Origin of the sequence: Luteimonas terrae (genome assembly GCF_031457535.1) — a bacterium.
Lineage (GTDB): Bacteria > Pseudomonadota > Gammaproteobacteria > Xanthomonadales > Xanthomonadaceae > Luteimonas > Luteimonas terrae_A.
This window is the reverse complement of record NZ_JAVDWO010000010.1, coordinates 1-57671: the sequence shown is the minus strand read 5'-3', so window position 1 is coordinate 57671 and position 57671 is coordinate 1. Positions and strand designations below refer to the sequence as shown.

The window sequence follows — 57671 nt, the reverse complement described above, 5'->3', positions numbered from 1 at the left end:
CCGGCAGCGTCTCGAAGAGTTCCGACAGCAGCCAAAGCAGAAAGCTCGAATACAGCCGCGGGCGCAGGATCAGCTGGTCGGCGGCAAGAATGCCGATGACGCCGCGGCCGTCAGTGGACGTGCGCATCAGATCGTTGAGTTCCAGCGCCGGCTCGCCGAAGAAGTGATCGCCGCCGTCCTGTTCCAGCCGCAGCAGCGAGCGCTGGATCGCGGCCACCGACTGCGGGCTGACCAGACCGTACTGCGTGGCGATGTCCTTGCGCTCGTCGGTCACCACGCCCAGCAGCGCGCGCAGGTCGGCGAGATCGAGCAGCAGCAGGCCGCGGTCGTCGGCGAGCTTGAACACGATGTCGAGCACGCCGGACTGGGTGTCGTTGAGTTCGAGGATGCGCGCCAGCAGCAGTGGGCCGACTTCACTGACCGTCGTACGCACCGGATGGCCGAGCTTGCCGTAGAGGTCCCAGAACACCACCGGACTCGCCGCCGGTGCCCAGTCGGCAACGCCGATCTCGGCCGCGCGTGCGAGCAGCGTGTCGCTCGCCGTTCCCGCGACCGCCAGCCCGGCGACATCGCCCTTGACGTCGGCCATGAACACCGGCACGCCGATGCGCGAGAAGCCCTCGGCCAGCGTCATCAGGGTGACGGTCTTGCCGGTGCCGGTCGCGCCGGCCACGAGACCATGCCGGTTACCGAACTTCGGCTGCAGGTGCACGGGCCCGGCGTCAGGGGTGGTGACAGCCTTGCCGAGCAGGATCGGATCCATCGCGCGGACGCTCCATGAAGTGGATGCCGCGATTCTAGCGACTGCGTCGCGGTTCGCGACGCGCGCCTTGCCCCTCTGCAACAGGCAGGGCTACCCTGCGGGCCCTGTCTGCTGGACCCCCGTCACGATGCGAGATTCCGTTTCCACGACGTTGCGCCTCGGCGCCCTCGCGCTGGCGCTCGCGCTGGCCGGCACGGCCACCGATGCGAACGCGCAGTCGCGCCGCGACCGCGAAGCCGGCGAGGCGCTCAACCAGCGCATGCTCGATGCCGAGGCCCGCTATCGCCAGGCGCTGGTGCAGATCGCCAATGACGACCCGGCCGGCATCAATGCCAGCAACGCCGCGCTGGAGGACATGGAAGACGTGATGCTGGCCTGCGAGAAGCAGCGCGGCTGCAGCGTTCCGCAGCTGCTGACGACCTACAAGCGCCTGCTCAAGGCCGATGCCGATGCCCAGGCCGGGCAGGGCCCGGATGGCACGGATCTCGATGGCCTCGAAGGCACGCTGCCCACCGCCGATGTGCCGGCCGCTGCCAGTGCGTCGGCGCTGCTGGCAGAGGACGAGCGCTTCAAGCGCATGGTCCAGCTCAACCCGGCCGTGCAGGCCTCGATCCGCCGTTGGCTCACCGACATGCGCGTGTCGCTGATGACCAGTCACGAGAACTACCAGTACATGCAGCACCTGATGTCGCCGGCGTTCAAGCGCAGCGGGCTGCCGGAAGCGCTGCTGTTCGGCATCCTCGCCAAGGAATCCAACGGCCGCGTGCATGCGCGTTCGCGCGCCGGCGCTGCAGGTCCGCTGCAGTTCATGCCGGCCACCGGGCGCCGTTTCGGCCTGGGTCCGGACGGCACCGGCTTCGACACGCGCTACGACCCGCGCCTGTCGGCCGATGCCGCGGCGGTGTATCTCAACGAGCGCTTCGCCCAGCACGGCAACGAGATCGAATACTGGTTGGCCGGCTACAACGGCGGCGAAGGCCGGGCGTTGCGGATCTACCGCGAGGCCAACGGCCGCAGCTTCTGGGACCCCGGCGTCTACAACCAGTTCCCGGCCGAAACCAAGGACTACGTGCCGATGGTCATCGCCGCGGCCTGGCTGTACCTGCATCCGGAGGAATACGGCCTGACGTTCCCCAAGATCGACACGCGCCCGGCAACCTTCACCCTCGAACGCCCGGCGTCGATCTACGAGCTGACGATCTGCATGGGCAACGGCACCACCCGCGACGGTTACATGCGCGCGCTGCGCAACCTCAACCCGAGCTACGAGGCCGACAGCCTGCTGCCGGTCGGCACCACGCTCGCCGGCACCACGCGCATGGCCAGCCTGTACAAGCGCTGGTGCGTGCGCGGCGACCGCGCCGATCTCGCAGCCGAGCTGGTCAACAGCGATCCGCGCGCGGCGATCGTACGCACAGGTGCGATCGAAGTGCTGTCGACCGATGGCGATCCGCCGCCGGCCGCGGTACCGCCGTCCGCTGCCGCGCCGCGTCCGCCGGAGGCTGCGCCAGCACCGGCACGTACGCATCGCGTTGCACGTGGCGAAACGCTGGGCAGCATCGCCCAGCGCTATGGCTGCGACGTGACCGCGCTGGCCCAGGCTAACAACCTGCGCGCGCCGGCCTACGCACTCCGCCAGGGACAGGCGTTGACGCTGGCCGGCTGCACGCGATAGCGCGGACAGCGGCTCGGCGGCTCGGCGGCGTATCAGGGGATGGCGGGAAGCGTCTCTTCGTCCATGGCGGCATCGGTATCGGCGCCGCCGCGCCACCGATGCCAGCGTTCCGCCAGTGATGCACGCATGTCGGCGGGGGCGCTGGTCAAGCGGCGCCAGCCGTTGTCCTCGACGAAGCCAATGAGTCTGCGCAGGTTGTCCGGGCCATACTGACGCAGTGCCATCCAGGTCATGCGCAGCATCAGCTTTCCCGCCGATTCGTCGAGATTGCCGGCACGTAGTTCGACAGTGGCGATGAACGCGGCGAGTTCCGTTCTCACCTCTTCGGGGACGTGCGGGTTCTCGCTGACCCGCTTGATCCGGCGCAGGCCGTCGCGGGTGCGTCCTTCATGGATGTCCAGGCACGCGTGGCCAAGATCACCCAGCCACGGCGTGCCGATCAACGCGCCCAGTCCCTCCACATGCAGCACCACGCGATCCCATTTCTTGTCCATCACGCCGGTATAGATCAGCACCAGGTGCAGCGCGGCCAGTTGGGTGATGGCATCCGTCTTCTCCGCATCGAGCGTGGCGGGGTCGAGTTGGCTGTCGGCCTGTGCCAGGTCGTGCCAGCCGCGGCGCTGGTAGGTCACGATGCGTAGCGACTGCGCGGCATGACGCGAGAAGGCGTCACAGTCGTGGCGGTCGATCAGATCGGCCTCGGCGATGGTCAGTATCTGCTTGTCGGCGGCCAGCGCGGCATAGGCCATCAGGACGCGCGCGGTACACAGATCCGCGGGGGTGAAGGGCGGAGTGGGTTTTCCGGCGACTTCCGAGGTTCTGCGGTAGGCCTCGACAGCGGTCGGCAGGCCGGGGCCGGACAGCTGTTGATAGCGCTGGTAGGTGAAGCCGGCGCGCAGTTTGGCCAGTTGTTCGGCTTCGCTCTTGCTGGCGCAGCCGCTCAGTGCGACCAGTGCGCCGACCAGGCAGGACAGCGCAGTGGGTCGCCAGCGGCGCGGATGGGCGGCTCCCCGGTCGGGGAGCGGGAGGATGGCGTCGGTCCGTGACACGGTGCGGCCCCTGCTGTCCGGGCGATCAGCTCGCGATATCGGCGGTGTTCCGGGTCGCCAGCCGCTGGCCCAGCCTCACCGGAGATTCGGCATGCAGGGTCGGTTCCAGATCCGCAGCGCCTCTGGGCAGCAGCACGATCACCGTGGAACCGTAATTGAAGCGCGCCATTTCCTCGAAGCGCTGCAGGGTGATGCCCTTGCCGCGCCAGTCCTTGCGCTGGATGCGGTCGCCGTAGGCGGGAATCTCCTCGCCACTCCAGACCGTTTCCACGCCCGAGACCAGCAGCGCGCCCACCATCACCTGGACCATCGGCCCGAAGTCGGTGTCGAAGTGGCAGACCAGGCGCTCGTTGCGGGCGAACAGGCGCGGCACCTTCGACACCGCGGCGGTGCCCACGCTGAAGAGCCGGCCGGGCACGTGCACGGTTTCACGCAAGGTGCCGGTCCAGGGCATGTGCACGCGGTGATAGTCGCGCGGCGACAAATAGACCGTGGCGAAACTGCCGTCGAGGAACGGCGCGGCATCGGCCGCGTCGCCCAGCAGTTCGGCGACGGTGAATGACTGGCCCTTGGCCTGGAAGATGCGCCCGGCCTCGATCGGGCCGCACTGGCTGATATGGCCGTCGGCCGGCATCACCAGCGCACGCGGGTCCGGATCCGGCACACGCACGCCTTCGCGCAGGGCGCGGGTGAAGAACGCATTGAAGCTGGCGTAGGACGCCGGATCGGGATTCGCCGCTTCCGACAGGTCCACGCCGAACTTGCGCACGACGGTGTCGATCAGCCAGCGGCGCGTGCCGGGGTTCTGCGAGTACGCCAGACGCCGCGCCAGCGATGAGAGGTAGCGGTGCGGCAGGGCATAGGTCAGCGACGTGACAAGGCTCATGGGCGGTACTCGGCGGTCAGGCGCAGCAGATCGGCGGCCACGGCGTCGGGGCGCGGTGTTTCGGCATTCAACACGCTGCCCGAAACCACGCCGGCCATGCGTCCCTGCGGATCGAGCACGGCCAGTGATGCGCTGTGGTCGATGGTGTAGGCGCCGTCCGGCGCGTCGGTGTCCAGCGGCACCTTGGCGAACACCATCGACAGCGCACGCGCGAAGCGTTCCAGCGACGGGATGTCGGCGGTCGCGGCCAGCGTGTCGCGGTGGAAGGCGTGCGCGTAATCGCCCAGACGCTCGGGGGTGTCGCGCTCGGGATCGACCGACACGAACAGCACGCGCGGGCGCGTCGATTCGGGCAGCGCTTCCCATTGCCGCTGGGCCTGGGCGAGATGGGTCAGCGTCATCGGGCAGACGTCGGGGCAGTGGGTGAAGCCGATGAACACCAGTGTCCAGTGGCCGGCGAGTTCGCCGGGCAGCAGCTGGGTGCCGTCGGACTGCTGCAGCGCGAAGTCGGGCAGGGCACGCGGCTGGGGATACAACTGCACGACCTCGAGCGCCGGCGCGGCCGCGCTGCCGCTCGAGGCGAAATACTTCTGCGCAGCGAGCAGGCCGAGACCGCCGGCCAGCGCGACGCAGAGGATGACGAGGGTGGTCCTGTTGAACATCGGAAAGTCCGGATCGAGCGCCGGTCATGATAACCGGGGCATCGTCGGGGGCCGCGGCGGCCCGGTGACCTATAATCCGCGGCCATCACGCCGTCCCCGAGCTCCGCGCACCATGACCGAAGAACTGCAGACGATCGTCGACCTGATCCGCTACGGCGCCAGCCGCTTCAATGCCGCCGGGTTGACCTTCGGTCACAGCTACGACAACGCGATCGACGAGGCCACCCAGCTCACCCTGCATGCGCTGCATCTGCCGCATGACCTGAGCCCGGTCTATGGCCAGTCGCGGGTCACGCTGTCGGAAAAGGAAGACGTGCTGGGCCTGTTCCTGCGCCGCATCGAAGAGCGCGTGCCGGCCGCCTACCTGACCGGTGAAGCCTGGTTCGCCGGCCTGAGCTTCAAGTCCGATGCGCGCGCGCTGGTGCCGCGCTCGCCGATCGCCGAACTGATCCTCTCGGGATTCGAGCCCTGGCTCGGTGGCCGCGAGGTGCGGCGCGCGCTGGACCTGTGCACCGGCTCGGGTTGCATCGCGATCGCGATGGCGCATCACAACCCGGACTGGCACGTCGACGGCATCGACCTCAGCGACGACGCCCTGACGCTGGCCGCCGAGAACGAGCAGCGGCTCGAGGTGCGCAATACGCGTTTCCTCAAGTCCGACCTCTTCGACGGCCTGCAGGGCGAGCATTACGACCTGATCGTCACCAATCCGCCGTACGTCACCAATGACGAGACCGACGCGCTGCCGCAGGAATACGGCTACGAGCCCGAGATGGGCCTGCGCGCCGGTCATGACGGCCTGGACCTCGTGCTGAAGATCCTGCGCGACGCGCCGCTGCACCTGACCGAGGACGGCCTGCTGATCTGCGAAGTCGGCGAATCCGAGCAGCACCTGGTCAAGCTGCTGCCCGAACTGCCGCTGATGTGGATCGAGTTCCAGGTCGGCCAGATGGGCATCTTCGTCGTCGAACGCCACGACCTGGTCGCGCACAGCGCGCGCATCACCCAGCTGGCTGCGGCGCGCGAGGGGAAAGCGTCGGCTGCGGTTGCGGCGACGGGAAGCGCGGGTGCGGGGTTGTTCTGAGCGGTCTCAGAGAACGGTTTCGTCAACGGGAGGATTGGGAGCTTGTGGCAAGACGAGACTTTCCATTTTCGAAGTTCCAGGTTGCTATTTCGATAGCAGGATTTCTGTCCCCGAGGGCTTGAACGTGCTGTCTTATCCAACCTGTTGATCAAGCCGGAAAACGGCTAGAACGCTGGAACGTAGTTGGATCGATCGTTATCCCGCTCCCTTCCGGGCGTGTAGGTGGAACTCGTTGTACTTGAACACACGTCCGCACCAGCGGGGAAATGGGAATGAATATGAACGCTCTACTGCAAGGCTGTTCCTGCGGGCGATATCAGAAAGCGCTTGGAAATCCATAAAGTTCAGGTGAGTGGGGTCTGATCTGTAGCCCCATTCCTGCGGCGTTACCATGTGAACGGCGCCGCCCGCTCGCAGGAATGGCAGATAAGTCTGGAGGATCGTATCGATGGTGTCCGCGTCTACGTGTTCGGCAACATGCGCGAGCAGCAGCGCATCGAAGCGGTCAGGCGTCGCATCTTTACTCTGCAGGAACTCGTCCGAGGTATATGCGATGCAGCCGACGCCTCTTGCGTGCCGCACGAATTCCGGATTGTGATCAACGCCGACGCTGTCGTCGGGGAGGGCGGTGAGCAGTCGTCCCAGTCCGCAACCAATGTCGAGAGTTCGACCAAGCTTGAGCCTGCGCAGATCGAAGCGAAACGGTGCTTGGACAGGGAGAAGACGTTTCCACCAGATGGTCTGCAGATCAAGTAGTCGGTCGTGATAAACCTCGGTGCTTGTGGTTGCGCCCTTTTCGTCCGGGCGTAGTTGTTCGTGCATGTGTGGTCTCCCGGGGCGACAGGCGTCATTAAGGGGCTTGCGGAGAGTTCAGTCAAAGGTGACTCGAGCCAATTGGGCCTTGAATTAGATTTTGTCCCCAACTGATGCCTAGGGTAGGGACGACCTGATCGCCGCGAACACCACCTCATCTAATCTCGCGAAGAGTGCTCGTCCCCTCTACGACGCGGTCGCTAGCGGGAAGGTGAGCCCAACGGTGTTTCGTTCTTGAACTAGGCGCCGAAGCGAACGGTTCGCCCGGAAACCATGCGTCCACGCGCGGCCCGGTCGCGTTAAGCTTGCCGGCCCGCGTTTTCGTGCCGCGTCGCTTCGACGCCCGCCCATGTCCAGCAACAGCTTCGGCCAACTGTTCACCGTCACGACTTTCGGCGAAAGCCACGGGCCGGCGATCGGCTGCGTGGTCGATGGATGTCCGCCGGGTATCGCGCTCACGTTCGAGGATTTCGCCGAGGATCTCGCGCGGCGCGCGACCGGCAAGACCCGGCACACCTCGGCGCGGCGCGAAACCGATGAGGTCGAAATCCTCAGCGGCGTCTATGAGGGCCTGACCACCGGCACGCCGATCGCGCTGCTGATCCGCAACACCGATGCGCGCAGCAAGGACTACGGCAACATCGCCCAGCAGTTCCGGCCCGGGCATGCGGATTACGCTTACTGGCAGAAGTACGGCATCCGCGATCCGCGCGGCGGCGGTCGCTCGTCGGCACGCGAGACCACGATGCGGGTCGCCGCAGCGGTGATTGCCAAGAAGTGGTTGAACGATCGCTATGGCGTGCGCGTGCACGGCTATCTGTCGCAGCTCGGCGACATCGTGCCGGCGCGGTTCGACGGTGCGGCGATCGACTGGGAGGTGGTCGAATCGAATCCGTTCTTCTGGCCGGATGCCGCGCAGGTGCCGGCGCTCGAAACCTATATGGACGCGCTGCGCAAGTCCGGCGATTCCGTCGGTGCGCGCGTGACCGCCGTGGCCGACGGCGTGCCGCCGGGCTGGGGCGAACCGGTCTACGGCAAGCTCGACGGCGATCTGGCCGCGGCGATGATGTCGATCAATGCGGTCAAGGGTGTCGAGATCGGCGCCGGCTTCGCGTCGATTCCGCAGAAGGGCAGTGAACACCGTGACCTGATGACGCCGCAAGGCTTTGCGTCCAACCACGCCGGCGGCGTGCTCGGCGGCATCAGCACCGGCCAGCAGATCGTGGTGTCGACGGCGTTCAAGCCGACCTCCAGCCTGCGCCTGCCGGCCGACGGTCTGGACACCGCCGGCAATACGGTCGAAGTGATCACCACCGGGCGCCACGATCCCTGCGTGGGCATTCGCGCGACGCCGATCTGCGAGGCGATGCTGGCGCTGGTGCTGATGGACCAGGCGCTGCGCCATCGCGCGCAGTGTGGCGATGTCGGCACGGTGGCGCCGCGGATTCCGGGGCGCATTGATGGCTGAGTCGCGCCCGAAGGTCTGGGTGTCGCAGCCGCTGTTCGACGACATCGTCGAGCGCCTGCACGCGCACTTCGACGTTGTGCAGGTACCGGACGTCAGCGAACACGACGCGGCCGCGATCGCTGCCGCATTGCGCGAAGTCGACGGCGCACTGGTAACGCTCAACGAGCGCATCGGCCGAGACGAGATCGCGGATGCAGCAAAGCTGCGCGCGATCGCCAACGTCGGCGTCGGCTACAACAATCTCGATATCGATGCGCTGCAGGCGCGCGGCATCGTCGCGACCAACACGCCCGACGTGCTGACCGAAACGACGGCCGATTTCGGCTTCGCGCTGATGATGGCCGCCGCGCGCCGCGTCACCGAGGCCGAGCGCCATCTGCGCGCGGGCCAGTGGCAGGGCTGGAACTTCAAAGGCTTGCTCGGCGCCGATCTGCACGGCAGCACGCTGGGCATCCTCGGCATGGGCCGGATCGGGCAGGGCATCGCGAAGCGTGCGTCCGGCTTCGACATGCGCGTGCTGTATCACAACCGCAGCCGCCTGCCGGCCGAGGTCGAGCGCGCCTTCAATGCGACGTATGTCGACTTCGACACGCTGCTCGCGCAGGCCGATCATCTGGTGCTGGTGCTGCCGTACTCGGCCGCGAGCCACCACATCGTCGACGCTGCCGCGCTGGCGAAGATGCAGCCGACCGCGACGCTGACCAATATCGCGCGTGGCGGCATCGTCGACGAAGCCGCGCTGGCCGATGCGCTCGCAAACGGTCGACTCGCTTCGGCCGCGCTCGACGTGTTCGAGGGCGAGCCCGCGGTCGATCCATGCCTGCTCGCACTCGACAACATCGTGCTGACCCCGCACATCGCCAGCGGCAGCCTCGCCACGCGCCGGGCGATGGTCGCGCTCGCGGTCGACAACCTGATCGCCGCGCTCGGCGTGGGCCCGGATGCCGGTCGTCCCCCGAGCCCGATCGCGCCGGCGAAACAGGACGACAACGACGCGAAACGTCCGGGAACCGCCTGAGCATCAGGGGCGGGCGGTTCCCCGAAGCCGAAACAGTGCAGTGCCCGCGCGCCACGCGCGACCGACTCCCAGAATCCTTTTCGAGACGTATTGAATGTCCAGTCCCCAGAACCGCCGTTTCCGCGTCGCCGTCGTCGGTGCCACCGGCGCCGTCGGCGAGACCATGCTGTCGATCCTCGCCGAGCGTGATTTCCCCGTGTCCGAGCTCGTGCCGCTCGCCAGCGCGCGCTCGGCCGGCAGCACCGTGAAGTTCGGCGACGACGATATCGTCGTGCAGGATCTCGCCACCTTCGATCCCACCGGCATCGACATCGCGCTGTTCTCCGCCGGTGGCGACACCAGCAAGGAATACGCGCCGAAGTTCGCCGCGGCCGGCGCGGTCGTCATCGACAACAGCTCGGCGTTCCGCTACGACGATGACGTGCCGCTGGTGATCAGCGAGGTCAATCCGGAGGCGGCGCGCAACCGCCCGCGCGGCATCATCGCCAATCCCAACTGCTCGACGATGCAGATGCTGGTCGCGCTCGCGCCGCTGCACCGCCGTGCCGGCATCGTGCGCATCAACGTCTCGACCTACCAGTCGGTCTCGGGCGCAGGACGCTCTGCGATGGAGGAGCTCGGCCGCCAGACCGGCGACCTGCTGAATTTCCGCGGCATCGATCCGCAGAAGTTCCCGGTGCAGATCGCGTTCAACCTGATCCCGCAGATCGACGCCTTCCTCGAGAACGGCTTCACCAAGGAAGAGATGAAGCTGGTCTGGGAGACGCACAAGATCCTCGGCGACGACAGCATCCTGGTGAACCCGACCGCGGTGCGCGTGCCGGTGTTCTATGGCCATTCGGAGTCGGTCGCGGTCGAACTGCGTGAGCGCATCAGCGTCGACGAGGCGCGTGCGCTGCTGGCGGCCGCGCCGGGCGTGGAAGTCGTCGACGAGCGCGTGGCCGGCGGGTATCCGACCCCGGTCACCCATGCGTCGGGCCGCGATCCGGTGTTCGTCGGCCGCATCCGCGAGGATCTCTCGCACCCGAACGGCCTGAACCTGTGGATCGTCGCCGACAACATCCGCAAGGGCGCCGCGCTCAATGCGGTGCAGGTCGCCGAGCTGGTCGCGGCCGAAGGCTGATTCCGCGCCATCTGGCGTCGCAGCCACGGCTGCGGCGCCTTGCGTGGAGTCTCGCGCAACGCGGTGGACGCATCGCGCGTTGCGGAGCGGGAGCCCGCGCCGCTACAGTCGCTGGATGAATCCGGCGCATTGGCAGCAGGGCCGCTCGGCCCAGTCCGGGCCCGGCAAGCAGAAACAGGGGATGTTCGTGTCGCGCACCTTCAAGCGTCTGTTGCTGGCCGGTGGCCTGCTGGCCCTGGCTGGGCCCGTGCTCGCGCTGGGACTGGGCCGCATCGAGGTCCGCTCGCATCAGGGGCAACCGCTGCTGGCCGAAATTCCGATCGTCTCCAGTGATCCGGCCGAGTTGCGCCAGCTGCAGGCGCGCCTGGCATCGCCCGAGACCTTCGCCCGCATCGGCCTCGAGCCGCCACGCGGTGTGGTCTCCGATCTGCAGTTCAACGTCGCGCTCGACCGGAGCGGTCGCCCGGTGATCCGCGTTACCAGTGCCGCGCCGGTGACGCAGGAAGCGCTGACTTTCCTGGTCGAAGTCGACTGGGGGCAGGGCCGTCTGGTCCGCGAATATTCCGCGCTGGTGGCTGTGCCCGATACCGTTGCCGCGCCCGCGCAGCCGACGATCCAGGCGCCGGTCGTGGCGCCGGCGCCGAGCATCGTGCGTCCACCGGCCGCGGCCGCGCCCGTGCAGGCACCGCCCCCGCCGCCGCAACAGGCCGCAGCGCCTACCGAGCCGCCGCCTGCCAGCGATGCGATTGCAACGGCACCGCCTCCTCCGCCGCCGCCGACGCCTGCACCTGCACCGACGCCCGCGCTCGCGGCGCCTGCCGCCGCCGCTGCAGTCACGCCAGGCGACGCGCTGCCTGCGGTGCGCGCAGGACAGACGCTGTCGGCGATCGCCGCGCCGCTCGCGGACGAGGCCGGCATCAGCGTCAACCAGGCGATGCTGCTGCTGCTACGCACGAATCCCGAAGCCTTCATCGGCGGCAACCTCAACCTGATCCGTCAGGGCGCGGTGCTGCGGGTGCCGGCGCGCGATGCCTGGACCCAGTTCAGCGCCGCCGAAGCCAATGCCGTGGTGCGCGAGCAGGTGGGCCAGTGGCGGGAGATGCGCCGCCCCGCGCCGCAGCCTGCAGATCCGGCTGCGGATGCGACGCCGCCGACCGCAGAGACCCCTCCGACCGCGGCCCCACGCACGGCCGATGCCCGACTCGAAATCACACCGCCCGCCAGCGACAGCCAGCCGACGGGCACCCAATCCGGCCTTGCTGCCGGCGCTGGAGGCGACATGCTGCGTCAGGAACTGCAACAGGCCAACGAGACCGTCGCGGCGCGCACCGCGGAGATCGATGAACTCAAGGCCCGCCTCGACGATCTCGAACAGCTGCAGCAGCAACAGCAGCAACTGATCCAGCTCAAGGACGCCGAACTCGCCGCCGCGCAGCAGCGGATGGAGGCGAGCAACCAGCAGCAGTCCAGCGTCGCCGCGCCGATGCCGTGGCTGTGGCTGGGCGTGGCGATCCTGATTGTCGCCGCGCTCGCGTTCCTGCTCGGCCGTCGCGGCCGCACGGCGACCACAAAGCGTCCGTTCGACAGCGCCGCGCTCGCGGCCGGCATGCCCACATCGACACTCGACGCCACGCCGACCGCGGCGACGGTGCCGGAACCGGCGACGCCGCCTGCATTCGTGCGTGAGACGCCTGCGCCGGAGCCTGTCGTCGAACCCGCACCGGTCGTCGTGCCGCCCGCGTCCGAAGGCCCCACCTGGCACGCGCCATCGGAATCACTGGTCGAACCGGTCGAGCCCGAAAACGTGGCGGTGATCGACGCGACGCCTGCGGATGACGCACCAGTCGAACTCGACAGCGGCGACGCCGTCGAGATACCGATTGGCGTGGAGCGCATCGAACTGGCGCGCGCCTATATCGACCTGGGCGACACCGAGACCGCGCGCAGCCTGTTGCTGGAAGTGGTGGAGGGTGACGATCTGTCCGCCGCCGCGCAGGCCGCGCAGCTGCTGCGCACGCTGGACTGAGTCACGCGATGCGGTACGCGATTGGCGTCGAGTACGACGGCCATGGTTTCCACGGTTGGCAGCGGCTGGGCAAGGCGGCCGAGACCGGTCCAGGTTCGGTGCAGGCTGCGCTTGAAAAAGCCTTGGCGCGTGTCGCTGCGCATCCGGTCGTGACGACGTGTGCAGGGCGGACCGATTCCGGCGTGCATGCGCGCTGCCAGGTGGTGCATTTCGATACCGACGCGGTGCGCACGCCGCGCGCGTGGATGCTCGGCACGACAGCGCATCTGCCGCAGGCGCTCTGCGTGCGCTGGGCCCAGCCGGTGCCCGACGACTTCAGCGCCCGCTTCTCCGCGCGCGCACGGCATTACCGCTACCGGCTCATCAACCGTCCCGTGCGCCCCGCGTTGCACCGGCAGTACCTCTCCTGGGAACTGCGCCCGCTCGATGCCGACGCCATGCACCGCGCTGCGCAGGCCTTGCTCGGCGAACAGGATTTTTCCGCGTTCCGCACCGTGCACTGCCAAGCGCCGCATGCACGCCGCGACCTGCAACGCATCTGCGTGAAACGCGACGGCGACGAAGTCATCGTCGAAGTGCAGGCCAATGCGTTCCTGCACCACATGGTGCGCAACATCGTCGGTTCGCTGCTCGACGTCGGCGCCGGCGAACAGCCCGAAACCTGGATTGCCGAATTGCTGGCCGGTCGCGACCGCAGTGTCGCCGGTCCCACCGCACCCGCTGCCGGCCTCGTATTCCTGGGGCCGCTGTATCCGCCTGAGTGGCAGCTGCCGGCAGAGGTGACGCTTCCGGCATGAACGCCCCCGCGAACACGCGTATCAAGTTCTGCGGCCTGACCCGCGCCGAAGACGTCGCCGAAGCGGTTGCGCTCGGTGTCGACTGCATCGGTCTGGTGTTCGCGTCGCGCAGTCCGCGCCGCCTGACGCCCGATGCGGCGCGCGTGCTGCGCGACGCGGTGCCGCCTTCGATCCACGTCGTCGCGTTGACGATGGACGATCCGGCCGACGAGGTCGCGGACATCGTCTCGACCGTGCGCCCGGACATTCTGCAGTTCCACGGCGCGGAGGACGACGCGTTCTGCATGCGCTTCGGCCTGCCGTACTGGAAGGCGATCGCGATGGGCGGCGATCCGGCCGCGGCGCTGCGCACGCTGGATGCCTGGCCGAACGCGTCGGCATTCCTTTTCGACGGTCACGCTGCGGGCGAGCCCGGCGGCAGTGGGGAGCGCTTCGACTGGGCCGCAATGCCGGCATCGCTCGACAAGCCGTTCTGGCTCGCCGGCGGGCTCGATGCGGGCAATGTCGCGCATGCGATCGATGTGGCGCACCCGGCGGGCGTCGACGTGTCCAGCGGCATCGAATCCGCGCCGGGCATCAAGGATGCCGCTCGCATGCGCGCGTTCGTCGAGGCGGTGCGCGCCGCGCGTTGCCGGCCACCTGCGGGATATGGACTTTAGGAGCGCGCTCGCGCGCGATGCCGGGTTCCCGGCACAGCCTCAATCGCGCGCAAGCGCGCTCCTACACGGTTTCACGCGAGTTCCTGCCGGAGCCACTCCGCCAGCGCATCGAGCCGCGCATCGTCGTCATCCCGGCGCGTCGCCAGAATCCACTGCGCATCGGTTTCGACGAAGCCCCAGGGCGCGAGCAGGCGACCGGCCGCGAGATCGTCGGCGACGAGTTCCTGCGGGGCGATTGCGACGCCGAGGCCGGCCGCCGCCGCTTCCAGCAGGAAGTACAGGTGTTCGAAGCCGGCGCCCAGATCGGCGGGCGCGGCTGCATCCTGGATCGACGCCCACGTGGGCCACGCCTGCGGGCGCGATGTGGTGTGCAGCAGCGGTTCTAGCAGCAACGCGTCGGGCGAGAGTGCGGCCAGTCGCGCAGCATCGACATGCCGCGCACTCAGCACCGGGCCGATCCGCTCCGGGGCCAGGCGTCGCACCGTCCACGCGGTCGGCCAGGGCGGGGTGCCGATCAGCAGCGCGGCATCGAACCCGTCAAGCGAGGGCGGGAAGGCGCCTTCGTGCGGTGACAGATGCAGTTTCAGATCGGGCAGGGCATCGCCCAGACGCGGCAGCCGCGGAATCATCCAGCGGGCGAGCAGGCTGCCCGGGCAGCCGAGCACGCGCGCCTGTCCGGCGCCCGAACGGCGGATCGCCGCGGCCGCACCTTGCAGGCGCGCGAACGCATCGCCGGCGGCGTCACGCATGCGCATGCCGGCGGGGGTGAGCCGCAGGCCGCGTCCCGCGCGCACGAACAGCGGCGTGCCGAGGGCGTCTTCCAGCAGGCGCACCTGACGGCTGATCGCGCCATGGGTTACATGCAGCGCCTCGGCCGCGCGGCTCAGGCTGCCCAGGCGCGCGGCGGCTTCAAACGCGCGAAGCGCGTTGAGCGGCGGCAGATCGGTGTCCGACATGTGAAATTTCCTGACGAATGCGTCAGATCTTATCGATTCTGATCACACGATGTGTGCGTTAGAGTGCAGGTCAGCCCGCACCGTGCCTGACCCGATGTCGCAGTCTCCGATCACCGATTTCCATGCCTATCCCGATGCCAACGGCCATTTCGGCCGCTACGGCGGGCGCTTCGTCGCCGAGACCCTGATGGGCCCGATCGCCGAACTGGCCGCGGCCTACGACACCGCGAAAGCCGATCCCGCGTTCCAGCGGGCGTTCGACAAGGACCTGGCGCACTACGTCGGCCGACCGAGCCCGATCTATCACGCCGAGCGGCTCAGCGACGCGGTCGGCGGCGCGCGCATCCTGCTCAAGCGCGAAGACCTGAACCACACCGGCGCGCACAAGATCAACAACACCGTCGGCCAGGCGCTGCTGGCCAGCCGCATGGGCAAGACCCGGATCATCGCCGAGACCGGCGCCGGCCAGCACGGCGTGGCATCGGCCACCGTCGCTGCGCGTCTGGGCCTGGAATGCGTGGTCTACATGGGCGCGACCGACATCGAGCGCCAGAAGATCAACGTCTACCGCATGCAGTTGCTCGGCGCGACCGTGGTGCCGGTGACCAGCGGCTCGGCGACGCTGAAGGACGCGCTCAACGAGGCGATGCGCGACTGGGTCTCGAACGTGCAGGACACCTTCTACATCATCGGCACCGTGGCCGGTCCCGATCCGTATCCGCGTATGGTCCGTGACTTCAACGCGATCGTCGGTCGTGAAGCGCGTGAGCAGATGCTGGCCGAATACGGCCGCCTGCCGGACGCGATCACCGCCTGCGTCGGCGGCGGGAGCAACGCGATCGGCCTGTTCCATGCGTTTCTCAACGACGCGGACGTGCGCATCGTCGGCGCCGAGGCGGCAGGTGATGGCATCGATACCGGGCGCCATGCGGCCTCGATCGCCGCCGGGCGCCCGGGCGTGCTGCACGGCAACCGCACCTACGTGATCTGTGACGACGACGGCCAGATCACCGAGACGCATTCGATTTCGGCCGGCCTCGACTACCCGGGCGTCGGACCGGAGCATTCCTTCCTCGCCGATGCCGGCCGGGCGCAGTACGTCGGCATCACCGACGACGAAGCGCTGGCTGCGTTCCACCAGCTGGCGAAGACCGAAGGCATCCTCGCCGCGCTCGAATCCAGCCACGCCATCGCGCAGGCGATCAAGCTCGCGCGCGAATTGCCGAAGGACGCGATCGTGCTGGCCAATCTGTCCGGCCGCGGCGACAAGGACGTGCACACGATCGCGCAGCGGGAAGGCATCGCGCTGTGAGCGCGCCCGCCGATATCGCACACGGGCTGACGAACGCGACAGCCGAGTGCACCGCACTGCCACGGACCTCCATGAACCGCATCGACACCCGTTTCGCCGCACTCGGCAAAGCCGGCCGCAAGGCCCTGATTCCGTTCTTCACCGCCGGTGATCCTTCGCTCGAGTCGACGGTGCCGGTGATGCATGCCCTGGTCGCGGTCGGGGCCGATGTCATCGAGCTCGGTGTGCCGTTCTCCGACCCGATGGCCGACGGCCCGACGATCCAGCGCAGCTCCGAACGCGCGCTGGGACGCGGCGCGGGCATGACCTATGTGCTCGATGCCGTGCGCGAATTCCGCACGCAGGACACCGCCACGCCGGTCGTGCTGATGGGCTATCTCAATCCGATCGATATCCGCGGCGCCGAAACCTTTGCGAAGCAGGCGGGGGACGCTGGTGTCGATGGCGTGCTGCTGGTCGATCTGCCGCCTGAAGAAGCCGGCGAGTTCCGCGCGGCGTTCGACGCCGCCGGCATCGCCCTGGTGCTGCTGGCATCGCCGACGACCACCGATGCACGGCTCGAGGCGCTGTGCGCGGGCGCGCAGGGCTATCTGTATTACGTCAGCTTCGCCGGCGTGACCGGTGCGGCCGAGCGGCTCGACACCGTGCAGGCCTCGACCCGCCTGCGGACGATCCGCGCGGCCAGTCGTGCGCCCGTGGTCGCCGGTTTCGGCATCCGCGACGCCGCAAGCGCTGCGGCGATGGCGGTCGATGCCGATGGCGTCGTCGTCGGCAGTGCGCTGGTCGCTGCGCTCGAAGGCGCGGCGGATGCGGACGCGGCAGCTGCACGCGCGAAGGCGTTCCTCGCGCCGTTGCGTACGGCGCTCGACGCAGGCTGAGCGAGCGGGAGATTCAAAGCTCTCCACCCGTCAAGGGCGCAATGCCCGTGACACGGGGGAGGGCTTCAAGACCTGCGCGGCCACCGGGACCGGTCCTGCGCCAGGTGAATAAACGCCGTACGGCCCCCGCCGGAGGCCCAACGGCCCGTCGGGTACACTTCCGCGCTTTGCGGCCCCGTTGCGGCCGTCGGGAGAAATAGGCCCATGTCCTGGTTGCAGAAAATCATGCCGCCGCGCATCCGTACCGATGCGCCCGCGGCCAAGAAGCGCAGCGTTCCCGAGGGGTTGTGGGAGAAGTGCGAGCGCTGCAGCAGCGTGCTGTATGGCCCTGAGCTGGAAGAGAATCTGGAGGTCTGCCCCAAGTGCAACTTCCACCGTGCGATCCGTGCCCGCGCGCGCCTGAAGGCGTTCCTGGATCCGGGCAGCCTGCAGGAGATCGCGGCCGATCTGGGCCCGACCGACATCCTGAAGTTCAAGGACCAGAAGAAGTATTCGGACCGCATCAAGGCCGCGCAGCGCGCGACCGGTGAGCGCGACACGCTGATCGCGATGCAGGGCACGCTGATGCAGCGCCCGATCGTCGCCTGCGCAATGGACTTTGCCTACATGGGTGGTTCGATGGGCTCGGTCGGCGGCGAGAAGTTCGCCCGCGCCGCCGAGCAGGCGCTCGCGCTGCGTACGCCCTTCGTCAGTTTCGCCGCGAGCGGTGGCATGCGCATGCAGGAAAGCATGTTCTCGCTGCTGCAGATGGCCAAGACCTCGGCCTCGCTGGCGCGCCTGCGCGAAGCCGGCCTGCCATACATCTCGGTGCTGACCAACCCGACCTACGGCGGGACCTCGGCGTCGTTCGCGATGCTCGGCGACATCAACATCGCAGAACCCGAAGCGCTGATCGGTTTCGCCGGTCCGCGCGTGATCGAACAGACCGTGCGCGAGACCTTGCCCGAAGGCTTCCAGCGTTCGGAATTCCTGCTCGAGCACGGCGCGATCGACCAGATCTGCGACCGCCGCGAAATGCGTGACCGCATCGCCCGCCTGGTCGCACTGCTCGGCAAACAGAGCATGCCGAGCGAGGCCGCTGCGTGAGTCGCAGATACTTCGGAACCGATGGCATCCGTGGGCGTGTTGGCGAAGGATCGATCTCCGCAGACTTCGTGCTGCGCCTGGGCAATGCCTATGGTCATTCCCTCCGCGGCCGCGGCGGTGACTGGCGCCGTCCGCAGGTGTTGATCGGCAAGGACACGCGCATCTCGAACTACATGTTTGAGGCCGCGCTGGAGGCCGGACTGGTCGCCGCCGGTGTCGACGTGCAGCTGATGGGCCCGATGCCCACGCCGGCCGTCGCCCATCTGACGCGTTCGCTCGGCGCCGATGGCGGCATCGTCATATCCGCCTCGCACAATCCGCATCACGACAACGGCATCAAGTTCTTCAGCGCGCAGGGCGAGAAGCTCGACGACGCGACCGAACTCGCGATTGAGGCCGCGCTCGACCAGCCGTTCCGCACCGTCGCCTCCGAGAAACTCGGCAAGGCCGTGCGCACGCGCGATGCGGTCGGTCGTTACGTGGAAGCCTGCAAGGCCTCGGTGCCGCGTGGCTTCGGTCTCGACGGCATGCGCATCGTCGTCGACTGCGCGAATGGTGCGACCTATCAGGTTGGCCCGATCGTGCTGCGCGAGCTCGGCGCGCAGGTCGAAGTGATCGGCGCCGAGCCCAACGGCGTCAACATCAACGATGGCGTCGGCTCCACGCATCCCGAGCACCTGAGCGAGCGGGTCAGCCGCAGCGGCGCGAACCTCGGCATCGCGTTCGACGGCGACGGCGACCGCGTGCTGTTCGTCGATGCCAATGGCACCGTGCGCGATGGCGACGACCTGCTGTACGTGCTCGCGCGCGACTGGCAGCAATCGGGTCGTCTGCAGGGTCCGGTGGTCGGCACGCTGATGAGCAACTTCGGGCTGGAGCGTGCATTCGGCGAGGCCGGCATCGGTTTCGCGCGCGCCAAGGTCGGTGATCGTTTCGTGCACCAGATGCTGCTCGAACACGATGGCGTACTCGGTGGCGAAACCTCCGGGCATCTGCTGTGCCTGGACCGCGCGACGACCGGCGACGGCATCATCAGCGCGCTGCAGGTGCTGGAAGTGCTGCGCCGCCGCGGCGAATCCTTGCAGGAGGCGCTGCATGGCCTCTCCAAGGTGCCGCAGAAAACCGTCAACGTGCGTTATGCAGGTGCAGCGAAGCCTGCCGAGGCGCCTGCGGTGCAGGCCGCACTCGTCGACGCGCAGGCTGCCGTGCAGGGGCGCGGTCGCGCGTTCCTGCGTCCGTCGGGCACCGAGCCGGTCGTGCGCGTGACCGTCGAAGCCGACGACGATGCGCTGATGCAATCGACACTCGACCAACTGGCCGACGCCGTGCGCGCGGCCGCCGCCTGATTCCAAGGATTCTGCGATGACCCCCCGTATTCCCACGCTCGACATCCGCCGGTTCGACACTGACCGCGAGGCCTTCGTCGCCGAACTCGGCGCCGCTTACCGCGAGTGGGGCTTTGCCGGCATCAATGGTCACGGCATTCCGCAGTCGCAGATCGACGGCGCCTACGACGTGTTCAAGGCGTTCTTCGCACTGCCTGACGCCACCAAGCAGCAGTACCACGTGCCCGGCGGTGGCGGTGCGCGCGGGTACACGGCGTTCGGCGTCGAAACGGCGAAGGGCGCCCAGCATTTCGACCTGAAGGAGTTCTGGCACATCGGTCGCGAGATTCCGGACGACTCGCAGTACCGCGAGGTGATGCCGCCGAACCTGTGGCCGACCGAGGTGCCGGGTTTCCGCGAGCACGGCTACGGCCTCTACCGGACGCTCGATGCGCTGGGCTCGAAGGTGCTGTCGGCGCTGGCGCTGCATATCGGCCTGCCGGAAGACTATTTCGTTGACAAGACCGATTACGGCAATTCGATCCTGCGCCCGATCCACTATCCGCCGATCACCGCCGACGATATTCCGAACGAGCGCGCCGGCGCGCACGAAGACATCAACCTGATCACGCTGCTGGTCGGTGCGAGCGCGGCGGGTCTGGAAGTCAAATCCAAGCAGGGGGAGTGGGTGCCATTCACTTCGGATGCCGACACCATCGTCGTCAACATCGGCGACATGCTGCAGCGCCTGACCAACCACGTGTATCCGTCGACGACCCACCGCGTGACCAATCCGCCGGGGGAACAGGCGCGCAAGCCGCGCTACTCGGTGCCGTTCTTCCTGCACCCGAATCCGGATTTCGTCATCGATGTGCTGCCATCGACGGTGAGCGTCGAAAATCCGAGCCGCTATCCCGAAGCGATCACTGCGCAGGGCTATCTCGAAGAGCGCTTGCGCGAGATCAAGCTGAAGTAAGCAGGAATCGAGCGCGGGATCGGAAAACGCAACGGCGCCTTGTCGGCGCCGCTGCATTTCCACCCTTGAAGGCCCGCTGTTGCCGATCCACAGGCATCGCGAACGCTTCCACGATGCATGTTTGCGCGAGGACGCCCTGCGGCGAACGCTTCCGCGAGCGCATTGCGCAATGTCCGTCAGCGTCTTCCGCACAGGCGTCCACGCCTGCACAGCCCGCGAATACCGCAGAATCGCGACAGGTCGCGCCATCTTCCTGTAGCGCGGAGACGCCGGTTCTGGTGCAATGCGCGTGCCGTCCGTGCGCGGCGGCACAGGGGGAATCCGTAAGAATGATCGCGACGAAGGGGCTGCGCCCGTGGATCGGGCGGTGGTGCCTGTGTGCGCTCGCGTTCTGCGCAATGGATGGTGCGGTGGCGGCGTCACTGACAGTGGCCGTGGATGGCGATGGTGTGCGCCTGGAAGGCGCAGTAGTGAGTCTGCATTCGCCGGCCGCACGCTCGGCCGTGCGCCCGATGTCGGCGGAGATGGACCAGCGGCAGGCGGAGTTCGTGCCGAACGTCCTGCCGGTCACGACCGGCAGCCGGGTCGTGTTTCCCAACGGCGACAACCTCCACCATCACATCTATTCGTTTTCGCCGGCGCAGCGCTTCGAACTGCCGCTGTTCGGCGACCGCCAGACGCCGCCGGTGCTGTTCGACACCCCGGGTGTGGTCGAGCTGGGCTGCAATATCCACGATGGGATGCTCGGCTACGTGGTCGTGCTCGACACGCCGTATTTCGCCACGACCGGTACGTCCGGTGATGCACGGCTCGAGGCGCCCGCAGGTGACTACACGCTGCAGGTCTGGCATGAGCGGCTCGACGACGGTCCCGGTGCGCGGGTGACGCGACACGTGCATGTCGAATCGCACCGGATGGAGCGCGTCACACTGGAGTTGGAGGCGGCTCGCACGCCGCCGCTGCCGGTCGAGGTACGCCTGCGCCATCTGCAGGAGCGGTTCCGGAGCCTCGAACGTGGCGACTGAGACGCTGCTGCCGCGGCGCGGACTCGGTTTTCGCGGACGCATCGTCCTCGGCTTTCTGTTGTTGCTGGTCGGGACCCAGGTCGCGACGTTGGCAGTCGTCGGTGTGGCCGCCGAACGCGCCGTGCGCGAGCAACTGGGCGACCAGCTCAAGGTCAGTGAACGTGTCTGGGCGCAACTGTCGGCGACCAGCGCCGAGCGGCTGCAGGAGTCGGTGACGGTCCTCGCCAACGATTTCGCGTTCCGTGCCGCCGCTGCTACCCAGGACCAGGCCACGGTCGAGATCGCCCTGCTCAACCACGGCGTGCGGATCGATGCCGATGTCGCGCTGCTGTTGGCGCCGGGCGGTGCAGTGCGCGTCTCGATCGGACCTGAAGACGATCCGGATACCGAGCGCGCGATGGCGCCGCTGCTTGTGGAGGCGGAGGCCCACGGCGCTGCGACCGGCGTCGCCCTGCTCGACGCGCGGCCATTCCTACTGGCGGTGGTGCCAGTCATGGCGCCCCGGCGCGTGGCCTGGGTGGCGATGGGCCTGCATTACGGCGAAGCGCTGGCGCGGCGCTATCGCGGCATCATCGGCATGGACGTGGCATTCGTCGAAGACGACGGCGACCATGTGCGCGTGCTGGCGTCGACCTTGCCCGAAGCACAGACCGCAGCCTTGCGCCTCAGCCGCGAGGCTGCCCACGCCATTGCGGGCGCCGACGTCGATCTCGCACTCGACGGGCGCCATTACGCCGCGCACGCCTTCGGCGCCGCATTGGTGTCCGGACGCCAGGTGCAGGTGATGCTGCTGGCCGATCTCGATGAAGCCCTGGCGCCGTATCACCGCTTGCGTGACCAGATCCTGTGGCTGGCCGGTCTTGCGGTGCTGATTGCGACCGTGCTCGCAGTGCTGGTGGGGCAGGGGTTTGCGAGGCCGGTGCAGCGTCTGGCCGATGCCGCGCGCCGGATCGGCGCCGGCGAATACGCCCGGCCGCTGCCCGTCCGCGGCCGCGACGAGCTGGCCGATCTGGCGCGCGCGTTCAACGCCATGCAGCGCGAAATCGGGGAGCGCGAAGCACGCATCCGCTTCCAGGCCACGCACGACGAACTCACCGGCCTGCCCAGTCGCGGCCATGCGCTCGGCGTGCTACAGCGCAAGATCGAGCGTGCCCGCCAGCACGGCCGTCACTGCGCGGTGTTGATCCTGGACCTAGACCGGTTCAAGGAGATCAACGATTCGCTCGGACACGCTTACGGGGACGCGGTGCTGGCCGTGGTCGCCGAGCGCCTCCGCGGAGCGGTGCGCGGCGACGATCTGCTCGCGCGGCTCGGCGGCGACGAGTTCCTCGTCCTGCTCGACGACGCCGATGCCGAGGCCGCGTGCGAGCGCGCGCGACAGCTGGCGCAGGTGCTGGAGACGCCGTTCCGGCTGCAGAACACCCAGGTCGGGCTGGATGCGAGCATCGGTGTGGCGGTCTATCCGGCGCATGCCGGCGATGCGGCGACGTTGCTGCGGCGCGCCGACATCGCGATGTACGAGGCCAAACAGCAGCACGTGCGTGTGCTGGTATACCGCGCTGGCGACGACGAGCACCACCTGCGCCAGGTCGGTCTGATGGGCGTGCTGCGCCATGCCTTGGAACTGCACCAGTTCCGGCTGCTGTTCCAGCCGAAGATCGATCTTCCAAGCCGCCGCGTCGTGCATGTCGAAGCGCTGTTGCGCTGGAATTCGCCCCAGTACGGCGACGTGTCGCCCGACGAATTCATTCCGCTGGCCGAACGCTCCGGGATGATCCGCGCGATCACCCGCCACGTGATCGACGAGGCCTTGCGGCAGGCCGCGCCGTGGATCGCCGACGGCCTGATCGAAGGCGTCGCGGTGAACCTGTCGCCGATGGATCTGGTCGACGGCGATCTGACGGACTACGTGGCCCAGCGCCTGCAGGCCCATGACGTGCCGCCGTGCAGCCTGGTGCTGGAAGTGACCGAGCACACCGTGATGCGCGATCTCGAAGTCGCGCGCGCCAACATGCACCAGCTGCGCGGGCAGGGCGTGCGGCTGTCGATCGACGATTTCGGCACCGGACATTCCTCGCTCGCACAGCTGCGCAGCCTGCCGGTGGACGAGATCAAGATCGACAAGAGCTTCGTCGCCGATCTGGGCAGCGGCAACGACGATGCGGTGATCGTCCGATCGGCGATCGAGATCGGCCACAACATGGGCCTGAAGGTCGTTGCCGAGGGCGTCGAAGGGCCGGTGAGCCTGGCGATCCTCGAATCGCTCGGATGCGACATGGTGCAGGGGTATCTGATCTCGCGGCCGCTGCCGGCGGATGCGTTCGTCGCGTGGTGCATGCGCTATCAGCGCGGGCCGGTCGAGGGATGAGATCGCGCTGACGTGCCCCCGGCGTCAGCCGTGAGCCAATGGAGGGGCGCGATGAAGCCCGGCGCCAAGGGCAGGCGTTGCGACGACGGTGATCCGGTCTGCGTCCAGTGTGACGCCCGCCCTTGGACTGATGCGGGCGGCTGAAGCGCAGCGCGCCACGCAGTCGGGCGGCGGATGCTTCGCGCTCTTGTAGAGGCGCCCTGAGCCGGCCTGCCGGGCGCATCGGCTATCCTCTTGCGCCTCTTGTCACCATGGAGTCGCCAATGCGCCGCAGGATCGTCGCCGGCAACTGGAAGCTGCAGGGCAGCCGCACATTCGCCACCGAACTCGTCGAAGCCATTGCCGCCGGCCTGTCGGGCGGGGTCGAGGCGATCGTGCTGCCGCCGTTTCCGTATCTCCCGCTGTTGACCCAATCGCATGGTGGACGCGGCGTTGCCTTCGGCGCGCAGGACGTCAGTGCGCACGCCAAGGGCGCCTACACCGGCGAAGTCGCCGCCTCGATGCTCGCCGACGTCGGCGCCGTCTATACGCTGGTCGGACATTCCGAGCGCCGCCAGTACCATGGCGAAGACGACGCGCTGGTCGTGCAGAAGTTCGTCGCCGCCCGCGCCGCCGGCCTGGTACCGATCCTGTGCGTCGGCGAGTCCCGCGAGCAGCGCGAGGGCGGGCGCACCGAAGCGGTGATCGCGGCTCAGGTCGAGGCGGTGCTGGCCGAGGCGGGCGTCGCCGCGTTCGATGGCGCGATCGTTGCCTACGAGCCGGTCTGGGCGATCGGTACCGGCCTGACCGCCAGCCCCGAGCAGGCGCAGGCCGTCCACGCCTTCCTGCGTGGCGTGGTCGCCAAGCAGGATGCTAGAATCGCCGATTCGTTGCCGCTGCTCTATGGCGGCAGCTGCAAGCCCGACAATGCCGCTGCGCTGTTCTCGCAGCCCGACGTCGACGGCGGATTGATCGGCGGTGCCTCGCTGGCGGCCGACGACTTCCTGGCCATCGTCGCCGCGGCCGCGCGCTGAGCGCGGCAGGCGCTTCCGACACAAGGCCCGTCCGCGGGCACCCCTGAGCACCCACGCAATGCTGCTGACCGTCTTCAACATCCTGTTCGTCATCATCGCCATCGCGATGATCGCGTTGATCCTCATGCAGCGCGGCGCAGGCGCCGCGGCCGGTTCCGGCTTCGGTGGCGGCGCGTCCGCGACCGTCTTCGGCGCGCGCGGCTCGTCCAACTTCCTGTCCAAGGCCACCAAGTGGCTGGCGATCAGCTTCTTTGCGGTCACGCTGTTCATGGCCTGGTACGCGATGCATCGCGCCAATCCGAATGCGCTGGACATGGATCTGGGCGTCATGGGCGGCCAGGTGCCGACCGCGCCGGTCGAAGGGGCGCCTGCCACGCCGGTCGCACCGCCCGCGCCCGCCGACGCCACCGTGCCGGCGGCCCCGGCCGCTGACGGTGCAGTGCCTGCCGCGCCGCCTGCGCCGGAAAATTCTTCGCAGGAATCGCCGCAGCCCACTCCCCAGAACGACTGATTGGGATTACAATGCGCGGCTCGCCGGGGCGGTAGGCCCGGATGAGGTTTCAGGTTGACCTGCCCAGGTGGCGGAATTGGTAGACGCACTACCTTGAGGTGGTAGCGGCTTAGGTCGTAGGGGTTCGAGTCCCCTCTTGGGCACCAACCGGAAAAAGCGATGCGCCCCGCGTGCATCGGACACGAAGAGCCTCGCGCAAGCGGGGCTTTTTCGTGTCCGGGTATGTGCATCGCCGCGCGGACAGGAATCATTCGCGCGCAAGTTTCACAGATTGCGCGCGGCCACTGCGGACTGCTGCGCCTGCAGCCTGTGCTCACGGCGGAAATCGTTTACTCACCAGTTCTGTAACCGGTACAATTGCCGTGATCGGGCGATCGCACATCAGTGCGTCGCCCGGCCTTCGTGAAGCGCTTCGACGCTTCGAGAATGCGGCGTCACAGCGCCGAGCCAAGGCCGCGAATTGCGGCCGTAGCCGAGAGAACATCCGAGTGCTGGCCGAATATCTGCCGACCCTGCTGTTCCTGATCGTTGCCACGGGGATCGGCATTGCATTGCTGATCATTGGCAACCTGCTCGGGCCCAAGCGCCCGACGCTGGAAAAGCTGTCGCCCTACGAATGCGGATTCGAAGCCTTCGAAGACGCGCGCATGCAGTTCGACGTGCGCTACTACCTCATCGCGATCCAGTTCATCGTCTTTGATCTGGAAATCATCTTCATCGTGCCCTGGGCCACCGTGTTCCGCGAACTCGGCGTGCTCGGCCTGATCGAGATGGGCATCTTCGCCGGCATGCTGTTGCTCGGCTTCGTCTACGTGTGGAAGAAGGGAGCGCTGGAATGGGAGTGAACCAGACCGTCGCGCGCCTGATGAACAACCCGCTGCCGGAAGGCCGGGTGGACGACATCCTGCGCCCGGAAGGCGAAAACCCGCTGCTCGAGCGTGGTTTCGTCACGACCAGTTCCGATGTGCTGCTCAACTGGGCGCGCACCGGCTCGATGTGGCCGATGACTTTCGGTCTCGCCTGCTGCGCGGTGGAGATGATGCACGCCGGTGCGGCGCGTCTCGATCTCGACCGCTATGGCGTGGTGTTCCGCCCGTCGCCGCGCCAGTCGGACGTGATGATCGTCGCCGGCACCCTGGTCAACAAGATGGCCCCGGCGCTGCGCAAGGTCTACGACCAGATGCCGGATCCGAAGTGGGTCATCTCGATGGGCAGCTGTGCCAACGGCGGCGGCTATTACCACTACTCGTACTCGGTGGTGCGCGGCTGCGATCGCATCGTGCCGGTCGACGTCTACGTGCCGGGTTGCCCGCCGACGGCCGAAGCGCTGATCTACGGCATCCTGCAGCTGCAGAAGAAGATCCGCCGCGCCACCAACTTCGGCGACACCAAGACGGGGCAGCGCGATGCGTGAGTCCTCCACCGCGTTCGCGGCGCGCCTGCGCGCACGCTTTTCCGATGCCGACGTGGCGATCGCACTGCCACGCGGCGAGGTGACGATCACCACCGCCGGCGACTGGATCGATGCCGCGCGCGCGCTGCGCGACGAGTTCGGCTTCGAAATGCTGATCGACGTCTGTGGTGTCGACTACCTCAGTCACGGCAGCGACGAGTGGGACACCGATGTCTCCTCGGAAGGCTTCAGCCGTGGCGTCGAAGGTCGCGGCCCTGGCCGCTTCAAGTTCGGCGAAACCGGCAGCCGCCAGGTCGCGCAGCCGCAGGGCGATGCCGCGATCCCGGTGCCGCAGCGCCGCTTCGCCGCGGTCGCGCAGCTGCTGTCGATCCAACACAACCAGCGCGTGATGCTGAAGTGCTTCGCGCCGAGTGACGACCTGCCGGTGGTGTCCTCGCTGACCGGTCTGTGGCCGGTCGCGAACTGGTTCGAGCGCGAAGCCTTCGACCTGTTCGGCGTGATCTTCGAAGGTCATCCGGACCTGCGCCGCATCCTGACCGACTACGGTTTCGTTGGTCATCCGTTCCGCAAGGATTTCCCGTTGATCGGCAATGTCGAAGTGCGTTACGACGCCGAGCGCAAGCGCGTGGTGTACGAACCGGTGACCTCGGTCGAACCGCGCGTCGGCGTGCCGCGCGTGATCCGTGACGACGCCCGTTTCGCAACTGCGCATGACGAACAGGCCGCGCGCCGCGTGGAGGCTGCCAAGTGAGCGCCGTGCCGACCACCTCGCTGCACACCAACGCGACGCCGAGTGCGGAAGCGCTGAAGCAGGAAATCCGCAACTACACGTTCAATTTCGGCCCCCAGCATCCGTCCGCGCACGGCGTGCTGCGCCTGATCCTGGAAATGGACGGCGAAACCGTGATGCGCGCCGATCCGCATATCGGCCTGCTGCACCGTGGCACCGAGAAGCTGGCCGAGTCGAAGCCGTTCAACCAGTCGATCGGTTACATGGACCGCCTCGACTATGTGTCGATGATGTGCAACGAGCACGCCTACGTGCGCGCCATCGAGACCCTGATGGGAATCGAGGCGCCCGAGCGTGCGCAGTGGATCCGCACGCTGTTCGACGAGATCACCCGCATCCTCAACCACCTGATGTGGGTGGGTTCGAACGCGCTCGATCTCGGCGCGATGGCAGTGATGCTGTACGCGTTCCGTGAGCGCGAAGAACTGATGGACGTCTACGAGGCGGTGTCGGGCGCGCGCATGCATGCGACCTATTACCGTCCCGGCGGTGTCTACCGCGATCTGCCCGATCGCATGCCGCAGTACGCCGAGTCGCGCTGGCGCAAGGGCGAGAAGCTCAAGCGCTTCAACAAGTGGCGCGGCGGTTCGATGCTCGATTACCTCGAAGCGTTCGCCAAGGATTTCCCGGGCCGCGTCGACGAATACGAGACCCTGCTCACCGACAACCGCATCTGGAAGCAGCGCACCGTCGGCATCGGCGTGATTCCGCCGGATCTGGCGAAAGCCTGGGGCATGACCGGCCCGATGCTGCGTGGTTCGGGCGTCGAGTGGGATCTGCGCAAGACCCAGCCCTACGCCAAGTACGCCGAGGTCGATTTCGATATCGCGGTGGGCGTCAACGGTGACTGCTACGACCGCTATCTCGTGCGCGTATTCGAGATGCGCGAGTCGGCGAAGATCATCCAGCAGTGCGTGAATTGGCTGCGGGCGAATCCCGGCCCGGTCATGCTGGACAATTACAAGGTGTCGCCGCCGTCGCGTGAGTCGATGAAGGACGACATGGAAGCGTTGATCCATCACTTCAAGCTGTTCACCGAGGGCTACAGCGTGCCCGCCGGCGAAACCTACAGCGCCGTGGAAGCCCCGAAGGGCGAGTTCGGCTGCTATCTGGTTTCCGACGGCGCGAACAAGCCGTTCCGCGTGCATCTGCGCGCGCCCGGCTTCGCGCACCTCTCGTCGATGGACGCCATCACCAGCGGACACATGCTGTCCGACGTGGTGGCGATGATCGGTACCTATGACATCGTGTTCGGAGAAGTCGACCGATGAAGGCGACTGGCAATTTCGAGAACGCCCGCAGCGTCGATCCGATGGTCGTGCTCAGCGGTGACACGCGCGCGCATATCGACCACTGGCTGACCAAGTTCCCCGAGGACCGCAAGCGGTCCGCGGTGCTGCAGGGTCTGTTCGCGGCGCAGGAACAGAACAATGGCTGGCTGACCGACGAGCTGATCGCGGGCGTGGCCAAGTATCTGGACCTGCCGCCGGTGTGGGCCTACGAGGTCGCGACGTTCTATTCGATGTTCGAAACCGAGAAAGTCGGCCGCAACAACGTGGCGTTCTGCACCAACATCAGCTGCTGGCTCAACGGCGCCGAGGATCTGGTCGCGCACGCCGAGAAGAAGCTGGGCTGCAAGCTGGGTGAATCCACTGCCGACGGTCGCGTCTTCCTCAAGCGTGAGGAAGAGTGCGTCGCTGCGTGCTGCGGCGCGCCGGTCGTGGTCATCAACGGTCATTACCACGAGAAGCTCACACCCGAGACGGTGGACGAGCTGATCGACGGTCTGAAGTAGGGCATCGCGCGGACATGGCACATCACCATCCCAAGTCTTCCGAAGGTTACGGGCCCGTCGGGCCTGCGCCGAAGGAACACCAGGCGGTCTACACCACGCTGCATTTCGATAAGCCGTGGTCGTACGAGAACTACCTCAAGACGGGTGGTTACAGCGCACTGCGCAAGATTCTCGAAGAGAAGATTCCGCCGACCGACGTGATCGAGATGGTCAAGCAGTCGGGCCTGCGCGGCCGCGGCGGCGCGGGCTTCCCGACCGGCCTGAAGTGGAGCTTCATGCCCAAGGGCGAGATGCAGAAGTACATCCTCTGCAATTCGGACGAATCCGAGCCGGGCACTGCGAAAGACCGCGACATCCTGCGTTACAACCCGCATTCGGTCATCGAAGGCATGGCGATCGCGTGCTACGCGACCGGCTCGACGGTGGCCTACAACTATCTGCGCGGCGAGTTCCACCACGAGCCCTTCGAGCATCTGGAAGAAGCCACTGCCGAGGCCTACGCCAACGGTTGGCTGGGCAAGAACCTGCTCGGTTCGGGCATCGACGTCGACATCTACAACGCGCTTGGCGCGGGCGCCTACATCTGCGGCGAAGAAACCGCATTGATGGAGTCGCTGGAAGGCAAGAAGGGACAGCCGCGCTTCAAGCCACCGTTCCCGGCGAACTTCGGCCTCTACGGCAAGCCGACCACGATCAACAACACCGAGACCTACGCTTCGGTGCCGGCGATCGTGCGCAACGGCGCGCAGTGGTTCATGGATCTGGGCAAGCCCAACAACGGCGGCTGCAAGATCTTCTCGGTCTCCGGCCATGTGGCCAAGCCGGGCAATCACGAGATCCGCCTCGGCACGCCGTTCTCCGAGCTGCTCGAGATGTGCGGTGGTATGCGCGAAGGCCGCACGATCAAGGGCGTGATTCCGGGTGGTTCGTCGATGCCGGTGCTGCCGGGCGAGACGATGATGGGCCTGACGATGGATTACGACGCGCTGCAGAAGGCCGGTTCCGGCCTCGGCTCGGGCGCGGTGATCGTCATGGACGACACGACCTGCATGGTGCGCGCATGCCGACGCATCGCGCGCTTCTACTACAAGGAGAGCTGCGGCCAGTGCACGCCGTGCCGCGAAGGCACCGGCTGGATGTACCGCATGCTGTGCCGCATTGCCGACCACACGGCGACGGTCGAAGACCTGCAGATGCTGCGGGCCGCGGCCGGCCAGATCGAGGGACACACCATCTGCGCGTTCGGTGAAGCGGCCGCTTGGCCGGTGCAGGGTTTCCTGCGCCATTTCTGGGACGAATTCGAGTACGCGATTCTGAACAAGCGCTTCCTCGTCGACGACCAGCGCAATGGCACCGTGGTGCCCAAGGCGGTCGCCGCATGAGCGCTACACGTCTCCAGCTCCCCGGTCGCATTCGCGCGTCGCGCGAACGCGTCCAGCCCCTCGACTCGAGGGGCGTTGTCGCCATGACGAAGAGTGTCGCCGCATGAGCGCGCAGCCTGTAAACCCGAACCTGCCGCCCGACCACGTCACCGTCTTCATCGACGGCGTCGAACTGGCCGCGCCCAAGGGCTCGATGATCATCCATGCCGCCGACAAGGCCGGCATTCCGATCCCGCGTTTCTGCTATCACGACAAGCTCGAGATCGCCGCGAACTGCCGCATGTGCCTGGTCGACACCGAAGTCGGCGGCCGCGGTGCGCCCAAGCCGTCGCCGGCCTGCGCCACGCCTGTGATGGACGGCCTGAAGGTCTTCACGCGCAACGAGAAAGCGCTCAAGGCCCAGCGCAACGTGATGGAGTTCCTGCTGATCAACCATCCGCTCGACTGCCCGATCTGCGATCAGGGCGGCGAGTGCGAACTGCAGGATCTCTCGCTCGGTTACGGCCGGTCGGTCAGCCGCTTCGCCGAGCGCAAGCGCGTCGTCGCCGACGAGGACCTCGGTCCGCTGGTCGCCACCGAGATGACCCGCTGCATCCAGTGCACGCGCTGCGTGCGCTTCACCGCGGAAATCGCCGGTACCTACGAGCTGGGCGGCATGCAGCGCGGCGAGAACCTGCAGATCGGCACCTACGACGGCAAGCCGCTGACGACCGAACTCTCCGGCAACGTCATCGACGTGTGCCCGGTCGGCGCGCTCACCAACAAGGTGTTCCGCTTCCGTGCACGTCCGTGGGAGCTGATCGCGCGCGAATCGCTCGGTGGTCATGACGCGCTGGGCAGCAACCTGTTCCATCACCTGCGCCGCGGCGACGTGATGCGCACCGTGCCGCGCGACAACGAAGCGGTCAACGAGTGCTGGATCTCCGACCGCGACCGTTACTCGCACCAGGGCCTGACGGCCGATGACCGCGCGGTGCATCCGCTGGTCAAGGATGGTGGGCAGTGGCGCGAGGCCTCGTGGGACGAGGCGCTCGAGCGCGCGATGACGATCCTGCGCGACAACGCGGCCGACGAACTCGGCGTGCTGGTGCATCCGTCGACGTCGAACGAGGAGGGCGCGCTGCTGGCGCGTCTGGCCGAAGCCCTGGGCACCGGCAACCTCGATCACCGCATCGCCCAGCGTGATCTGTCCGATGGCGCCATCGCGGAAGTTTTCTCGATGCCGGTCGCCGAACTCGAGCAGGCCGATGTCGTGCTGCTGGTCGGCAGCCACCTGCGTCACGAAGTGCCGCTGCTGCATCACCGCGTGCGTCAGGCATGGAAGCGCGGCGCCAAGGTGTACGTGGTCAATCCGGTCGATTTCGAATTCACCTTCGACATCGAAGACAAGGCCATCGTGGCGCCGTCGAAAATCGCCGAGACGCTGCAGGTCGCCGAGCTTGGCGACGCGCTGCGCGGCGCGAAGCACGCGGCGATCATCGTCGGCGCGCAGGCGGAAGCCAGCGCGCACGCGGCCGACATCCGCAAGGCTGCGGCTGCGCTTGCTGTCGAGACCGGCGCCTCGCTATGCCGCATTCCGCACGGCGCAAACGCACTCGGTCTGTCGCGCCTCGGCGTGCTGCCGACCACGCGCGATGCCAATGCGATGCTGGCCGAGCGCCGCGGCGCGTACGTGATCTACGGCATCGAGCCGGGTCTGGACTTCGCCGACCAGGCGAAGGCGCTGCAGGCGCTGGGCGCGGCGCAGGTCGTGGCCTTCAGCCACTTTGCCTGCCAGTCCACGCGTGCGGTCGCCGACGTGATCCTGCCGATCGGCGCACTCGCCGAAATCGACGCGACGCTGACCAATCTCGAAGGTCGCGACCAGCAGGCCACCGCTGCCGGCAAGCTGCCGGGCGATGCGCGTGCCGGTTGGCGCGTGCTGCGTGCCCTCGGTGGTGCGCTCGAAGCCCCGGGCTTCGAGTTCACCGATCTGGCCGGCCTGCGTGCGGGTCTGCAGGGCAAGACCGTCTCGGTCGCGGCATCCGCGGCGCCGGTCGTCGACGGTGACGGCTTCGAGCTGGCCGTCAGCCAGGCGATCTATCGCGTTGACGGCCTGACCCGTCGCGCCGCCGCGCTGCAGTCGCATCCGCTGACCATTGGACCGCGCATCGTGTTGCACCCCGACGATGCTGCAGCCAGCAACGTCGCCGACGGCGGCATGGCCAAGGTGTCGAATGCGGTTGGCACCGCGACGCTGCAGGTGGCGATCTACGATCGCGTCGCACCGGGCGCGGCGTGGGTGGAATCGGGCTACGGCGCCACGGCGGCGCTGTCGGCCGGCAAGGTCAAGGTGGTGGCGGCATGAGCGCGATCCAAACCGGTGCCGTCCAAACCGGCGTGACCAATACCGCATCGCTGCTGGGCGATCTGTCGGCGCCGCTGCACGACTGGCTGATGTCGCTGGGCGTGATCGGCCTGATCCTGTGGATCGTGCTCAAGATCCTGTTGATCGCGATGCCGGTGATCATCTGCGTCGCGTTCTACGTGGTCTGGGAGCGCAAGCTGCTGGGCTGGATGCATCAGCGCCACGGTCCGATGTATGTGGGCATGGGCATCTTCCAGGCCTTCGCCGACGTCTTCAAACTGCTGTTCAAGGAAGTCATCCAGCCGACCAACGCGCAGCGCGTGCTGTTCGTGCTGGCGCCGCTGATCACACTGGCGCCCGCATTCGCGGCTTGGGCGGTGGTGCCGTTCGATGCACAGCTGGTGCTGTCGAATGCCAACGCCGGTCTGCTGTACCTGCTGGCAATGACCTCGCTGGGCATCTACGGCATCATCCTCGCCGGCTGGGCGTCGAACTCGAAGTACGCCTTCCTCGGCGCGATGCGCGCCTCGGCGCAGATGATCAGCTACGAAATCGCGATGGGATTCGCGCTGGTCGGCGTGATGGTCGGCGCCGGCAGTTTGAACCTGTCGGAGATCGTCATGGCGCAGGCGGGTGGCAAGGGCCTGTTCGACTGGTTCTGGCTGCCGATGCTGCCGCTGTTCGTCATCTACTTCATCTCCGGCGTGGCCGAGACCAACCGCGCGCCGTTCGACGTCGTCGAAGGCGAGTCGGAAATCGTCGCCGGTCACATGGTCGAGTATTCGGGTTCGGCGTTCGCGCTGTTCTTCCTCGCCGAATACGCGAACATGATCCTGATCAGCTTCCTGGTCGCGGTGTTCTTCCTCGGCGGCTGGCTGTCGCCGTTCCAGGGCTGGGGCATTCCGCTGCTGTCGGTCGACGGCTGGTGGTGGCTGTTCGCGAAGGTGTTCTTCTTCGCCAGCTGCTTCATCTGGTTCCGCGCCTCGTTCCCGCGCTACCGCTATGACCAGATCATGCGGCTGGGCTGGAAGGTCTTCATTCCGATCAGCATCGGCTGGATCGTGGTCACCGCGCTGATGGCGTACTTCGGAATCTTCGAGGCAGGGCAGTAATGGCCAAGTTCGTTTCATGGTTCAGGGGCCTGTTGCTGCTCGAGTTGCTCGGCGGCATGGCGCTGACCTTCCGGTATCTGTTCCGGGACAAATACACGCTGATGTACCCGATGGAGAAGACGCCGCAGTCGCCGCGTTTCCGCGGTCTGCATGCGCTGCGCCGGTATCCCAACGGTGAGGAGCGCTGCATCGCGTGCAAGCTGTGCGAGGCCGTGTGCCCTGCGCTGGCGATCACCATCGACTCCGAACAGCGCGAGGACGGCACCCGCCGCACCACGCGCTACGACATCGATCTGTTCAAGTGCATCTACTGCGGCTTCTGCGAGGAGTCGTGCCCGGTGGACTCGATCGTCGAGACCCACCTGCACGAGTACCACTTCGAGAACCGTGGCGAGAACATCGTGACCAAGCCGCAGTTGCTGGCAATCGGCGATCGTCTCGAGAGCGAGATCGCAGAACGCCGCGCCGCAGACTCCGCGTACAGGTAAGTCATGAATTTCGACCTGATTGCATTCCTCATCTTCGCCGCGATCACTGTGATGTCCGCGGTGGCGGTGATCAGTGCCCGCAACCCGGTGCACGCGGCGCTGTTCCTGGTGCTGACGTTCTTCTCCACCGCCTGCACCTGGCTGCTGGTCGGCGCCGAGTTCCTCGGCCTCGCCCTGGTGCTGGTCTACGTCGGCGCGGTGATGGTGCTGTTCCTGTTCGTAGTGATGATGCTCGACGTCGATGTCGCGCCGATGCGCGAGGGCTACGTGCGCTATCTGCCGGTCGGGCTGATCGTCGCAGTGGTGATGCTGGTCGAGATCGTCACCCTGATCGGCGTACGCGCCAAGATGACCCCGTTCGCCGCCGACGCGGTCGACGAGGCGGGCGTGTCGAACACCGTGTGGATCGCACGCCGCCTGTTCACCGACTTCCTGCTGCCGTTCGAAGTGGCGGCGGTCATCCTGACCGTTGCGGTCATCGCCGCGGTGATGCTGACCCTGCGCCGCCGTCCGGGCACCAAGCACCAGAACCCGAGCGAGCAGGCCCGCGTGCAGGCGAAAGACCGCATGCGCGTGGTCAAGATGGATGCGGTGCGTCCGGTCGTCGAGCCGACGCCGGGCGACGGCGAGGGAGAAGCGAAATGACCGAGCTGTTTGGAACCGGCCTCGCGCTGGGCCACTACCTCTCGCTGGGCGCGGTGCTGTTCTGCATCAGCGTCGCCGGCATCTTCCTCAACCGGAAGAACGTGATCATCCTGCTGATGTCGATCGAGCTGATGCTGCTCGCCGTCAACATCAACTTCATCGCGTTCTCGCGCGAGTTCGGCGACGCCGCCGGGCAGATCTTCGTGTTCTTCATCCTCACCGTGGCCGCGGCCGAGGCCGCGATCGGTCTCGCGATCCTGGTCACGCTGTTCCGCAACCGGCGCACGATCAATGTCGCCGAACTCGACACGCTGAAGGGCTGATCCGGGCATGGAGTACACAATTTCCCAGACCACCCTGATCGCGATCGTTCTGGCGCCGTTGCTGGGCTCGATCATCGCGGGCCTGTTCGGCCGCCAGGTCGGTCGCGCCGGCGCGCATTCGGTCACCATTGCAGGCGTCGCGATCAGCTGCGCGCTTTCGATCTACACGCTGTGGCAGCTGATGCAGGGCGCGCCGACCTTCAACGAGAACGTCTACACGTTCTTCGAGGTCGGCAACTACTCGGCGCACGTCGGCTTCCTGATCGACAACCTCACCGCGATGATGATGGTCGTGGTGACGTTCGTGTCGCTGCTGGTGCACGTCTACACCATCGGCTACATGTCCGAGGATCCGGGTTACCAGCGCTTCTTCAGCTACATCTCGCTGTTCACCTTCTCGATGCTGATGCTGGTGATGGGCAACAACTTCCTGCAGCTGTTCTTCGGCTGGGAAGCGGTGGGCCTGGTGTCGTACCTGCTGATCGGGTTCTGGTTCAAGAAGCCGACCGCGGTATTCGCCAACATGAAGGCGTTCCTGGTCAACCGTGTCGGCGACTTCGGCTTCCTGCTCGGTATCGCCGGTGTGCTGTACTGGTTCGGCAGCCTCGACTACGCGACGGTCTTCGCTGCGGCTGACACCACCATCGGTGGCGGCCAGACGATCGAAGTGATCACCGGTTTCGAGTGGTCGGTCGCGACCCTGGTCTGCATCTGTCTCTTCATCGGCGCGATGGGCAAGTCGGCCCAGGTGCCGCTGCACGTGTGGCTGCCCGACTCGATGGAAGGCCCGACCCCGATCTCGGCACTGATCCATGCCGCGACGATGGTCACCGCCGGCATCTTCATGGTGGCGCGCATGTCGCCGCTGTTCGAGCTTTCGGAGACCGCGCTGCAGTTCATCCTCTTCATCGGTGCGACCACTGCCTTCTTCACCGGCCTGATCGGCATCGTGCAGAACGACATCAAGCGCGTCGTCGCGTATTCGACGCTGTCGCAGCTCGGCTACATGACCGTCGCGCTCGGCGTGTCGGCGTACTCGGCCGCGGTGTTCCACCTGATGACGCATGCCTTCTTCAAGGCGCTGCTGTTCCTGGCCGCCGGTTCGGTGATCATCGGCATGCATCACGAGCAGGACATGCGCAAGATGGGCGGCCTGCGCAAGTACATGCCGATCACGTTCTGGACTAGCGTCATCGGCACGCTGGCCCTGGTCGGTACGCCATTCTTCAGCGGCTTCTACTCCAAGGACACGATCATCGAGGCGGCCAAGCACGCCAGTGACGGTGGCGGCTGGGTGTTCCAGTACGCGTACTGGTCGGTGCTGCTGGGCGCCTTCGTAACCTCGTTCTACAGCTTCCGCCTGCTGTACATGACGTACTTCGGCAAGGAGCGTTTCCGCGACGCGCATGCGTCCGACGCCCATGCCACGCATGACGCGCACGGTCAGGAGACGCACCACGAGCCGCTGCACGACGATGGCCACGGTCACGCGGTCGCCGCGACCGTTCACGACGACCACGCGCACGACGCCCATGGCCACCACGGCGTGCACGAGCCGCACGAGTCGCCGTGGGTCGTGACGCTGCCGCTGATCCTGCTGGCGATCCCGTCGATCCTGATCGGCTATTTCACCGCGGGCCCGATGCTGTTCGGCACCGACTGGACCGGCCATCACGAGGTGCGCGGCTTCTTCGACGGCGTGATCCATGTGCTGGCGTCCAACGACGTGCTGGGCGCGGTCAAGGAAGCGCTGTGGCATGGCCCGGCCGCGTTCGCGCTGCATGGCTTCATGGCGCCGGCGTTCTGGCTGGTGGTCGCGGGCTTCGTGCTGGCGACCGTCATGTACTGGTGGAAGCCCGAGCTGGCGGCGAAGGCCGCGCACGTGTTCCGCCTGCCCATCCGCGTGCTCGAGAACAAGTACGGCATGGACGACCTGTGGATCGGCGGTTTCGCCGGCGGCGGTGTCGGCCTGGGCAAGCTCTCGCGCATCTTCGACACCAAGGTCATCGACGGCTTCTTCGTGAACGGTCCGGCGCGCGTCGTCGGCCTGGTTTCGGGCGTCGTCCGCCGGCTGCAGTCCGGTGCTCTCTACCACTACGCTTTCGCGATGATCGTCGGCCTGATCGTGCTTCTGGCCATCCTCATCAAGTACTGGCGCTGACGGAATACGATACGTGTCGAACTGGCCTCTTCTCAGTCTCCTGATCTGGCTGCCGATTCTCGGCGGTGCGTGCGTGCTCGCCCTGGGCGAACGCCGCCCCGACGCGGCGCGCTGGGTATCGCTGGCGTTCGCGCTGCTCGTCTTTGTCCTCAGCATTCCGCTGTTCACCGGCTTCGACTACGCCAATGCGGGGCTGCAGTTCCTCGAACGGCGCGAGTGGATTCCGTCGCTGGACATCGAGTACCACCTCGGCGCTGACGGCATCTCGGTCGCGCTGATCATCTTGACCACGCTGACCACCGCACTCGTGCTGATCGGCGCCTGGGGCTCGGTGACCAAGCGCGTGTCGCAGTACTTCGCGTCGATGCTGATCCTCGAAGGCATGATGGTCGGTGTGTTTTGCGCCGTCGACGCGATGCTGTTCTACGTGTTCTTCGAAGCCATGCTGATCCCGATGTTCATCATCATCGGTGTCTGGGGCGGCGCGAACCGCGTGTACGCCTCGGTGAAGTTCTTCCTGTACACGTTCCTCGGCTCGGTCTTCATGCTGGTCGCGCTGATCTACCTGTACCTGCAGGCCGGCAGCTGGCAGCTGCCCGACCTGTACGCACTGCGGCTGTCGTCGACCGAGCAGATGTGGATCTTCTTCGCGTTCCTCGCCGCATTCGCGGTGAAGGTGCCGATGTTCCCAGTGCACACCTGGTTGCCGGATGCACACGTCGAGGCGCCGACCGGCGGCTCGGTGATCCTGGCGGCGATCATGCTGAAGATCGGTGGCTACGGCTTCCTGCGCTTCAACCTGCCGATCACGCCGGACGCCGGCCACGAGTGGGCCTGGCTGGTCATCGGCCTGTCGTTGATCGCGATTGTCTATGTCGGCCTAGTGGCGCTGGTCCAGCAGGACATGAAGAAGCTGGTCGCGTACTCGTCCGTCTCGCACATGGGCTTCGTGACGCTGGGTGTGTTCATCGCGTTCGCGCTGATGCGCGACGTGCCGGACGGCTCCGACGCCGCGCGTCTCGGTCTGCAGGGCGCGATGGTGCAGATGGTCTCGCACGGCTTCATCTCCGGCGCGATGTTCTCCTGCATCGGCATCCTCTACGACCGCATGCACACCCGGAACATCAAGGATTACGGCGGCGTCGCCAATGTGATGCCATGGTTCGCCGCGTTCTACGTGCTGTTCGCGATGGCGAACTCCGGCCTGCCGGGCACCTCGGGTTTCGTGGGCGAGTTCATGGTCATCCTGGCCGCGTTCCAGAGCCATCCGCTGATCGCGTTCTTCGCGGCGATGACGCTGATCATCGGTGCGGCCTACACCCTGTGGCTGGTCAAGCGCGTGCTCTACGGCGAAGTGTCGAATGCGCATGTTGCCGCGCTCAAGGACATCAACGCCCGCGAGGCACTGGTGCTCGGTGTGTTCGCTGCCGGCACGCTGCTGATCGGCGTGTATCCCAAACCGCTGACCGATCTGATGGAGCCGTCCATCGCGCAACTGGCGAACCTGATCGCCGTAAGCAAGCTTTAAGGGTGAGCAGACGCGCGCTTGGCGGGCGCCCTCAAGGCGGCTGCCGCGTCTGGGAACGCCCGGCCATGGATGGCCGGGCTGGACGATCCGGAGTCGCCCATGTCACGCCATGGACGGCATCGGTCGATGATAGAAACAGTGCGATCCGCAGGATTGCCGAGGAACGTGTGCAGTGATCAACAATCCGATGACGCCTCCCATCCGCACGCTGGCCGAGCTGGGCCCGATCGTGCCCGAGCTCGTGATCGTGCTGGGTGCGTTCGCCCTGCTGATGCTCGACCTGTTCATCGACCCGCGCCGCCGGATCATCACCCATGTGCTGGCCGTCGCGACGATGTTGGCTGCGGCCGCGCTGATCGTGTTCGGCGTCGGTGGTCATGGCAGCATCCTCGCGGACATGTTCGTGCGCGATGGTGGCGCCGACGTGCTGAAGGTCGCCGGCCTCGTGGTCGGCGCCGTGGCGCTGGGCTACGCGTGGACGTTCCTGCGCGATCGCGGCCTGTACCAGGGTGAGATTCCGGTGCTGTTCCTGTTCACCACCGCCGGCATGATGCTGCTGGTGTCGGCGAACAACCTGACGATGGTCTACGTCGGTCTGGAACTGCTGGCGCTCTGCTCCTACGCGCTCGTGGCCTGCGACCGCGACAGCAAGCTCGCGTCCGAAGCGGCGATGAAGTACTTCGTGCTCGGTGCATTGGCGTCGGGCATGTTGCTGTTCGGCATGTCGCTGATCTATGGCGCGACCGGCACGCTGTCGCTGCCAGCGATCAATGACGCGATTGGCGGTCTGTCCGACGACGGCCGCGTGCTGATGCTGACCGGCATGGTGTTCCTGATCGTCGGTATCGCGTTCAAATTCGGCGCCGCGCCGTTCCACATGTGGCTGCCCGACACCTACCACGGCGCACCGACGCCGATCGTCGCTTTCATCAGCTCGGTACCGAAGATTGCCGCGTTCGGCATGGCCTGGCGCCTGCTCGAAACCGCGCTCGGCCCGCTGCACGACCAGGCGCAGATCCTGCTGTCGATCCTCGCCGCTCTGTCGCTGGTGGTCGGCAACCTGTTCGCGCTGGCGCAGACCAACCTCAAGCGCATGCTCGCCTACTCGACGATCTCGCACGTGGGCTTCCTGTTCCTCGGCCTCGCCGGTGGCGGGCAGGTGGGTTACGCCTCGGCGATGTTCTACGTCGTCAGCTACGCCGTGATGTCGGCGGCCGCGTTCGGCGCGATCGTCATGCTGTCGCGCAACGGTTTCGAAGCCGAGCAGATCAACGACTACAAGGGTCTGAACCAGCGCAGCCCGTGGATGGCCGGCATGGTGTTGTGCATCATGGCGTCGCTCGCCGGCGTGCCGCCGTTCCTCGGCTTCTGGGCCAAGCTCGCGGTGCTGCAGGGCGCGCTGCAGGGCGATCTGCTGTGGCTGGCCATCGTCGGCATCGTGTTCGCGGTCATCGGCGCGTTCTACTACCTGCGCGTGATCAAGGTCATGTACTTCGATGCCCCCGAGGCCGCCCCGATGGCGCAGCGCCCGGGTACGCCAATGCGCCTGGTGTTCGCACTGAACGTGCTGGCGCTGCTGGTCGTCGTGCCGTTCTTCAGTCCGTTGATGGCATGGTGCCAGCAGGCATTCGCCGCCTGACCGGATCCGCGCTGGTAATACGCGCGCCATCTGGTTAAGATGCGCGCCCGGTCGCTGCAACATGGCAATCGGGAGAAGTTCGAGGGGCGCGGAATCGCTCGAAACTTCTTGCAATATCGAAGAGAAATCTTCATAATTCCGCTTCTGATGCGGGGTGGAGCAGTCTGGCAGCTCGTCGGGCTCATAACCCGAAGGTCGCAGGTTCAAATCCTGCCCCCGCTACCACATTCAACGCAGTAAAGAAGGCGCGCCTCCGGGTGCATCCGACGCGAAGAATCTGGGCTTTGCCGAAGCAACTGCTTCGCTTCGGCGCCGACATCCAGTGGTATCGGACAAGGGGCCCATCGGGCCCTTTGTCGTTTTCCGCGATCGGAAAACCACAGGCGCCCGGGGCAACGCGGTGCGTTTGCAGGCAGCGACGATCGTGCGATACCGGATACGCAACGGACGAGGGATCAGTGGCGGACAAGGCGACACAACTGACGGAACTGCTGGCACCGACGGTCGAGGCCCTCGGGCTCGAACTGCTGGGCATCGAATACCTGACGGCGCCCGGTGGCGCGCTCGTGCGCATCTACATCGATGTGCCGGCAAGCGCGGAAGCCGGCCAGGCCGATCCGGAAGGCGAAGGCGGGCAGGGCGTGACGATCGAACACTGCGAGGCGGTCAGCCGCGAAGTGTCGGCGCAGCTCGACGTCGAGGATCCGATCACCGGCAACTACACCCTCGAGGTGTCGTCGCCAGGGATTGATCGTCCGTTGTTCAACGTCGCGCAGTTCGCGCAGTTTCAGGGCGAGACCGCGAAGGTCGGCCTGAAGCTGCCGCAGGACGGGCGCCGCCGCCTGACCGGTCGCATCACTGCGGTCGAAGGTGACACCGTGACGTTCGATGTCGACGGCAATGCGCTCACCGTGCAGGCCGACAACATCGAAAAAGCCCGCGTGGTGCCCGACTGGGCTGCGCTGGGTCTCGCCGCGTCGAAGGACAAGAAGGACAACGGCCGCGCCACTGGCGCGACCCGCAAGGCCAACCACACACCACGTGACAACAAGCGGTCGGCGGATCCGTCGACCGGTGCGGAGTGAATGAAAAGATGAGCAAGGAACTGTTGCTGGTCGTCGACGCGGTCGCGAGCGAGAAGGGCGTCCCGGAATCGGTGATTCTCGAGGCCATCGAAGCAGCGCTGGCGACTGCCGCCAAGAAGCGCTACATGGACCAGGACGTGCTGACGCGCGTCGCGATCGATTCGAAGGACGGAAGCTACGAGACCTTCCGCCGCTGGGAAGTGGTGGCCGACGATGTCGTCATGGAATCGCCCGACCGCCAGCTGCGCCTGATGGACGCGATCGACGAGGCCGAGGGCGTCGAGGTCGGCGACTACATCGAAGAGCAGATCGAGAATGTCGACTTCGGTCGCATCGCCGCCCAGGCCGCCAAGCAGGTCATCGTGCAGCGCGTGCGCGAGGCCGAGCGCCAGCAGGTCGTCGATGCGTGGAAGGATCGCGTTGGCGAGCTGGTAACCGGCGTGGTCAAGCGCGTCGAGCGCGGCAACGTCTACGTCGATCTCGGCGGCAACGCCGAAGCGCTGATCCAGAAGGACAAGGCGATTCCGCGCGATGTCGTGCGCGCCGGTGACCGCGTGCGCGGTTATCTGTACGACGTGCGCAGCGAGCCCCGTGGCCCGCAGCTGTTCATCAGCCGCGCCGCGCCGGAATTCATGATGGAGCTGTTCAAGCTCGAAGTGCCGGAAGTCGGCCAGGGCCTGGTCGAGATCAAGGCCTGCGCACGCGATCCGGGCGACCGCGCCAAGATCGCCGTGTTGGCCTATGACACCCGCACCGATCCCATCGGCGCCTGCATCGGCATGCGCGGGTCGCGCGTGCAGGCGGTGTCGAACGAGTTGAACGGTGAGCGCGTGGACATCGTGCTGTGGTCGGACAATCCGGCGCAGTTCGTCATCAACGCGATGGCCCCGGCCGAAGTGCAGTCGATCGTCGTCGACGAAGACAAGCACTCGATGGACCTGGCGGTCGCCGAAGACAAGCTCGCCCAGGCGATCGGCAAGGGCGGCCAGAACGTGCGCCTCGCCAGCCGCCTGTCGGGCTGGCAGCTCAATGTGATGACCCAGGACCAGGTCACCGCGAAGTCGGATGCCGAGCAGGCATCGGCGCGCGCCCTGTTCCAGGAGAAGCTGGAAGTCGACGAGGAAATCGCCGGCATCCTGGTCGCCGAGGGCTTCAGTACGGTCGAGGAAATCGCCTACGTGCCGGTCGGCGAGCTGCTGGCGGTCGAGGGCTTCGACGAGGACATCGTCGAGGAACTGCGCGGACGCGCTCGCGACTCGCTGCTCAACGACGCGCTCGCGGTCGAAGAGGGCGTCGACGAGAATGCACCTGCGGACGATCTGCTCGCGCTGGACGGCATGGACGAGGCGACGGCGTACGCGCTGGCCGCCCATGGCATCCGCACCAGTGAAGACCTGTCGGACCTGGGCGCGGATGAAGTGGTTGAGTTCGGCATCGAGGACCTCGACGAGGCCCGCGCCGCCGCGCTGATCCTCGCCGCCCGTGCCGAAGAGATCGCGCGGCTGGAAAGGGAAGGCTGACGGGTCGCGCCGGGCCGGTGCCCTGCACCGGCCTAGAACGCGGCCGCCAGCCACGGATGACGATCCCGTTCGGAACGAATCCCATGCAGCGGTAGAATGACAAATCCACTGCGCCCCGCAATTCGCGGCGGCGCGCAAGGAACCGGAATCACGAATGTCGCAACAAACCACCATCCGCAAGCTGGCCGCACTGGTGAATACGCCGGTCGAGAAACTGCTTGAACAGCTGTCCGAAGCGGGCATGCCGTTCAGCGATCCCGACCAGAGCGTGACCAGTGCCGAGAAGCTCAAGCTGCTCGGTTTCCTCAAGCGCGCACACGGCAAGGGCGATGCCCCGGCCGAGGAAGTCGCTGCGCCTAAGAAGATCACGCTCAGCCGCAGCCGCAAGCAGGAACTGACGGTCGGTGGCGGCAAGAACCGCCAGACGGTCGATGTCGTCGTGCGCAAGAAGGTCACGCTGAGCCCGACCGCGGGTGGCGCAATCGACCCGGACGCCGAGCGCGCTGAGATCCTGCGCAAGCTCGAAGAGTCGCGTGCGAAGAATCTGTCCGAGCAGCAGCGTCTGGCCGAAGACGACAAGCGTCGCGCCGACGAGGCCGAAGCGCGCAAGCGCGAAGCGGAAGCCGAGGCCGAACGTCTGCGCCAGGTCGCGGCGGCCGCCGCCGCCGCGCCGCCGGAAGAAGCCGAAGCGACGCGTCGTCCGCCGGCTGCGCATGGTCACGGCCACAAGCCGCCTGCGGCGCCGCGTGCGGATGATCGCAACGCACCCGCCGGTGCCAAGCACAAGGGCAACCGCGGTTCGCACGCGATGGTCAGTGGCGTCGAGGACGACGACAAGACCGCGCGTTTCGCCGGCCAGTTGCACCTGAGCGCCTCCGATCGCGCCCGTCGCAGCACCAGCAACACGCGTGGCAAGCCGCAGCGCGGTGGTCCGCAGCGTCGCGGTAATGCGCCGTCGCGCAGTGGTGGTGGCCCGCACGGCTTCGAACGTCCGACCGCGCCGATGCAGCGCGAAGTCGCGATCGGCGAAGCGATCACCGTGGCCGACCTCGCGCAGAAGCTCGCGATGAAGGGCGGCGACGTGGTCAAGGCGCTGTTCAAGATGGGCGTCATGGCGACCATCACCCAGTCGATCGACCACGACACCGCGGCGCTCGCCGTTGAAGAGCTCGGCCACATTCCGGTGCGCGCCGATGCGGACGACGCTGAGAGCGAGCTGATCGCACACGTGGGCGAAGCGCAGGGTGACCAGGTCGCGCGTCCGCCGGTCGTGACCATCATGGGTCACGTCGATCACGGCAAGACCTCGCTGCTGGATTACATCCGTCGCACCAAGATCGCCTCGGGCGAGGCGGGTGGGATCACCCAGCACATCGGCGCGTATCACGTCGAAACCGACAAGGGCGTCATCAGTTTCCTCGACACCCCGGGCCATGCGGCATTCACCTCGATGCGCGCACGCGGCGCCAAGCTCACCGACATCGTGATCCTGGTGGTCGCGGCTGACGACGGCGTCATGCCGCAGACGGTCGAGGCGATCAAGCACGCAAAGGCGGCGAAGGTGCCGTTGATCGTGGCAATCAACAAGATCGACAAGACCGGCGCCGATCCGTCGCGGGTCAAGAACGAACTGCTCGAGCACGACATCGTGGCCGAGGACTTCGGCGGCGACACGCAGATGGTGGAACTGTCGGCCAAGACCGGCGACGGCGTCGACGATCTGCTCGATGCGATCTCGCTGCAGTCCGAAATTCTCGAACTGCGCGCCGTGGCCGAAGGCCGCGCGAGCGGTACGGTCATCGAATCCTCGCTCGACAAGGGCCGCGGCCCGGTCGCGACGGTGCTGGTGCAGAACGGTCTGCTGGCGCGAGGCGACTATCTCGTCTGCGGCGTGCAGTACGGCCGCGTGCGTGCGCTGTTCGACGAAACCGGCGGCCAGGTCCCGACCGCCGGTCCGTCGATCCCGGTGCAGGTGCTGGGTCTGTCGGGCGTGCCGGATGCGGGCGACGATTTCGTCGTCGTCGCCGACGAGCGCCTGGCCAAGGAAGTCGCCCAGCAGCGTGACACCAAGCGTCGCGAAACGCGCCTGGTCCAGGCCGCCGGCAACCGCATGGAAGACATCATGGCGCAGATGGGCCAGGCCGAGCAGCAGCTGTCGCTCAACCTGGTCATCAAGGCCGACGTGCAGGGCTCGGTCGAAGCGCTCAAGCAGTCGCTGGTCGCGCTGTCGAACGAACAGATCCGCATCAACGTCATCGTCTCGGGTGTCGGCGGCATCACCGAATCGGACGCCAATTCGGCGGCCGCGGCGAAGGCCACGATCATCGGCTTCAACGTCCGCGCCGATGCATCCGCGCGCAAGGTGATCGAGAACAGCGCGCTGGATCTGCGCTACTTCTCGGTGATCTACGACGTGATCGACCAGGTCAAGCAGGTCGCTTCGGGCATCCTCGGCATGGAGATCCGCGAAGAGATCATCGGTACCGCCGAAGTGCGCGACGTGTTCCGCAGTTCCAAGTTTGGTGCGGTCGCGGGTTCGATGGTCATCGAGGGCGTGGTCAAGCGCAGCAAGCCGATCCGCGTGCTGCGCGACAACACGGTCATCTTCGAGGGCGAGCTGGAATCGCTGCGCCGCTTCAAGGAAAACGTCGACGAAGTGCGCAACGGCACCGAGTGCGGCATCGGCGTCAAGGCCTACAACGACGTCAAGCCGGGTGACCAGATCGAGTGCTTCGAGCGTATCGAGGTCCAGCGCACCCTCTGAGGGCGCGCCGGATGCAATGCCGGCGGCCGGGCTCCGTAGACACGGACCCGGCCGTCGTCGTCTCGGGTGGTGTCGCCCGGACCGCTTCAAACTTTTTCCGTCCCATCGCAACAGGTGCTCCATCCGTGCCCACGAAATCCTTCCACCGTACCGATCGCGTCTCCGCACAGCTCCGTCGCGAGCTCGGAACGCTCGTGCGCGAGGCAGTCTCCGAACACGGGTTGCCGTCGGTCAGCGTGTCCGATGTCGAGGTCACGCGTGACATGGCGCACGCCAAGGTCTTCGTGACCGCACTGCAGTCCGAGCGCGCCGACGAGGCGATGAAGGGCCTGAAGGCGGTCGCGTACGAGATCCGCTTCCGCCTTGCGCGCGCGGTCAAGCTGCGCCACGTGCCGGAGCTGCATTTCCACTACGACGATTCGGTCGACCGCGGCGAGCGCATCGACAATCTGCTGCGCGATGTCGGCGAATCTTCCGCCGACTGACGCCGGCGCCTCGCCTGCGACGCCCTCGCGCCCGCGCGGCAAGCGTCGGCAGCAGGACCGTCCGCGCACGAAGTTCCGCAAGCTCGATGGCATCCTGCTGCTCGATAAACCGCGCGGCATGAGTTCCAACCAGGCGCTGCAACGCGTCCGCCACCTGTTCCGTGCCGAGAAGGGGGGCCATACCGGCAGCCTCGATCCGCTGGCGACCGGTCTGCTGCCGGTCTGTTTCGGTGAAGCGACCAAGATCGCCGGCGGCCTGCTCGGCGCGCGCAAGGCCTACACCACGGTCGCCCGGCTTGGCCAGGTCACCGATACCGACGACGCCGACGGCGAAATCCTGCGAGAGCGCCCGGTGCCCGCGTTGACCATCGAGACCCTCGATGCCGCGCTCGGCCAACTGGTCGGGCGCATCCAGCAGCGCCCGCCGATCTATTCCGCACTCAAGCGCGGCGGCGAGCCGCTGTATGCCAAGGCGCGGCGCGGCGAGACGGTCGAGGTGGATGTTCGCCCGGTAGATGTCCACGCCTTCGAACTGCAGTCGGCCGCCGATCTGCTCGACGGTGTGCTGGACCCCGGCGGCATGCCGCAACTGCGCCTGCATGTCGAATGCGGTTCGGGCACCTACGTCCGCAGCCTGGTCCGCGATCTGGGCGAGCTGCTGGGCTGCGGCGCGCATGTCGCCGAACTGCGGCGGCAGTGGGTCGATCCCTTCCGCGATCCGCGCATGTGGACGCTGGAGGACCTGCAGGCGCTGGCCGCACGCGGCGAACCGCAGCTCGAAGCCTGCCTGCTGGAGATCGAGGCCGGCATGCTGGCTTGGCCGAAGGTCCATGTCGACGCGCGCCAGGCGGCGCGGCTGCAGAACGGGCAGGACGTGCCGGGCCCGTACGCGCCGGTGGGCGAAGTCGCGATCATCGGGCCGGCCGGCCGCGCCGAAGGGCTGGGGCAGGTGGACGCAGACGGCCGTCTGAAACCGCAGCGCATGTTCCGCCTCGCACACCCAATCGCCACCAGGGACTGAATGGCCGCCTTGTCCGGCGGTCCGCCCGGCGGTACAATTCCGCGGCCTTTTTCAAGGCACACTGCAGCACCCATCCACAGGCGGTCCGGGCGGTACGCGGCGGTCACACGACACGTCGCTGTCTTCTGCGGGACCCGCGTCCAGAGAGCATGAAATGACCAGCACCATCGACAACGGCAAGATCATCGAAGAACACAAGCGCGGCGACAACGACACCGGTTCCCCGGAAGTCCAGGTCGCTCTGCTGACCGCACGCATCGTGCACCTGACCGAGCACTTCAAGACGCACAAGAAGGATCACCACAGCCGCCGCGGCCTGCTGATGATGGTCAACCGTCGTCGCAGCCTGCTGGACTATCTGCACCGGAAGGATGCGGATCGCTACAAGGCCCTGATCGAGAAGCTTGGTCTGCGTCGCTAAGACTGACACCCACCGCGGCGCAGAAATGCGCCGCGGTTCTTTTTAGGGCGTGGGCGCGCCCGCCCGCCGGGGCATGGGTCCCGGACGGTTCATCGCAAGAGACATCAAGGAATTCCAACGTGGCAAAAGTGACAAAGAGCTTCCAGTACGGCAACCAGACAGTGACGCTCGAGACCGGCGAGATTGCGCGCCAGGCCGGCGGCGCCGTGATGGTGTCCTGTGACGGCACCCAGGTGCTGGTCGCCGCGGTCGCCAACAAGACCGCGCGCGAAGGCCAGGATTTCTTTCCGCTGACCGTCGACTACCAGGAAAAGTTCTACGCCGGCGGCCGCATCCCGGGTGGCTTCTTCAAGCGTGAAGGTCGCGCCACGGAGAAGGAGACGCTGATCTCGCGTCTGATCGACCGTCCGATCCGTCCGCTGTTCCCCGATGGCTTCCGCAACGAAGTCCAGATCGTCGCCACCGTGATGTCGATGAACCCGGACGTCGACGGCGACATCCTGGCCCTGCTCGGCGCGTCTGCCGCGTTGGCCCTGTCGGGCGCGCCGTTCGACGGCCCGATCGGCGCTGCGAAGGTCGGTTACAAAGACGGCCAGTACCTGCTGAACCCCACCGTGTCCGAGCTGAAGGATTCGGACCTCGAGCTCGTCGTCGCTGGTACCGCGAACGCCGTGCTGATGGTCGAGTCGGAAGCCAAGGAACTGTCGGAAGACGTGATGCTCGGCGCCGTGATGTTCGGCCACCAGCAGATGCAGGTCGCCATCGCCACGATCAACGAACTCGTTGCCGAAGCTGGCAAGCCGAAGTGGGAATGGTCGGCGCCTGCCGCCAACGAAGGCCTGGTTTCCGCCATCCGCAGCGCCCTGGGCGAGCAGCTCGCCAGCGCGTTCCAGGTGCGTGACAAGCTCGAGCGCAAGGATGCGATCTCCAAGGTGAAGAAGGCGATCCTCGAAGCCGTGCAGCCGCATGCCGAAGCCAACGCCTGGTCGAGCAGCGAACTGTCGAAGGAATTCGGCGAGCAGGAATACAAGACGATGCGCGACTCGGTCCTCAAGACCAAGGTCCGTATCGATGGTCGCGCGCTCGACACCGTGCGTCCGATCAGCTCGAAGGTCAGCATCCTCCCGCGCGTGCACGGCTCCTCGCTGTTCACCCGTGGCGAAACGCAGGCGATCGTCGCCGTGACCCTCGGCACCGCGCGCGATGGCCAGATCATCGACGCCGTCGCCGGCGAGTACAAAGAGCACTTCCTGTTCCATTACAACTTCCCCCCGTACTCGGTGGGCGAAGCCGGCCGCATGATGGGTCCCAAGCGCCGCGAGATCGGCCACGGCCGTCTGGCCAAGCGCGGCGTGCTCGCCGTGATGCCGACGATGGAAGAGTTTCCGTACACCATCCGCGTCGTGTCGGAGATCACCGAGTCGAACGGTTCCTCGTCGATGGCGTCGGTCTGCGGTTCCTCGCTGGCGCTGATGGACGCGGGCGTGCCGATCAAGGCACCGGTCGCCGGCATCGCGATGGGCCTGATCAAGGAAGGCGACGACTTCGTCGTGCTGTCGGACATCCTGGGTGATGAAGATCACCTCGGCGACATGGACTTCAAGGTCGCCGGCACCACGAACGGCATCTCGGCGCTGCAGATGGACATCAAGATCCAGGGCATCACCGAAGAGATCATGAAGGTCGCGCTGGCGCAGGCGAAGCAGGGCCGTCTGCACATCCTGCAGGAGATGAGCAGCGCGCTGACCACGGCCCGTACCGAACTCAGCGAGTTCGCGCCGCGCCTGATCACGATCAAGATCCACCCCGACAAGATCCGCGAAGTCATCGGCAAGGGCGGTTCGGTCATCCAGGCGATCACCAAGGAAACCGGCACCCAGATCGACATCCAGGATGACGGCACGATCACGATCGCCTCGGTCGACGCCGCCGCCGGTCGCGCCGCGAAGGAACGCATCGAGCAGATCACCTCCGACGTCGAGCCGGGCCGTATCTACGAGGGCAAGGTCGTCAAGCTGATGGACTTCGGTGCATTCGTGACGATCTCCCCCGGCAAGGATGGTCTGGTCCACGTGTCGCAGATCTCCAACGAGCGTGTCGAGAAGGTCGGCGACGTGCTCAAGGAAGGCGACGTGGTCAAGGTCAAGGTGCTGGAAGTCGACAAGCAGGGCCGCATCCGCCTGTCGATGAAGGCCGTCGCCGAAGGCGAAGGCACGCCGGCCGAGTAATCGCCAGCGTTTCATGCAATACGAAACGGGCCGCGCAAGCGGCCCGTTTTCGTTGGGGCTGCACGCGGCACAGCGCTCCCGATAGGATGGTTCGCGCGCAGCGGAGCCCGTCGCGCTGCATCAAGATTTCCGCATCAGGAGATGCCATGCGCACGTGCTTGCTGATCGCCGCGCTTTGCCTTGCTGCCCCGGTCCATGCACACGACACCGCCATCGCGGACTGCAGTGTCGATCGCGAAGCCATGCTCGCGCTCGACGAGCCTGCGTTCGATCAATCGATGCCTGATGGCGGCTGGCGCCGCCTCGGCACATCCCCGGCTGCCAGCTCGCCGCAGCCGAGCTGATCGCAGCCTGGCGCGCGCGGCATCCGCAAGCCTCGCCCACGGTCGCGTGGCATCAGGGCCAGATGCTGGCGCAGGCAGGTCGCAACGCCGAGGCGATTGCGCTGCTGGCGACGACGCGCAAGCCGGCCGATCAGGATCCGGCTGGCTGGAATCATTATCTCGATGCCACCGTGGCATTCCTCGGGGGTGACCACGCGGCGCTCGCGCAGGCGCGCGCGTCGCTGGCTGCGCAGCCGTATCCGGACACGCCCGGCATGCCGCCGCTGGTTGACGGCTACCTGGAGATGCCCACTCAGCCTGGGCTGCCGCCGATGCGGATGCGTTGGCCGCCCAATCTCGACGTCGTCGATGGACTGCTGCGGTGCTTCGGCAGATCGTACGCCGAAGCCTACGGCCCGACTTGCCGGACGGCGCCTGATTAGAAGCGTTGACGGGGCGCATGCGTGTTCTGCAAAAGGCCACCGCGCGCAAGCGCGCCTGCATGCAACGGGACTCTTCGCAGGCCGCGGTCGACTCCTGTGCAGTGTTGACCGCGACAAACCTGACTGCGCCACCTAGTTACATGGTGTGAGTTTGCAACGGCCGTTCATCTGGCAGGCTTGCGGCATGCAGACCGATACCTCGACTCCGAACGCTGTCAAAGCCCCGACACCCGGGCCCGCGCCGAAGCGCAAGAAGCTGTGGCACCACCTGTATTTCTGGGTGCTGGTGGGCATCGCCGCGGGCATCACCATCGGTCTGGCCGCGCCTGAAGTCGGCGCACAGATGAAATGGCTGGCCGACCTCTTCATCAAACTGGTCAAGGTGGTCATCGCGCCGACCATCTTCGCGACCGTCGCAGTAGGTATTGCCGGACTCGGCAACCTCGCCAAGGCCGGTGGCCTGGCGCTCAAGACCGTCATCTACTTCAACATCACCACCGTGTTCGCACTGGGCATCGGCCTGGTCGTCATCAACCTGCTGGGCCCCGGCCGCATGCTCGGCCTGGATCTCGCGACCTTCGACGCCTCCGCGGCCGAAGGCACGCTCAGCAGCGCCGGCGCCGCGGCGGGCGAGGGGCTGACAGGATTCCTGTTGCATCTGGTTCCCGGCTCGTTTTTCGGCGCCTTCGTCGAAGGGCAGCTGATCCAGGTGCTGGTGATGGCGATCCTCGTCGCCTGCGCGATCACGATGCTCGGCGAGCGCGGCAAGCCGGCGGTCGCGGCGCTCGATACCATCGCCCAGGTGATGTTCGGCGTCATCAAGATCGTCATGTGGTTCGCCCCGCTGGGCGCGATGGGCGGCATGGCGTTCACCATCGGCGAATACGGCAGCGCCATCCTCGGCTCGCTCGGCTACTTCATGGTCAGCTTCTGGATGACCTGCCTGCTGTTCCTGTTCCTGGTGCTGGGACCAATCTGCTGGTGGTCGGGCTTCAGCATCTTCAAGTACATCCGCATGATCCGCGACGAACTGTTGATCGTGCTCGGCACTTCGTCGTCGGAGACGGTGCTGCCGCGCATGCTGGCGAAACTCGAAGCCGCGGGCGTGCCGAAGTCTGTCGTTGGCCTGACGATTCCCACCGGCTATTCGTTCAACCTGGACGGCACCGCGATCTACATGACGATGGGCGCGATCTTCATCGCCCAGGCGTTCGGCATCGAGGTGCCGATCGGCACGCAGATCGCTTTGCTGGTCTTCATGCTGATTTCCTCGAACGGTGCGGCCGGGGTGTCCGGCGCGGGCTTGGTGACGCTGGCGGCTTCGCTGGCGGCGTTTGAGAGCGTGATCCCGCTGGCAGGCATCGCGCTGATCGTCGGTATCGACCGCTTCATGTCGGAAGGCCGTGCACTGACCAATCTCACCGGCAATGGCATCGGCACGCTCGTGGTGGCGCGCTGGACCGGCCAGCTCGATCGCGAGCGCTTGGCGGAGGTGCTCGACAATCCCTCGCTGGTCGACCCCGACCGTCTGCAGGCCGAAAAGAACGCCGCAGCGGCCGCAGCCGCCGAGTCGCCGATCAACGCTTTGCCGGCCAAGTAACCTCGATGGCCGTCCTGCGACACGCGTTGCGTTGGACGGATCGATGCAGCCGTTGCGTACGCAACGGTTGCGCGGCCACTTCATAGTCTTTAGGTTGCAGTCCATGCCCCGCATCGCCGCCAACAATCGCAACCGCAACGCACTGCGCACGAATAATCGTGCGCGGCCGAGGCGGGTGTGGGAGCTGGCGCAGCAATAAGGCAAGACGCGCAGGCACCGGAACACGAACCCGCATCGGCCGCGATGCGGGTTTTTTTGTGCCCCGCATCCGGCGCCACCGACATCGCGATCCACGACATCCCAGGAGCTCCACCATGTGTTCGATCTTCGGCATCTTCGGCCTGCAACCCGGCGACGACATCGCCACCCTGCGCCGGGAGGCCTTGCAGTGCTCGCAGCGCCAGCGCCACCGCGGCCCCGACTGGAGCGGTGTGCACGTCGACGACCGCGCGATCCTCGTGCACGAGCGGTTGGCGATCGTCGACCCGGCGGGTGGTTCGCAGCCGCTGCTGTCGGCGGACGGCGCGCTGGTGCTCGCGGTCAACGGCGAGATCTACAACCACCAGGCGCTGAAGTCCGAACTGCGCGTGCCGTACGCGTTCCAGACCGCGTCGGACTGCGAAGTGGTCAGCGCGTTGTATCGCGAGCACGCGGCCGACGGCAGCGGCCCGGCGGCATTTCTCGAGCGCCTCAATGGCATTTTCGCGTTTGCGTTATGGGACCGCGACAGCGGCCGCGCGATCATCGCCCGCGATCCGATCGGCGTGGTGCCCCTGTACTGGGGCCACGACCGCGAAGGCCGCCTGCGTGTGGCCTCGGAGATGAAGGCACTGGCCGATACCTGCGCCGATGTCGCGCAGTTCCCGCCCGGCCATTGGTATGACAGCGCGAGCGGGGTGCTCACGCAGTACTACCAGCGGCCGTGGCGCGACTTCGATGCGGTCGAGGGCGTGGACGTGTCTCTCGACGACGTGCGCGAAGCCTTTGAAGCCGCCGTGCATCGCCAGCTGATGACCGACGTGCCCTACGGCGTGCTGCTGTCGGGTGGTCTGGACTCCTCGCTGGTTGCGGCAGTCGCTGCGCGCTACGCGCGCCATCGCGTCGAGGACGGCGATCAGAGTGAAGCCTGGTGGCCGCGCCTGCATTCGTTCGCGATCGGCCTCAAGGGGTCGCCCGATCTCGCCGCCGCGGCGATCGCCGCCGAGTCGCTGGGCACCGTGCATCACGGCTTCGAGTACACCTTCGAGGAAGGCCTGGATGCGATTCCCGACGTGATCCGCCATGTCGAAACCTTCGACGTGACGACGATCCGCGCGTCGACGCCGATGTTCCTGCTCGCGCGCCGGATCAAGGCGATGGGCGTGAAGATGGTGCTGTCGGGCGAGGGCTCTGATGAGATCTTCGGCGGCTATCTGTACTTCCACAAGGCGCCGGACGCGCGGCAGTTCCACGAGGAACTGGTGCGCAAGCTCGACGCGCTGCACAACTACGACTGCCTGCGCGCAAACAAGTCGATGATGGCCTGGGGCGTGGAACCGCGGGTGCCGTTCCTCGACCGCGAGTTCCTCGACGTGGCGATGCGCTTCGACGCCGCGCACAAGATGATCCATCGCGGCAGCGACGGCTTCCAGCGCATGGAGAAGGGCGTGCTGCGCGCCGCGTTCGACGGGCATCTGCCCGACGAGATCCTGTGGCGGCAGAAGGAACAGTTCAGCGACGGCGTCGGCTACGGCTGGATCGACGGCCTAAAGGCGCACGCCGAGGCGCAGGTCAGCGACCGAGAACTCGCCGCGGCCGCGAATCGCTTTCCGTACAACCCGCCGCAGACGAAGGAGGCCTACTTCTACCGCAGCGTATTCGAACGCGAGTTCCCGTCACCGGCTGCGGCGGCAACGGTGCCCGGTGGCAAGTCGATCGCGTGTTCGTCGCCCGCGGCGATCGCGTGGGACGCGGCGTTCGCGAACGCCGCCGATCCGTCGGGGCGTGCGGTGGCCGGCGTGCATCACGCTGCGGCTTAGCGACGTATACCGCGGCGTCCGTCCCGGCGCGCGTATTGAGGGGGGAAGTCCGTTTTCCATGTAGGAGCGCGCTCGCGCGCGAAGAGGCTTCCAGGCAAAGCCCATCGCGCGCGAGCGCGCTCCTACAGAGATCCGGGCGTAGTCAGAACTTGCCCGCCGTCTGCGCAAGCGTCGTGTCGCCCGGGCGGAGTGGCCCAGCGTGACTATCGCCACGTGCCTGACGGTCACCGCAAGCCTCCGCCCGAGCGCAGTGCGACAGTTGGGTCGGCGCCACCACTGGACACGATCTGTTCGCCATATCCCGTCCCACATGTAGGAGCGCGCTTGCGCGCGAAGAGGCTCCCAGGTGAAGCCCGTCGCGCGCGAGCGCGCTCCTACAGGGAATTTGGACGTCAGAGTCTGCCGGCCATCCGCGCGAGCGTCGTGTCGCGCCAGAAGACGTGGTGCAGCGCGACCATCAGCACGTGCCCGACGATCAGCGCCAGCAGCGTCCACGCCAGCACGCCGTGGGACAGGTTGGCCGGCGCCATCAGCCAGCCGATCTGCTCGCCGGTCGCCGGAAACAGCGGCATGCCCCACGGCGCGAAACCGCGGCCGCTTCCGTATTCGCGCAGCAGGGCGACGGTGGGGATGTAGAACATCAACGCATACAACACCGCATGCCCGGCGAGCGCCAGGCGGCCGATCAGCGTCGCCGGATGCGGCGGACGATTGCGCCACTGCGACAGACCCCAGGCGCCGCGCAGCAGGATCGCCAGCATCAGCAGCGTGCCGATCGGCTTGTGCGTGCCGACGAGGAATGCGGTCAGCGGATGGCGACCGAGTAGCAGCTTCACGCCCATGCCGGTGAACTGCCAGGCGAACAGCGCGCCCATGCCCCAATGCAGCAGTCGCGTGACCAGGCCGTAGCGCAGTGGTGAATCGGTCCAGCGTGACGGCATGCGTGCATCCAGGGAAAGAATCCAGCGCACAGTTCAGCCGGGCGCCCGCGCGCTGTCAATCGCGCGCGCCCGCATGAAGGAGGGAGTGGGATTCGAGCAGCACCTGATTCCACCCCTGTGCGGCCATACCATCGGCCCCCGTACGGGACCGCAGCTGCACCAGCCCGTAAACTGGCCACCACGTTTCCAGACACACGGGCGACACCAGTGATCATCCATCCCAAAGTCCGCGGTTTCATCTGTACCACCACGCATCCGACCGGCTGCGATCACAACGTGCGCGACCAGATTGCGGCAACGCAGGCGCGCGGTGTGCGCGAAGACGGTCCGAAGAAGGTGCTGGTGATCGGCGCGTCCAGCGGTTACGGCCTGGCGGCGCGCATCAGCGCGGCGTTCGGCTTCGGCGCCGACACGCTCGGCGTGTTCTTCGAAAAACCCGGCACCGAGAAGAAGCCCGGCACCGCCGGCTGGTACAACTCGGCCGCGTTCGATCACTACGCGAAAGAAGCCGGCCTCTACAGCCGCTCGATCAACGGCGATGCCTTCTCCGACGCCGCGCGTGCGCAGGCGATCGACCTGATCAAGACCGAAATGGGCGGCCAGGTCGATCTGGTGGTCTATTCGCTGGCCTCGCCGGTCCGCAAGCTGCCCGATACCGGCGAAGTGAAGCGCTCCGCGCTCAAGCCGATCGGCGAGGCCTATACCTCGACCGCGATCGACACCAACAAGGACCAGATCATCGAAGCGTCGATCGAGCCCGCGACCGAGCAGGAGATCGCCGACACCGTGACCGTGATGGGCGGCGAGGACTGGCAGCTGTGGATCGACGCGCTGCGCGAGGCCGGCGTGCTGGCCGATGGCGCGAAGACGGTCGCCTTCAGCTACATCGGCACCGAGATCACCTGGCCGATCTACTGGCACGGCGCGCTGGGCAAAGCCAAGGCCGACCTCGACGCGACCGCCCGGCGCATCGATGCGCAGCTCGCCGAGACCGGCGGCAGCGCGAACGTCGCCGTGCTCAAGTCGGTGGTCACTCAGGCCAGCGCCGCGATTCCGGTGCTGCCGCTGTACATCGCGATCGCCTTCAAGGTCATGAAGGAGAAGGGCGTGCACGAGGGGACGCTCGACCAGCTCGACCGCCTGTTCCGCGAGCGCATGTACCGCGCCGATGGCGCAGCGCCCGAGGTCGACGCCGAAGCCCGCCTGCGTCTCGACGACTGGGAACTGCGCGACGACGTGCAGGCGCAGTGCAAGGCGCTGTGGCCGCAGATCACCAGCGAGAACCTGTTCGCGCTGACCGATTACGCCGGCTACAAGCACGAGTTCCTCAAGCTGTTCGGATTCGAGCGCAGTGATGTGGATTACGACGCCGAGGTGGATCCGGTGGCGGAGTTCGATGTGATCGAATTGCGGGACTGATTGCGTCCGCGCGTTCGGAGAAGCCCCGCTGATGCGGGGCTTTTTTTTGATGGGTCTGCGCCATCGTGGCGACGCAGGGTGCGTGCTGGCAATGCGTTGGATGCGCTGTTGCCAGGGTGCATGTTCTGGAGGTTGTTGTCTTTGCTTTTGCCTTTGCCTTTGCCTTTGCTTTTGGCTTTGGTTTTGGCTTCGGCTTTTGACTTGAATCGAGCCGTAAAGCGAGCCGAGCACCGGAGCCTGGCGTGGCCGAAGAGCAGCCCATGTCTGAGCGCAGCGAGTTTGGGCTGCGTGCCGCGTCAGGCGAGG

The 57671-nt window shown here is 66.7% G+C and carries 50 protein-coding genes and 2 tRNA genes (1 of these 52 running past the window's edge); 45 read left to right on the top strand and 7 right to left on the bottom strand.

The genetic code is table 11. The annotated features are described in order from the left end of the window. Positions 1-763 carry the 5' portion of a helicase HerA-like domain-containing protein gene (locus J2W68_RS12560; RefSeq protein WP_310236394.1) on the bottom strand. The gene continues 737 nt to the left of window position 1, outside the view, so only the first 763 of its 1500 coding nucleotides appear in the window; its start codon is at positions 761-763; its stop codon lies off the left edge, out of view. A 127-nt stretch (positions 764-890) separates the two neighbouring features. On the opposite strand from J2W68_RS12560, the gene J2W68_RS12555 reads away from it, so the two are divergent. Next, positions 891-2438, top strand: a complete 1548-nt coding sequence (locus J2W68_RS12555; protein WP_310236392.1) for a transglycosylase SLT domain-containing protein — start codon at positions 891-893, stop codon at positions 2436-2438. Positions 2439-2470: 32 nt separating this feature from the next. Here J2W68_RS12555 and J2W68_RS12550 read toward each other — a convergent pair whose 3' ends face one another. Genes J2W68_RS12550 through J2W68_RS12540 form a run of 3 tightly spaced genes read right to left on the bottom strand, consistent with a single transcriptional unit; the run spans position 2471 to position 5035 of the window. Then, entirely contained in the window at positions 2471-3487 is a 1017-nt protein-coding gene (locus tag J2W68_RS12550; protein ID WP_310236390.1) for a hypothetical protein, read from the bottom strand. 25 nt (positions 3488-3512) lie between these two features. Then, positions 3513-4373 carry an archaetidylserine decarboxylase gene (gene asd / locus J2W68_RS12545; protein ID WP_310236388.1) on the bottom strand — a complete coding sequence of 287 codons (861 nt, stop codon included), beginning with the start codon at positions 4371-4373 and terminating at the stop codon, positions 3513-3515. Further along, positions 4370-5035, bottom strand: a complete 666-nt coding sequence (locus J2W68_RS12540) for an SCO family protein (protein ID WP_310236386.1) — start codon at positions 5033-5035, stop codon at positions 4370-4372. The genes asd and J2W68_RS12540 overlap by 4 nt, the downstream gene beginning before the upstream one ends. A gap of 112 nt (positions 5036-5147) precedes the next feature. Here J2W68_RS12540 and prmB point away from each other — a divergent pair, with 112 nt between their 5' ends. Next, on the top strand, positions 5148-6119 hold the full coding sequence (prmB, locus tag J2W68_RS12535; protein WP_310236384.1) for a 50S ribosomal protein L3 N(5)-glutamine methyltransferase: 972 nt from the start codon (positions 5148-5150) through the stop codon (positions 6117-6119). 195 nt (positions 6120-6314) lie between these two features. Here prmB and J2W68_RS12530 read toward each other — a convergent pair whose 3' ends face one another. Continuing rightward, on the bottom strand, positions 6315-6941 hold the full coding sequence (locus J2W68_RS12530) for a class I SAM-dependent methyltransferase (RefSeq protein WP_310236382.1): 627 nt from the start codon (positions 6939-6941) through the stop codon (positions 6315-6317). 340 nt (positions 6942-7281) lie between these two features. On the opposite strand from J2W68_RS12530, the gene aroC reads away from it, so the two are divergent. From aroC to J2W68_RS12500, 6 genes are all read left to right on the top strand, one after another. Further along, on the top strand, positions 7282-8400 hold the full coding sequence (gene aroC / locus J2W68_RS12525) for a chorismate synthase (protein WP_310236381.1): 1119 nt from the start codon (positions 7282-7284) through the stop codon (positions 8398-8400). Then, complete coding sequence (locus tag J2W68_RS12520) at positions 8393-9418, top strand: 2-hydroxyacid dehydrogenase (RefSeq protein WP_310236379.1); 1026 nt, start codon at positions 8393-8395, stop codon at positions 9416-9418. The genes aroC and J2W68_RS12520 overlap by 8 nt, the downstream gene beginning before the upstream one ends. 94 nt (positions 9419-9512) lie before the next feature. Continuing rightward, positions 9513-10541: an aspartate-semialdehyde dehydrogenase gene (locus J2W68_RS12515; protein WP_310236377.1), complete on the top strand. Its 1029-nt coding sequence runs from the start codon at positions 9513-9515 to the stop codon at positions 10539-10541. Positions 10542-10656: 115 nt separating this feature from the next. Further along, positions 10657-12567 (top strand): type IV pilus assembly protein FimV, encoded by a 1911-nt coding sequence (locus J2W68_RS12510; RefSeq protein ID WP_310236375.1) that lies wholly within the window; start codon positions 10657-10659, stop codon positions 12565-12567. An 8-nt stretch (positions 12568-12575) separates the two neighbouring features. Then, positions 12576-13364, top strand: coding sequence for a tRNA pseudouridine(38-40) synthase TruA (truA, locus tag J2W68_RS12505; RefSeq protein ID WP_310236373.1), 789 nt, complete (start codon positions 12576-12578; stop codon positions 13362-13364). Further along, positions 13361-14023, top strand: a complete 663-nt coding sequence (locus tag J2W68_RS12500; RefSeq protein ID WP_310236371.1) for a phosphoribosylanthranilate isomerase — start codon at positions 13361-13363, stop codon at positions 14021-14023. Before truA ends, J2W68_RS12500 begins: the two co-directional genes overlap by 4 nt. A 71-nt stretch (positions 14024-14094) precedes the next feature. On the opposite strand, the gene J2W68_RS12495 is transcribed toward J2W68_RS12500, so the two are convergent. Further along, positions 14095-14979, bottom strand: coding sequence for a LysR family transcriptional regulator (locus J2W68_RS12495; RefSeq protein WP_310236369.1), 885 nt, complete (start codon positions 14977-14979; stop codon positions 14095-14097). A 94-nt stretch (positions 14980-15073) separates the two neighbouring features. On the opposite strand from J2W68_RS12495, the gene trpB reads away from it, so the two are divergent. The 36 genes from trpB (at position 15074) to asnB (ending at position 55005) form a co-directional block, all read left to right on the top strand. Further along, positions 15074-16291 (top strand): tryptophan synthase subunit beta, encoded by a 1218-nt coding sequence (gene trpB / locus J2W68_RS12490; protein ID WP_310236368.1) that lies wholly within the window; start codon positions 15074-15076, stop codon positions 16289-16291. A 71-nt stretch (positions 16292-16362) separates the two neighbouring features. Then, positions 16363-17169, top strand: a complete 807-nt coding sequence (gene trpA / locus J2W68_RS12485) for a tryptophan synthase subunit alpha (protein ID WP_310236366.1) — start codon at positions 16363-16365, stop codon at positions 17167-17169. 204 nt (positions 17170-17373) lie between these two features. Beyond that, positions 17374-18255 carry an acetyl-CoA carboxylase, carboxyltransferase subunit beta gene (gene accD / locus J2W68_RS12480; RefSeq protein WP_310236364.1) on the top strand — a complete coding sequence of 294 codons (882 nt, stop codon included), beginning with the start codon at positions 17374-17376 and terminating at the stop codon, positions 18253-18255. Next, positions 18252-19601: a phosphoglucosamine mutase gene (gene glmM, locus J2W68_RS12475; protein WP_310236362.1), complete on the top strand. Its 1350-nt coding sequence runs from the start codon at positions 18252-18254 to the stop codon at positions 19599-19601. The genes accD and glmM overlap by 4 nt, the downstream gene beginning before the upstream one ends. Positions 19602-19617: 16 nt before the next feature. Continuing rightward, positions 19618-20556 (top strand): isopenicillin N synthase family dioxygenase, encoded by a 939-nt coding sequence (locus tag J2W68_RS12470; protein WP_310236360.1) that lies wholly within the window; start codon positions 19618-19620, stop codon positions 20554-20556. A gap of 329 nt (positions 20557-20885) precedes the next feature. After that, positions 20886-21581 carry a methylamine utilization protein gene (locus tag J2W68_RS12465; protein WP_310236358.1) on the top strand — a complete coding sequence of 232 codons (696 nt, stop codon included), beginning with the start codon at positions 20886-20888 and terminating at the stop codon, positions 21579-21581. Continuing rightward, entirely contained in the window at positions 21571-23949 is a 2379-nt protein-coding gene (locus tag J2W68_RS12460) for a putative bifunctional diguanylate cyclase/phosphodiesterase (protein ID WP_310236356.1), read from the top strand. The genes J2W68_RS12465 and J2W68_RS12460 overlap by 11 nt, the downstream gene beginning before the upstream one ends. Positions 23950-24212: 263 nt before the next feature. After that, the gene (gene tpiA / locus J2W68_RS12455; RefSeq protein ID WP_310236355.1) at positions 24213-24962 is read left to right on the top strand and encodes a triose-phosphate isomerase; all 750 of its coding nucleotides are present in this window, start codon (positions 24213-24215) and stop codon (positions 24960-24962) included. Positions 24963-25020: 58 nt separating this feature from the next. Beyond that, positions 25021-25473 (top strand): preprotein translocase subunit SecG, encoded by a 453-nt coding sequence (gene secG, locus J2W68_RS12450; protein ID WP_310236353.1) that lies wholly within the window; start codon positions 25021-25023, stop codon positions 25471-25473. Between the two features lie 61 nt (positions 25474-25534). Further along, a tRNA-Leu gene (locus J2W68_RS12445) sits at positions 25535-25619 on the top strand. Positions 25620-25961: 342 nt separating this feature from the next. Then, positions 25962-26318: an NADH-quinone oxidoreductase subunit A gene (locus J2W68_RS12440; RefSeq protein ID WP_159679484.1), complete on the top strand. Its 357-nt coding sequence runs from the start codon at positions 25962-25964 to the stop codon at positions 26316-26318. Beyond that, positions 26309-26887 carry a NuoB/complex I 20 kDa subunit family protein gene (locus tag J2W68_RS12435; RefSeq protein WP_159679482.1) on the top strand — a complete coding sequence of 193 codons (579 nt, stop codon included), beginning with the start codon at positions 26309-26311 and terminating at the stop codon, positions 26885-26887. The genes J2W68_RS12440 and J2W68_RS12435 overlap by 10 nt, the downstream gene beginning before the upstream one ends. Next, positions 26880-27638: an NADH-quinone oxidoreductase subunit C gene (locus tag J2W68_RS12430; protein WP_310236351.1), complete on the top strand. Its 759-nt coding sequence runs from the start codon at positions 26880-26882 to the stop codon at positions 27636-27638. Before J2W68_RS12435 ends, J2W68_RS12430 begins: the two co-directional genes overlap by 8 nt. A gap of 5 nt (positions 27639-27643) precedes the next feature. Further along, the gene (locus J2W68_RS12425) at positions 27644-28948 is read left to right on the top strand and encodes an NADH-quinone oxidoreductase subunit D (protein WP_310236522.1); all 1305 of its coding nucleotides are present in this window, start codon (positions 27644-27646) and stop codon (positions 28946-28948) included. Continuing rightward, entirely contained in the window at positions 28945-29472 is a 528-nt protein-coding gene (gene nuoE / locus J2W68_RS12420) for an NADH-quinone oxidoreductase subunit NuoE (RefSeq protein ID WP_310153412.1), read from the top strand. The genes J2W68_RS12425 and nuoE overlap by 4 nt, the downstream gene beginning before the upstream one ends. Positions 29473-29486: 14 nt before the next feature. Continuing rightward, positions 29487-30854 carry an NADH-quinone oxidoreductase subunit NuoF gene (gene nuoF / locus J2W68_RS12415; RefSeq protein WP_310236349.1) on the top strand — a complete coding sequence of 456 codons (1368 nt, stop codon included), beginning with the start codon at positions 29487-29489 and terminating at the stop codon, positions 30852-30854. A 103-nt stretch (positions 30855-30957) separates the two neighbouring features. Next, on the top strand, positions 30958-33201 hold the full coding sequence (gene nuoG, locus J2W68_RS12410) for an NADH-quinone oxidoreductase subunit NuoG (protein ID WP_310236347.1): 2244 nt from the start codon (positions 30958-30960) through the stop codon (positions 33199-33201). Continuing rightward, a complete protein-coding gene (gene nuoH / locus J2W68_RS12405; protein ID WP_310236346.1) occupies positions 33198-34313 on the top strand; it encodes an NADH-quinone oxidoreductase subunit NuoH in 1116 nt (371 codons plus the stop codon). The genes nuoG and nuoH overlap by 4 nt, the downstream gene beginning before the upstream one ends. Then, a complete protein-coding gene (gene nuoI / locus J2W68_RS12400; RefSeq protein ID WP_310236344.1) occupies positions 34313-34801 on the top strand; it encodes an NADH-quinone oxidoreductase subunit NuoI in 489 nt (162 codons plus the stop codon). The genes nuoH and nuoI overlap by 1 nt, the downstream gene beginning before the upstream one ends. 3 nt (positions 34802-34804) lie before the next feature. Then, on the top strand, positions 34805-35446 hold the full coding sequence (locus J2W68_RS12395; protein WP_310236342.1) for an NADH-quinone oxidoreductase subunit J: 642 nt from the start codon (positions 34805-34807) through the stop codon (positions 35444-35446). Beyond that, on the top strand, positions 35443-35769 hold the full coding sequence (gene nuoK / locus J2W68_RS12390) for an NADH-quinone oxidoreductase subunit NuoK (RefSeq protein WP_055247260.1): 327 nt from the start codon (positions 35443-35445) through the stop codon (positions 35767-35769). The genes J2W68_RS12395 and nuoK overlap by 4 nt, the downstream gene beginning before the upstream one ends. Before the next feature lie 7 nt (positions 35770-35776). Next, positions 35777-37930 carry an NADH-quinone oxidoreductase subunit L gene (nuoL, locus tag J2W68_RS12385; RefSeq protein WP_310236340.1) on the top strand — a complete coding sequence of 718 codons (2154 nt, stop codon included), beginning with the start codon at positions 35777-35779 and terminating at the stop codon, positions 37928-37930. A gap of 13 nt (positions 37931-37943) precedes the next feature. Further along, positions 37944-39458 (top strand): NADH-quinone oxidoreductase subunit M, encoded by a 1515-nt coding sequence (locus J2W68_RS12380; protein ID WP_310236338.1) that lies wholly within the window; start codon positions 37944-37946, stop codon positions 39456-39458. A gap of 175 nt (positions 39459-39633) precedes the next feature. Further along, complete coding sequence (gene nuoN, locus J2W68_RS12375; RefSeq protein WP_430539733.1) at positions 39634-41097, top strand: NADH-quinone oxidoreductase subunit NuoN; 1464 nt, start codon at positions 39634-39636, stop codon at positions 41095-41097. 148 nt (positions 41098-41245) lie between these two features. After that, positions 41246-41322, top strand: a tRNA-Met gene (locus tag J2W68_RS12370). A gap of 233 nt (positions 41323-41555) precedes the next feature. Continuing rightward, complete coding sequence (gene rimP, locus J2W68_RS12365; RefSeq protein ID WP_310236334.1) at positions 41556-42182, top strand: ribosome maturation factor RimP; 627 nt, start codon at positions 41556-41558, stop codon at positions 42180-42182. Positions 42183-42190: 8 nt separating this feature from the next. Continuing rightward, positions 42191-43702, top strand: a complete 1512-nt coding sequence (gene nusA, locus J2W68_RS12360; protein WP_310236333.1) for a transcription termination factor NusA — start codon at positions 42191-42193, stop codon at positions 43700-43702. Between the two features lie 154 nt (positions 43703-43856). Next, positions 43857-46466, top strand: coding sequence for a translation initiation factor IF-2 (infB, locus tag J2W68_RS12355; protein ID WP_310236332.1), 2610 nt, complete (start codon positions 43857-43859; stop codon positions 46464-46466). A gap of 125 nt (positions 46467-46591) precedes the next feature. Beyond that, positions 46592-46951, top strand: a complete 360-nt coding sequence (gene rbfA, locus J2W68_RS12350; RefSeq protein ID WP_310236330.1) for a 30S ribosome-binding factor RbfA — start codon at positions 46592-46594, stop codon at positions 46949-46951. Then, positions 46926-47972, top strand: a complete 1047-nt coding sequence (gene truB / locus J2W68_RS12345; protein WP_310236328.1) for a tRNA pseudouridine(55) synthase TruB — start codon at positions 46926-46928, stop codon at positions 47970-47972. The genes rbfA and truB overlap by 26 nt, the downstream gene beginning before the upstream one ends. 154 nt (positions 47973-48126) lie before the next feature. Further along, positions 48127-48393 (top strand): 30S ribosomal protein S15, encoded by a 267-nt coding sequence (rpsO, locus tag J2W68_RS12340; protein ID WP_055247276.1) that lies wholly within the window; start codon positions 48127-48129, stop codon positions 48391-48393. Positions 48394-48512: 119 nt separating this feature from the next. After that, positions 48513-50621, top strand: coding sequence for a polyribonucleotide nucleotidyltransferase (gene pnp / locus J2W68_RS12335; protein WP_310236326.1), 2109 nt, complete (start codon positions 48513-48515; stop codon positions 50619-50621). A gap of 146 nt (positions 50622-50767) precedes the next feature. After that, positions 50768-50965: a hypothetical protein gene (locus J2W68_RS12330; RefSeq protein ID WP_310236324.1), complete on the top strand. Its 198-nt coding sequence runs from the start codon at positions 50768-50770 to the stop codon at positions 50963-50965. Between the two features lie 62 nt (positions 50966-51027). Beyond that, entirely contained in the window at positions 51028-51387 is a 360-nt protein-coding gene (locus J2W68_RS12325) for a hypothetical protein (protein ID WP_310236322.1), read from the top strand. 184 nt (positions 51388-51571) lie between these two features. After that, positions 51572-52987: a C4-dicarboxylate transporter DctA gene (dctA, locus tag J2W68_RS12320; protein WP_310236320.1), complete on the top strand. Its 1416-nt coding sequence runs from the start codon at positions 51572-51574 to the stop codon at positions 52985-52987. Positions 52988-53301: 314 nt separating this feature from the next. Then, positions 53302-55005 (top strand): asparagine synthase B, encoded by a 1704-nt coding sequence (gene asnB, locus J2W68_RS12315; RefSeq protein WP_310236318.1) that lies wholly within the window; start codon positions 53302-53304, stop codon positions 55003-55005. Positions 55006-55397: 392 nt separating this feature from the next. On the opposite strand, the gene J2W68_RS12310 is transcribed toward asnB, so the two are convergent. Then, entirely contained in the window at positions 55398-55946 is a 549-nt protein-coding gene (locus tag J2W68_RS12310) for a cytochrome b (RefSeq protein ID WP_310236316.1), read from the bottom strand. A gap of 207 nt (positions 55947-56153) precedes the next feature. On the opposite strand from J2W68_RS12310, the gene fabV reads away from it, so the two are divergent. Beyond that, positions 56154-57365 (top strand): enoyl-ACP reductase FabV, encoded by a 1212-nt coding sequence (gene fabV / locus J2W68_RS12305; RefSeq protein WP_310236315.1) that lies wholly within the window; start codon positions 56154-56156, stop codon positions 57363-57365. The last annotated feature ends 306 nt before the right edge of the window (positions 57366-57671 follow it).

Coding starts and splice junctions, on each gene's coding strand:
- J2W68_RS12520 (WP_310236379.1), top strand. CDS start 8,393: ATGGCTGAGTCGCGCCCGAAGGTCTGGGTGTCGCAGCCGCTGTTCGAC.
- nuoG (WP_310236347.1), top strand. CDS start 30,958: ATGAGCGCGCAGCCTGTAAACCCGAACCTGCCGCCCGACCACGTCACC.
- asd (WP_310236388.1), bottom strand. CDS start 4,373: ATGAGCCTTGTCACGTCGCTGACCTATGCCCTGCCGCACCGCTACCTC.
- nuoK (WP_055247260.1), top strand. CDS start 35,443: ATGACCGAGCTGTTTGGAACCGGCCTCGCGCTGGGCCACTACCTCTCG.
- trpA (WP_310236366.1), top strand. CDS start 16,363: ATGAACCGCATCGACACCCGTTTCGCCGCACTCGGCAAAGCCGGCCGC.
- J2W68_RS12510 (WP_310236375.1), top strand. CDS start 10,657: ATGAATCCGGCGCATTGGCAGCAGGGCCGCTCGGCCCAGTCCGGGCCC.
- J2W68_RS12555 (WP_310236392.1), top strand. CDS start 891: ATGCGAGATTCCGTTTCCACGACGTTGCGCCTCGGCGCCCTCGCGCTG.
- J2W68_RS12470 (WP_310236360.1), top strand. CDS start 19,618: ATGACCCCCCGTATTCCCACGCTCGACATCCGCCGGTTCGACACTGAC.
- truB (WP_310236328.1), top strand. CDS start 46,926: ATGTCGGCGAATCTTCCGCCGACTGACGCCGGCGCCTCGCCTGCGACG.
- secG (WP_310236353.1), top strand. CDS start 25,021: ATGCTGCTGACCGTCTTCAACATCCTGTTCGTCATCATCGCCATCGCG.
- J2W68_RS12515 (WP_310236377.1), top strand. CDS start 9,513: ATGTCCAGTCCCCAGAACCGCCGTTTCCGCGTCGCCGTCGTCGGTGCC.
- accD (WP_310236364.1), top strand. CDS start 17,374: ATGTCCTGGTTGCAGAAAATCATGCCGCCGCGCATCCGTACCGATGCG.
- J2W68_RS12500 (WP_310236371.1), top strand. CDS start 13,361: ATGAACGCCCCCGCGAACACGCGTATCAAGTTCTGCGGCCTGACCCGC.
- nuoH (WP_310236346.1), top strand. CDS start 33,198: ATGAGCGCGATCCAAACCGGTGCCGTCCAAACCGGCGTGACCAATACC.
- J2W68_RS12430 (WP_310236351.1), top strand. CDS start 26,880: ATGCGTGAGTCCTCCACCGCGTTCGCGGCGCGCCTGCGCGCACGCTTT.
- trpB (WP_310236368.1), top strand. CDS start 15,074: ATGTCGCAGTCTCCGATCACCGATTTCCATGCCTATCCCGATGCCAAC.
- nusA (WP_310236333.1), top strand. CDS start 42,191: ATGAGCAAGGAACTGTTGCTGGTCGTCGACGCGGTCGCGAGCGAGAAG.
- aroC (WP_310236381.1), top strand. CDS start 7,282: ATGTCCAGCAACAGCTTCGGCCAACTGTTCACCGTCACGACTTTCGGC.
- nuoI (WP_310236344.1), top strand. CDS start 34,313: ATGGCCAAGTTCGTTTCATGGTTCAGGGGCCTGTTGCTGCTCGAGTTG.
- tpiA (WP_310236355.1), top strand. CDS start 24,213: ATGCGCCGCAGGATCGTCGCCGGCAACTGGAAGCTGCAGGGCAGCCGC.
- J2W68_RS12495 (WP_310236369.1), bottom strand. CDS start 14,979: ATGTCGGACACCGATCTGCCGCCGCTCAACGCGCTTCGCGCGTTTGAA.
- rpsO (WP_055247276.1), top strand. CDS start 48,127: ATGACCAGCACCATCGACAACGGCAAGATCATCGAAGAACACAAGCGC.
- J2W68_RS12325 (WP_310236322.1), top strand. CDS start 51,028: ATGCTGGCGCAGGCAGGTCGCAACGCCGAGGCGATTGCGCTGCTGGCG.
- nuoF (WP_310236349.1), top strand. CDS start 29,487: ATGGCACATCACCATCCCAAGTCTTCCGAAGGTTACGGGCCCGTCGGG.
- dctA (WP_310236320.1), top strand. CDS start 51,572: ATGCAGACCGATACCTCGACTCCGAACGCTGTCAAAGCCCCGACACCC.
- asnB (WP_310236318.1), top strand. CDS start 53,302: ATGTGTTCGATCTTCGGCATCTTCGGCCTGCAACCCGGCGACGACATC.
- prmB (WP_310236384.1), top strand. CDS start 5,148: ATGACCGAAGAACTGCAGACGATCGTCGACCTGATCCGCTACGGCGCC.
- nuoL (WP_310236340.1), top strand. CDS start 35,777: ATGGAGTACACAATTTCCCAGACCACCCTGATCGCGATCGTTCTGGCG.
- J2W68_RS12310 (WP_310236316.1), bottom strand. CDS start 55,946: ATGCCGTCACGCTGGACCGATTCACCACTGCGCTACGGCCTGGTCACG.
- J2W68_RS12540 (WP_310236386.1), bottom strand. CDS start 5,035: ATGTTCAACAGGACCACCCTCGTCATCCTCTGCGTCGCGCTGGCCGGC.
- J2W68_RS12465 (WP_310236358.1), top strand. CDS start 20,886: ATGATCGCGACGAAGGGGCTGCGCCCGTGGATCGGGCGGTGGTGCCTG.
- J2W68_RS12435 (WP_159679482.1), top strand. CDS start 26,309: ATGGGAGTGAACCAGACCGTCGCGCGCCTGATGAACAACCCGCTGCCG.
- J2W68_RS12530 (WP_310236382.1), bottom strand. CDS start 6,941: ATGCACGAACAACTACGCCCGGACGAAAAGGGCGCAACCACAAGCACC.
- J2W68_RS12330 (WP_310236324.1), top strand. CDS start 50,768: ATGCGCACGTGCTTGCTGATCGCCGCGCTTTGCCTTGCTGCCCCGGTC.
- infB (WP_310236332.1), top strand. CDS start 43,857: ATGTCGCAACAAACCACCATCCGCAAGCTGGCCGCACTGGTGAATACG.
- J2W68_RS12395 (WP_310236342.1), top strand. CDS start 34,805: ATGAATTTCGACCTGATTGCATTCCTCATCTTCGCCGCGATCACTGTG.
- nuoE (WP_310153412.1), top strand. CDS start 28,945: ATGAAGGCGACTGGCAATTTCGAGAACGCCCGCAGCGTCGATCCGATG.
- truA (WP_310236373.1), top strand. CDS start 12,576: ATGCGGTACGCGATTGGCGTCGAGTACGACGGCCATGGTTTCCACGGT.